General features: G+C 70.3%; 56 protein-coding genes and 1 tRNA gene. 37 read left to right on the top strand and 20 right to left on the bottom strand.

Annotation, left to right across the window (positions count from 1 at the left end; all coding sequences use genetic code 11):
• The first annotated feature begins 71 nt into the window (after nucleotides 1-71).
• The 15 genes from lepA (at nucleotide 72) to BV453_RS06285 (ending at nucleotide 14115) form a co-directional block, all read left to right on the top strand.
• Nucleotides 72-1940: a translation elongation factor 4 gene (lepA, locus tag BV453_RS06355; RefSeq protein WP_025103696.1), complete on the top strand. Its 1869-nt coding sequence runs from the start codon at nucleotides 72-74 to the stop codon at nucleotides 1938-1940.
• 179 nt (nucleotides 1941-2119) lie between these two features.
• Entirely contained in the window at nucleotides 2120-2773 is a 654-nt protein-coding gene (locus BV453_RS06350; RefSeq protein ID WP_025103695.1) for a DUF1990 family protein, read from the top strand.
• Complete coding sequence (gene hemW, locus BV453_RS06345; RefSeq protein WP_249521148.1) at nucleotides 2773-3990, top strand: radical SAM family heme chaperone HemW; 1218 nt, start codon at nucleotides 2773-2775, stop codon at nucleotides 3988-3990. Before BV453_RS06350 ends, hemW begins: the two co-directional genes overlap by 1 nt.
• 109 nt (nucleotides 3991-4099) lie before the next feature.
• The gene (hrcA, locus tag BV453_RS06340) at nucleotides 4100-5131 is read left to right on the top strand and encodes a heat-inducible transcriptional repressor HrcA (protein WP_025103693.1); all 1032 of its coding nucleotides are present in this window, start codon (nucleotides 4100-4102) and stop codon (nucleotides 5129-5131) included.
• A 36-nt stretch (nucleotides 5132-5167) separates the two neighbouring features.
• Entirely contained in the window at nucleotides 5168-6280 is a 1113-nt protein-coding gene (dnaJ, locus tag BV453_RS06335) for a molecular chaperone DnaJ (protein WP_249521147.1), read from the top strand.
• Between the two features lie 2 nt (nucleotides 6281-6282).
• On the top strand, nucleotides 6283-7011 hold the full coding sequence (locus BV453_RS06330) for a 16S rRNA (uracil(1498)-N(3))-methyltransferase (RefSeq protein ID WP_025103691.1): 729 nt from the start codon (nucleotides 6283-6285) through the stop codon (nucleotides 7009-7011).
• Nucleotides 7012-7048: 37 nt separating this feature from the next.
• On the top strand, nucleotides 7049-7396 hold the full coding sequence (locus BV453_RS06325; RefSeq protein WP_060922187.1) for an HIT domain-containing protein: 348 nt from the start codon (nucleotides 7049-7051) through the stop codon (nucleotides 7394-7396).
• A 46-nt stretch (nucleotides 7397-7442) separates the two neighbouring features.
• Complete coding sequence (locus BV453_RS06320) at nucleotides 7443-8468, top strand: PhoH family protein (protein WP_231919667.1); 1026 nt, start codon at nucleotides 7443-7445, stop codon at nucleotides 8466-8468.
• Complete coding sequence (ybeY, locus tag BV453_RS06315; protein ID WP_025103688.1) at nucleotides 8465-8926, top strand: rRNA maturation RNase YbeY; 462 nt, start codon at nucleotides 8465-8467, stop codon at nucleotides 8924-8926. Before BV453_RS06320 ends, ybeY begins: the two co-directional genes overlap by 4 nt.
• A complete protein-coding gene (locus BV453_RS06310) occupies nucleotides 8923-10215 on the top strand; it encodes a hemolysin family protein (RefSeq protein WP_025103687.1) in 1293 nt (430 codons plus the stop codon). The genes ybeY and BV453_RS06310 overlap by 4 nt, the downstream gene beginning before the upstream one ends.
• Nucleotides 10208-11104, top strand: coding sequence for a GTPase Era (era, locus tag BV453_RS06305; protein ID WP_249521146.1), 897 nt, complete (start codon nucleotides 10208-10210; stop codon nucleotides 11102-11104). Before BV453_RS06310 ends, era begins: the two co-directional genes overlap by 8 nt.
• Nucleotides 11105-11158: 54 nt before the next feature.
• Entirely contained in the window at nucleotides 11159-11680 is a 522-nt protein-coding gene (locus tag BV453_RS06300) for an RNA polymerase sigma factor (protein ID WP_249521145.1), read from the top strand.
• Nucleotides 11680-12663: a hypothetical protein gene (locus BV453_RS06295; RefSeq protein ID WP_085607739.1), complete on the top strand. Its 984-nt coding sequence runs from the start codon at nucleotides 11680-11682 to the stop codon at nucleotides 12661-12663. The genes BV453_RS06300 and BV453_RS06295 overlap by 1 nt, the downstream gene beginning before the upstream one ends.
• Nucleotides 12660-13130 carry a hypothetical protein gene (locus BV453_RS06290; protein WP_085607737.1) on the top strand — a complete coding sequence of 157 codons (471 nt, stop codon included), beginning with the start codon at nucleotides 12660-12662 and terminating at the stop codon, nucleotides 13128-13130. The genes BV453_RS06295 and BV453_RS06290 overlap by 4 nt, the downstream gene beginning before the upstream one ends.
• A 43-nt stretch (nucleotides 13131-13173) precedes the next feature.
• The gene (locus tag BV453_RS06285; RefSeq protein ID WP_249521144.1) at nucleotides 13174-14115 is read left to right on the top strand and encodes an NADP-dependent oxidoreductase; all 942 of its coding nucleotides are present in this window, start codon (nucleotides 13174-13176) and stop codon (nucleotides 14113-14115) included.
• On the opposite strand, the gene BV453_RS06280 is transcribed toward BV453_RS06285, so the two are convergent.
• The gene (locus BV453_RS06280) at nucleotides 14112-14759 is read right to left on the bottom strand and encodes a hypothetical protein (protein WP_249521143.1); all 648 of its coding nucleotides are present in this window, start codon (nucleotides 14757-14759) and stop codon (nucleotides 14112-14114) included. The two genes, BV453_RS06285 and BV453_RS06280, sit on opposite strands and share 4 nt — an antisense overlap.
• Nucleotides 14760-14927: 168 nt before the next feature.
• On the opposite strand from BV453_RS06280, the gene leuA reads away from it, so the two are divergent.
• Nucleotides 14928-16682 (top strand): 2-isopropylmalate synthase, encoded by a 1755-nt coding sequence (gene leuA, locus BV453_RS06275; RefSeq protein WP_025103680.1) that lies wholly within the window; start codon nucleotides 14928-14930, stop codon nucleotides 16680-16682.
• Nucleotides 16683-16755: 73 nt separating this feature from the next.
• Here the strand turns inward: leuA and BV453_RS06270 are convergent, their stop codons facing one another.
• Nucleotides 16756-17136, bottom strand: a complete 381-nt coding sequence (locus tag BV453_RS06270) for a VOC family protein (RefSeq protein ID WP_085607731.1) — start codon at nucleotides 17134-17136, stop codon at nucleotides 16756-16758.
• Nucleotides 17137-17202: 66 nt separating this feature from the next.
• Here BV453_RS06270 and BV453_RS06265 point away from each other — a divergent pair, with 66 nt between their 5' ends.
• Nucleotides 17203-17916, top strand: coding sequence for a TetR/AcrR family transcriptional regulator C-terminal domain-containing protein (locus BV453_RS06265; RefSeq protein WP_085607729.1), 714 nt, complete (start codon nucleotides 17203-17205; stop codon nucleotides 17914-17916).
• A gap of 66 nt (nucleotides 17917-17982) precedes the next feature.
• Here the strand turns inward: BV453_RS06265 and BV453_RS06260 are convergent, their stop codons facing one another.
• Nucleotides 17983-18675, bottom strand: coding sequence for a trimeric intracellular cation channel family protein (locus BV453_RS06260; RefSeq protein WP_025103677.1), 693 nt, complete (start codon nucleotides 18673-18675; stop codon nucleotides 17983-17985).
• A gap of 34 nt (nucleotides 18676-18709) precedes the next feature.
• Between BV453_RS06260 and recO the strand changes: the two genes are divergently transcribed.
• Both recO and BV453_RS06250 read left to right on the top strand, forming a co-directional pair.
• Entirely contained in the window at nucleotides 18710-19453 is a 744-nt protein-coding gene (gene recO / locus BV453_RS06255; protein ID WP_025103676.1) for a DNA repair protein RecO, read from the top strand.
• Complete coding sequence (locus BV453_RS06250) at nucleotides 19450-20250, top strand: isoprenyl transferase (RefSeq protein WP_249521142.1); 801 nt, start codon at nucleotides 19450-19452, stop codon at nucleotides 20248-20250. Before recO ends, BV453_RS06250 begins: the two co-directional genes overlap by 4 nt.
• Here BV453_RS06250 and BV453_RS06245 read toward each other — a convergent pair.
• Nucleotides 20193-20801, bottom strand: a complete 609-nt coding sequence (locus BV453_RS06245) for an AAA family ATPase (protein ID WP_126893067.1) — start codon at nucleotides 20799-20801, stop codon at nucleotides 20193-20195. The two genes, BV453_RS06250 and BV453_RS06245, sit on opposite strands and share 58 nt — an antisense overlap.
• A 52-nt stretch (nucleotides 20802-20853) precedes the next feature.
• Here BV453_RS06245 and BV453_RS06240 point away from each other — a divergent pair, with 52 nt between their 5' ends.
• Entirely contained in the window at nucleotides 20854-21528 is a 675-nt protein-coding gene (locus BV453_RS06240) for a DsbA family protein (protein WP_060922175.1), read from the top strand.
• A gap of 64 nt (nucleotides 21529-21592) precedes the next feature.
• Here the strand turns inward: BV453_RS06240 and BV453_RS06235 are convergent, their stop codons facing one another.
• Entirely contained in the window at nucleotides 21593-22789 is a 1197-nt protein-coding gene (locus BV453_RS06235) for a metallophosphoesterase family protein (protein WP_164498156.1), read from the bottom strand.
• Between the two features lie 143 nt (nucleotides 22790-22932).
• Nucleotides 22933-23427 (bottom strand): glutathione peroxidase, encoded by a 495-nt coding sequence (locus BV453_RS06230; RefSeq protein WP_025103671.1) that lies wholly within the window; start codon nucleotides 23425-23427, stop codon nucleotides 22933-22935.
• Between the two features lie 59 nt (nucleotides 23428-23486).
• On the opposite strand from BV453_RS06230, the gene dusB reads away from it, so the two are divergent.
• From dusB to BV453_RS06205, 5 genes are all read left to right on the top strand, one after another.
• Entirely contained in the window at nucleotides 23487-24641 is a 1155-nt protein-coding gene (gene dusB / locus BV453_RS06225; RefSeq protein WP_249521141.1) for a tRNA dihydrouridine synthase DusB, read from the top strand.
• The gene (locus BV453_RS06220) at nucleotides 24631-26016 is read left to right on the top strand and encodes a deoxyguanosinetriphosphate triphosphohydrolase (RefSeq protein ID WP_126893070.1); all 1386 of its coding nucleotides are present in this window, start codon (nucleotides 24631-24633) and stop codon (nucleotides 26014-26016) included. Before dusB ends, BV453_RS06220 begins: the two co-directional genes overlap by 11 nt.
• Complete coding sequence (gene dnaG, locus BV453_RS06215; RefSeq protein WP_249521140.1) at nucleotides 26016-27884, top strand: DNA primase; 1869 nt, start codon at nucleotides 26016-26018, stop codon at nucleotides 27882-27884. The genes BV453_RS06220 and dnaG overlap by 1 nt, the downstream gene beginning before the upstream one ends.
• A gap of 36 nt (nucleotides 27885-27920) precedes the next feature.
• Complete coding sequence (locus BV453_RS06210; protein ID WP_025103667.1) at nucleotides 27921-28694, top strand: ATP-binding cassette domain-containing protein; 774 nt, start codon at nucleotides 27921-27923, stop codon at nucleotides 28692-28694.
• Nucleotides 28695-28791: 97 nt separating this feature from the next.
• A tRNA-Asn gene (locus tag BV453_RS06205) sits at nucleotides 28792-28867 on the top strand.
• Between the two features lie 118 nt (nucleotides 28868-28985).
• Here BV453_RS06205 and BV453_RS06200 read toward each other — a convergent pair.
• Together BV453_RS06200 and BV453_RS06195 are read right to left on the bottom strand one after the other, a co-directional pair.
• Nucleotides 28986-30422, bottom strand: coding sequence for an APC family permease (locus BV453_RS06200; protein WP_085607717.1), 1437 nt, complete (start codon nucleotides 30420-30422; stop codon nucleotides 28986-28988).
• Nucleotides 30423-30468: 46 nt separating this feature from the next.
• Nucleotides 30469-31566 carry an alcohol dehydrogenase catalytic domain-containing protein gene (locus tag BV453_RS06195; RefSeq protein WP_025103665.1) on the bottom strand — a complete coding sequence of 366 codons (1098 nt, stop codon included), beginning with the start codon at nucleotides 31564-31566 and terminating at the stop codon, nucleotides 30469-30471.
• Between the two features lie 114 nt (nucleotides 31567-31680).
• Here BV453_RS06195 and BV453_RS06190 point away from each other — a divergent pair, with 114 nt between their 5' ends.
• Nucleotides 31681-33093, top strand: a complete 1413-nt coding sequence (locus tag BV453_RS06190) for a helix-turn-helix domain-containing protein (protein ID WP_249521139.1) — start codon at nucleotides 31681-31683, stop codon at nucleotides 33091-33093.
• Nucleotides 33094-33157: 64 nt separating this feature from the next.
• Here BV453_RS06190 and BV453_RS06185 read toward each other — a convergent pair whose 3' ends face one another.
• Both BV453_RS06185 and def read right to left on the bottom strand, forming a co-directional pair.
• Nucleotides 33158-33673 carry a septum formation family protein gene (locus BV453_RS06185; protein WP_025103663.1) on the bottom strand — a complete coding sequence of 172 codons (516 nt, stop codon included), beginning with the start codon at nucleotides 33671-33673 and terminating at the stop codon, nucleotides 33158-33160.
• 116 nt (nucleotides 33674-33789) lie between these two features.
• Nucleotides 33790-34356: a peptide deformylase gene (def, locus tag BV453_RS06180; RefSeq protein WP_025103662.1), complete on the bottom strand. Its 567-nt coding sequence runs from the start codon at nucleotides 34354-34356 to the stop codon at nucleotides 33790-33792.
• 61 nt (nucleotides 34357-34417) lie between these two features.
• Here def and BV453_RS06175 point away from each other — a divergent pair, with 61 nt between their 5' ends.
• Nucleotides 34418-35458, top strand: a complete 1041-nt coding sequence (locus BV453_RS06175) for a DMT family transporter (protein ID WP_249521167.1) — start codon at nucleotides 34418-34420, stop codon at nucleotides 35456-35458.
• Here BV453_RS06175 and pgl read toward each other — a convergent pair.
• The 6 genes from pgl to tkt are packed head-to-tail and all read right to left on the bottom strand — an operon-like array spanning nucleotide 35452 to nucleotide 43549.
• Complete coding sequence (pgl, locus tag BV453_RS06170) at nucleotides 35452-36231, bottom strand: 6-phosphogluconolactonase (RefSeq protein WP_174235366.1); 780 nt, start codon at nucleotides 36229-36231, stop codon at nucleotides 35452-35454. The genes BV453_RS06175 and pgl overlap by 7 nt on opposite strands.
• A gap of 5 nt (nucleotides 36232-36236) precedes the next feature.
• Entirely contained in the window at nucleotides 36237-37172 is a 936-nt protein-coding gene (locus BV453_RS06165) for a glucose-6-phosphate dehydrogenase assembly protein OpcA (protein WP_025103659.1), read from the bottom strand.
• Nucleotides 37169-38719, bottom strand: coding sequence for a glucose-6-phosphate dehydrogenase (gene zwf, locus BV453_RS06160; RefSeq protein ID WP_025103658.1), 1551 nt, complete (start codon nucleotides 38717-38719; stop codon nucleotides 37169-37171). Before zwf ends, BV453_RS06165 begins: the two co-directional genes overlap by 4 nt.
• A gap of 20 nt (nucleotides 38720-38739) precedes the next feature.
• Nucleotides 38740-40347, bottom strand: a complete 1608-nt coding sequence (locus tag BV453_RS06155) for a glucose-6-phosphate isomerase (RefSeq protein WP_085607711.1) — start codon at nucleotides 40345-40347, stop codon at nucleotides 38740-38742.
• The gene (gene tal / locus BV453_RS06150) at nucleotides 40344-41456 is read right to left on the bottom strand and encodes a transaldolase (RefSeq protein WP_062634304.1); all 1113 of its coding nucleotides are present in this window, start codon (nucleotides 41454-41456) and stop codon (nucleotides 40344-40346) included. Before tal ends, BV453_RS06155 begins: the two co-directional genes overlap by 4 nt.
• Nucleotides 41453-43549: a transketolase gene (tkt, locus tag BV453_RS06145; protein ID WP_025103655.1), complete on the bottom strand. Its 2097-nt coding sequence runs from the start codon at nucleotides 43547-43549 to the stop codon at nucleotides 41453-41455. The genes tal and tkt overlap by 4 nt, the downstream gene beginning before the upstream one ends.
• A gap of 249 nt (nucleotides 43550-43798) precedes the next feature.
• Between tkt and BV453_RS06140 the strand changes: the two genes are divergently transcribed.
• Nucleotides 43799-44704: a heme o synthase gene (locus BV453_RS06140; RefSeq protein ID WP_029989291.1), complete on the top strand. Its 906-nt coding sequence runs from the start codon at nucleotides 43799-43801 to the stop codon at nucleotides 44702-44704.
• Here the strand turns inward: BV453_RS06140 and BV453_RS06135 are convergent.
• Both BV453_RS06135 and BV453_RS06130 read right to left on the bottom strand, forming a co-directional pair.
• Complete coding sequence (locus tag BV453_RS06135; protein ID WP_025103653.1) at nucleotides 44650-45135, bottom strand: hypothetical protein; 486 nt, start codon at nucleotides 45133-45135, stop codon at nucleotides 44650-44652. The two genes, BV453_RS06140 and BV453_RS06135, sit on opposite strands and share 55 nt — an antisense overlap.
• A 68-nt stretch (nucleotides 45136-45203) precedes the next feature.
• Complete coding sequence (locus BV453_RS06130; RefSeq protein WP_025103652.1) at nucleotides 45204-46325, bottom strand: heme A synthase; 1122 nt, start codon at nucleotides 46323-46325, stop codon at nucleotides 45204-45206.
• A gap of 232 nt (nucleotides 46326-46557) precedes the next feature.
• Between BV453_RS06130 and sufB the strand changes: the two genes are divergently transcribed.
• The 7 genes from sufB (at nucleotide 46558) to BV453_RS06095 (ending at nucleotide 53233) form a co-directional block, all read left to right on the top strand.
• On the top strand, nucleotides 46558-47976 hold the full coding sequence (gene sufB / locus BV453_RS06125; RefSeq protein ID WP_025103651.1) for a Fe-S cluster assembly protein SufB: 1419 nt from the start codon (nucleotides 46558-46560) through the stop codon (nucleotides 47974-47976).
• Nucleotides 47977-49182, top strand: coding sequence for a Fe-S cluster assembly protein SufD (gene sufD / locus BV453_RS06120; RefSeq protein WP_062634313.1), 1206 nt, complete (start codon nucleotides 47977-47979; stop codon nucleotides 49180-49182).
• Nucleotides 49179-49505 (top strand): non-heme iron oxygenase ferredoxin subunit, encoded by a 327-nt coding sequence (locus BV453_RS06115; RefSeq protein WP_025103649.1) that lies wholly within the window; start codon nucleotides 49179-49181, stop codon nucleotides 49503-49505. Before sufD ends, BV453_RS06115 begins: the two co-directional genes overlap by 4 nt.
• Before the next feature lie 3 nt (nucleotides 49506-49508).
• Nucleotides 49509-50279, top strand: a complete 771-nt coding sequence (sufC, locus tag BV453_RS06110) for a Fe-S cluster assembly ATPase SufC (RefSeq protein ID WP_025103648.1) — start codon at nucleotides 49509-49511, stop codon at nucleotides 50277-50279.
• 9 nt (nucleotides 50280-50288) lie between these two features.
• Nucleotides 50289-50618, top strand: coding sequence for a metal-sulfur cluster assembly factor (locus BV453_RS06105; protein WP_017202280.1), 330 nt, complete (start codon nucleotides 50289-50291; stop codon nucleotides 50616-50618).
• Nucleotides 50619-50711: 93 nt separating this feature from the next.
• Nucleotides 50712-51866, top strand: a complete 1155-nt coding sequence (locus tag BV453_RS06100; protein ID WP_249521138.1) for a MalY/PatB family protein — start codon at nucleotides 50712-50714, stop codon at nucleotides 51864-51866.
• Complete coding sequence (locus tag BV453_RS06095) at nucleotides 51863-53233, top strand: MFS transporter (protein WP_249521137.1); 1371 nt, start codon at nucleotides 51863-51865, stop codon at nucleotides 53231-53233. The genes BV453_RS06100 and BV453_RS06095 overlap by 4 nt, the downstream gene beginning before the upstream one ends.
• On the opposite strand, the gene BV453_RS06090 is transcribed toward BV453_RS06095, so the two are convergent.
• On the bottom strand, nucleotides 53196-53780 hold the full coding sequence (locus BV453_RS06090; protein ID WP_126893079.1) for a TetR family transcriptional regulator: 585 nt from the start codon (nucleotides 53778-53780) through the stop codon (nucleotides 53196-53198). The two genes, BV453_RS06095 and BV453_RS06090, sit on opposite strands and share 38 nt — an antisense overlap.
• A gap of 50 nt (nucleotides 53781-53830) precedes the next feature.
• Between BV453_RS06090 and BV453_RS06085 the strand changes: the two genes are divergently transcribed.
• Together BV453_RS06085 and BV453_RS06080 are read left to right on the top strand one after the other, a co-directional pair.
• Entirely contained in the window at nucleotides 53831-54544 is a 714-nt protein-coding gene (locus BV453_RS06085) for an energy-coupling factor ABC transporter ATP-binding protein (protein ID WP_025103644.1), read from the top strand.
• Entirely contained in the window at nucleotides 54541-55134 is a 594-nt protein-coding gene (locus BV453_RS06080; protein ID WP_249521136.1) for a CbiQ family ECF transporter T component, read from the top strand. Before BV453_RS06085 ends, BV453_RS06080 begins: the two co-directional genes overlap by 4 nt.
• Nucleotides 55135-55137: 3 nt before the next feature.
• On the opposite strand, the gene BV453_RS06075 is transcribed toward BV453_RS06080, so the two are convergent.
• Nucleotides 55138-56408 (bottom strand): acyltransferase (locus BV453_RS06075; RefSeq protein WP_249521135.1); only part of this gene is annotated, 1271 nt, incomplete at its 5' end.

Below are 56408 nucleotides of genomic sequence, written 5' to 3'. Positions count from 1 at the left end.
AACTTCGGGAGACTATCACCGATACGCACGAATGGGGATTATGAGGACCCTCACCGTAGAATCGACGGGACATGTCCCCACGCGCTCTCACCCCGCTTCAGCCTGCCGCGACGCCGGCTGCGCAGATCCGTAATTTCTGCATCATCGCCCACATCGACCACGGCAAGTCGACCCTGGCCGACCGCATGCTCCAGATCACCGGCGTGGTCGCGGAGCGGGACATGCGCGCCCAGTACCTCGACCGGATGGACATCGAGCGGGAGCGCGGCATCACGATCAAGAGCCAGGCGGTGCGGATGCCGTGGGCTCTGGGGCAGGCACAGGGCCCGGACGAGGTCTTCGCGCTCAACATGATCGACACCCCCGGTCACGTCGACTTCACGTATGAGGTGTCCCGGTCGCTGGCCGCGTGCGAGGGTGCCATCCTCCTCGTCGACGCCGCGCAGGGCATCGAGGCCCAGACGCTGGCCAACCTCTACCTCGCGCTGGAGAACGACCTCCACATCATCCCCGTCCTCAACAAGATCGACCTCCCCGCCGCAGACCCCGAGAAGTACGCGAAGGAGCTCGCCTCGCTCATCGGCGGCAAGCCGGAGGACGTGCTGCGCGTGTCCGGGAAGACGGGAATGGGGGTCGAGGATCTGCTCGACCGGATCGTCGAGGAGATCCCGGCTCCGGTGGGGGATGCGGACGCACCCGCGCGGGCGATGATCTTCGACTCCGTGTACGACGCCTACCGCGGCGTCGTCACCTACGTGCGGATGGTCGACGGCAGCCTCTCGCCCCGCGAGCGCATCCAGATGATGTCCACCGGCGCGAACCACGAGGCCCTCGAGGTCGGGGTGTCGAGCCCGGAGCCCACCCCGACCAAGGGTCTCGGCGTCGGCGAGGTGGGCTACCTCATCACCGGCGTGAAAGACGTGCGGCAGTCGAAGGTCGGCGACACGATCACGAACGCGCGCAAGCCCGCGGCGGAGGCGCTTCCCGGCTACACGGACCCGAAGCCGATGGTCTTCTCGGGCATCTACCCGATCGACGGCAGCGACTACGCGGAACTGCGCGAGGCGCTGGACAAGCTCAAGCTCTCCGACGCCTCGCTGCAGTACGAGCCGGAGACCTCCGTGGCGCTCGGCTTCGGGTTCCGCTGCGGCTTCCTCGGCCTGCTGCACCTGGAGATCGTGACCGAGCGCCTCTCGCGCGAGTTCGGCCTCGACCTCATCACCACCGCCCCGAGCGTGATCTACGAGGTCGTGACGAGCGACACCGGCGAGACGGTGACCGTGACGAACCCGAGCGAGTACCCCGACGGCCGTATCGGCTCGGTGTCCGAGCCGATGGTGAAGGCGGCGATCCTGCTTCCCAAGGACTACGTCGGCACCGTCATGGAGCTGTGCCAATCGCGGCGCGGCACGCTGCTGGGCATGGAGTACTTCTCCGAGGAGCGCGTCGAGCTGCGCTACAACATGCCCCTCGGTGAGATCGTGTTCGACTTCTTCGACCAGCTCAAGTCCAAGACGCAGGGCTACGCCTCCCTGGACTACGAGCCGTCGGGGCAGCAGGAGGCCGACCTGGTCAAGGTCGACATCCTCCTGCAGGGCGAGAAGGTCGACGCGTTCAGCTCGATCGTGCACCGGGACAAGGCCTACGCCTACGGCACGATGATGGCGGAGCGGCTGCGCAAGCTCATCCCTCGCCAGCAGTTCGAGGTGCCGATCCAGGCCGCGATCGGTGCGCGCATCATCGCCCGGGAGACGATCCGCGCGATCCGCAAGGACGTGCTCGCCAAGTGCTACGGCGGTGACATCACCCGCAAGCGCAAGCTCCTCGAGAAGCAGAAGGAGGGCAAGAAGCGCATGAAGATGGTGGGCCGCGTCGAGGTTCCGCAGGAGGCGTTCATCGCCGCGCTCTCCGGCGACGTCGAGACCAAGGACAAGAAGTAGCCCACCCCGCTGAACTTGTCGAAGCGCGCGGTTCTCAGGGACCCACCCTTCGACACGCTCAGGGACTCACCCTTCGACAGGCTCAGGGACCCAGCATCAGGGGCCCAGCCCTCCCGGGGATGTGACGGCGTGCGGCGCGGGGGGTGTTCGCTCAGGGAACCCGAAGTAGGCTGGATCTCATGCGGCGCGGGACTTTCCGAGACGACACGGTGGACTATGCGGCCGTGGGTGCGACCCACGCCCCCGATCTGATGCAGTACCCGCCGGAGCGCAGCATCCCGGCGGAGGAATCCTGGCGGATCGGCAGCGGCGAGGAGCGTTTCCAGACGGCCGGCGAAGCCCTGCTGTCGTGGACGGCGCAGCGTGCGGCCGGGCTGTCCGTGGAAGACGTCCGCCCTGCTCCCGGCCCCGCCTATGCGGGCGTGAGCTTCGACGCCGAGGGCAATCCCATCGCGCCGAGCAAGCGGGATGTGGAGCCGCGCTACGACGCCGAGGGGATGCCCTTCGTGGGCGCGGGCATGACGCTCCACCTCCGCGGTCGCGTCGGCGGCATGCGCGCCGACTCCGAGCTCCGTGTGATCTCGGTCACCGAGGAGACCCGGCGGATCGGTTTCGTGCTGGGCACGGTCGGGGGCTCCGTCGTGAGCGGCGAGGAGTCGTTCGACGTGGACTGGCGCGAGGACAACGACGAGGTCTGGTTCACGGTCCGGGCTTTCGACGCCCCGAACACGCTGCTCTATCGGCTCGTCCCCGCCCTGATGAAGCGCCGCCGTCGCGAGCTGTTCGCGCGCTACCTCCGCGCGATCTCCCCGCTCTACGCGACTCCGGTGTGATGGCGGGACCACTTCCGCTCGGGGATCCGGCGCCCGCGGACGGGCGACTCCCCGCCGACCTCCCGATCTCCGCCGAGACGCCGTTCTCCGCCTACCTGCACATCCCGTTCTGCCGCGTGCGCTGCGGCTACTGCGACTTCAACACGTACACGTCCGGTGAGCTCCGCGGGGCGAAGCAGGAGGACTACGCGTCCACCCTCATCGGCGAGATCGCCCTCGCGCGTACGGTGCTGGACGAGGCCGGAGCGCTGCGCCCGATGAACACGGTGTTCTTCGGCGGCGGCACGCCCACGCTGCTTCCCGCGGGGGACCTCGCCCGCATGCTGGGAGCGGCCACCGCGGCGTTCGGTCTCGCACCGGGCGCGGAGGTCACGGTCGAGGCCAACCCCGACACCGTGACCCCGGAGGTCGCGCGCATCCTCGCCGAGGCGGGGGTCACGAGGCTGTCCATCGGCATGCAGTCCGCCGTCCCGCACGTCCTCGCCGCGCTCGACCGGACGCACCGGCCCGAGAACGTCCGCACCGCCGTCGCCGCGGCGAAGGAGGCAGGACTCGCAGTCAGCGTCGACCTCATCTACGGCGCACCGGGGGAGAGCCTCGCCGACTGGGAGGCCTCGCTCGACGCCGCCCTCGCCCTGGAGTCCGACCACGTCTCCGCGTATGCCCTCATCATCGAGGACGGCACGAAGCTCGCGCGACAGATCCGTCGCGGTGAGGTGCCGACCCCGGACGACGACCTGCAGGCGGACATGTACGAGCTGGCGGACGAGCGCCTCGCCGCCGCCGGGTTCGAGTGGTACGAGGTCAGCAACTGGGCCCGCAGCGAGGGGCAGCGGTCGCGGCACAACCTCGCGTACTGGCGGGGGAGCGACTGGTGGGGCTTCGGCCCCGGCGCCCACAGCCACGTCGCCGGACTCCGGTGGTGGAACGTCAAGCACCCGGCGGCCTACGCGCAGCGGCTGGCCGCCTCGTCCTCGCCGGCGGCCGGACGCGAACGTCCGGACCCGGAGGCGCGGACCCTGGAGCGCATCCTCCTCCTCAGCCGCATCCGTGAGGGGATCGCAGTGACCGACGTCCCGGAGCAGAACAGGGACCGCATCGCCGGCCTCATCGCCGACGGTCTCATCGATGCGCCGGCGGCGATCCGCGGGCGCGTGCAGCTCACGCTCCGCGGCCGCCTCCTCGCCGACGCCGTCGTGCGCGAACTGACGGATTGAGCGGCTCCACCGGCGCTGCCCCGCCTTCGGAGATCTCCCGGTCGCAGGAGGTAGGATTGGCACTCAGGGCAGCAGAGTGCCAGCATCCGGTCGGCGGGAAGGGGAAGCCATGGTCACAGAGCGAGGGCTGCAGGTCCTCCGCGCGATCGTGCAGGACTACGTCGAGACGCACGAGCCCGTGGGCAGCCGTTCCATCGTCGACCGGCACTCGTTCGGTGTCTCGGCCGCGACCATCCGCAACGACATGGCGCAGCTGGAGGACGAGGAGCTGATCACGGCTCCGCACACGTCGTCCGGGCGCGTCCCCACGGACAAGGGCTACCGGGTGTTCGTCAATCACCTCGCCCAGCTCCGTCCTCTCTCCACCGCTCAGCGTTCCGCCATCGAGTCGTTCCTCGCCGACCCGGCCGACCTCGACGACCTGATGGTCCGGACCGTCCGCGTCCTCACACAGCTCACCGGCCAGGTCGCGTTGGCGCAGTATCCGTCGTTCGCGCGGGCGCACGTGACCCACGTGGAGCTCGTGACGCTGGCCCCGAACCGGCTCCTCACGGTCCTGGTGACGGACGCCGGTGGGGTGTCGCAGCGGATCACCGCTCTGCCGGACGCGATCGACGAGGCCGACCTCGCCGTGCTGCGCGCGCGGCTGTCCGCCCTCATCACGGGGCAGGCGATCGCGGCGGCCTCCGACCGGCTTCAGGCGCTGCTCGCCACGGAGGAGACGCCGCAGGATCGCGTGCTCCGCACCCTCGCCGGCGTCGTGATCGACGAACTCGGCGGCTTCCGGCAGGAGCGGCTCGTGATGGCCGGAGCGGCGACCCTGGCGCGGCGCGAACAGGACTTCCGCGGCAGCATCCACCCCCTCCTCGAGGCCATCGAGGAGCAGGTCACGCTGCTGCGGCTGATGAGCGAGATGGTGCCGGACGAGCACGGCCTCGCGGCGAGCATCGGCACCGAGAACGCCTCCTTCGGGCTCGGCGAGGCGTCGATCGTCGCCAGCAACTACGCGGCGCCCTCGGGGACCGCGCGGGTCGGCGTCATGGGACCGACGCGGATGGACTATCCGAGCAACCTCGCGGCAGCGCGGGCGGTCGCCCGCTACCTGTCGCGCATGCTCGACGACGACGAGGCCGGCCGCTGACGCGGCCCCACGGAAATCACACGCAGAAAGGCGATTGTGGCGGACCACTACGAGGTTCTCGGGGTGTCCCGGGACGCTTCCACCGACGAGATCAAGAAGGCGTATCGGCGCCTGGCACGGCAGCTCCACCCGGACGTGAATCCGGGGGAGGAGGCTGCGGAGAAGTTCAAGCTCGTCACGCACGCCTACGACGTGCTCAGCGACGAGGAGTCGCGCCGACGGTACGACATGGGCGGCGGTGACGGCGCGAACAACTTCGGCGGCTTCGGAGGCTTCGGCGACATCTTCGAGACGTTCTTCGGCGCGTCACAGGGTGGCGGACGCGGCGCCCGTCCGCGATCGCGGCGAGAGCGCGGTCAGGACGCGCTCGTCCGGGTCACCCTCGATCTCGGCGATGTGGTCTTCGGTGCGCACCGCGACATCGAGGTCGACACGGCCGTGCTCTGCGAGACCTGTCAGGGCTCGTGCTGCCAGGAGGGCACGTCGCCCGTCGCCTGCGACATCTGCGGCGGCACGGGGCACGTGCAGCGTCAGGTGCGGAGCCTTCTCGGCAACGTCGTCACCTCCCAGCCATGTGGCACCTGCGAGGGCTACGGCACTACCATCCCCTACCCCTGCGGCACCTGTGGCGGGCAGGGACGCGTCCGCTCGCGCCGCACGGTGTCCCTCGACATCCCGGCGGGCGTCGAGACCGGACTGCGGCTGCAGCTCCCCGGCTCCGGCGAGGTCGGCCGCGCGGGCGGCCCGAACGGCGACCTCTACGTGGAGGTCACGGTCAACCCGCACCCCGCCTTCAGCCGTGACGGCGACGACCTGCTCGCCACGCTCGAGGTGTCCATGACCGACGCCATCCTCGGCACCGAGACCTCGATCGAGGGACTCGACGGGGAGGTCGACCTGGAGATCCGCGCCGGCGTGCAGTCCGGTGACGTGCTGACCATCAAGGGCCGAGGCATCACGCCGCTGCGCGGCACCCAGCGCGGCGACCTCCGCGTCGGCGTGCAGGTGGTCACCCCCACCAAGCTCGACTCCGCGCAGCGCAAGCTCATCGAGGACTTCGCCAAGAAGAACAAGGCGCCGGGCCCGCAGCTCGCGCAGTTCCAGCAGGGCCTGTTCTCCAAGCTACGCGACCGGTTCCGCGCCCACTGATCGTGGCGCTGCACTTCCTCGTCGAATCCGCGGGTGATGCCGCGGTAGGCGGCCTCGTCTCCCTGACCGGGGCCGAGGCGAAGCATGCGGCCGTCGTCCGGCGGCTGCGCGTCGGCGAGGCCGTCACGGTCGGTGACGGTCGGGGCATCTGGCTGACCGGCGTGGCCGAAGAGGTGTCGCCGTCGCGCGTCGATGTCCGGATCACCGCGCGCGTCGAGCACGAGCCGGCGAGCCCGCGCCTCGTGCTCGTGCAGGCGCTCGCGAAGGGCGACCGCGACGAGCTCGCCGTGCAGGCCGCGTGCGAACTGGGCGTCGACGAGATCGTGCCGTGGCAGGCGGGTCGCAGCGTGTCGCGCTGGGAGGGGCCGAAGGCGGTGAAGGGACGCGAGCGCTGGGCGACGATCGTCCGCGAGGCCGCGAAGCAGGCGCACCGTGCCTGGGTACCCGAGGTGGCCGCCCCGGAGACGACCGCACAGCTCGCGACCCGCGCGGCGACGCAGCGCGTGCTCCTGCTCGACCCGACCGCGCCCGCGCGGCTCTCCGCCCTGGTGCCGGATGACCGTGACCTGGTGCTCGTGGTGGGTCCGGAGGGCGGGATCGCTCCGGAGGAGCTCGAGAAGCTCACCGCCGCGGGCGCCGAACGCGTGCTGCTCGGCGACACCGTGCTGCGCACGTCCACGGCGGGCCCCGCGGCCATCGCCGTGCTGTCCGCGGCCCTCGGGCGCTGGTGACCGGCCGCGCCTCGCGTCCCCCCAGTAAGCTGAGAGCATGAGCGAACCCTCGATCTTCACGCGCATCCTCACCGGGGACATCCCCGGGGAGATCCTGCTCGACACGGGCCGCGTCTTCGCGATCCGCGACATCGATCCGCAGGCGCCGCTCCATGTGCTCGTCATCCCCAAGACCGAGGAGTACCGCGACGTGACCGAGCTCGCGGCCGGGGATCCCGCGCTGCTGGCCGAGATGGTCGCCGCCGCCAAGCGCATCGCGGAGGAACACGCCAACGGCGAGTACCGCCTCATCTTCAACAACGGCGCGAGCGTCGCGCAGTCCGTCTTCCACGTGCACGCCCATGTGCTCGGCAACCTCGAGGAGAACAAGCTCGTTGGCTTCTGACGATCAGGAAAACGTCACCGAACGGCTCTACGCCGACGGCGTCGCGATGGTGCAGCTGCTCGGTCCGCAGGACCGGCTGCTGCGGATGCTCGAGCGCGAGCACCGCGACGTGCAGGTGCTCGTCCGCGGCAACGAGATCACGCTCACGGGCGCGCGCGAGGCCGTCGCCAAGGCCAAGACCCTCGTCGACGAGCTCCTCACGATGACCAAGGCCGGGCACGATCTCGCCCCGAGCGACGTCTCCAGCTCGGCGCGCATGCTGCGTCAGGACGGCGGCCCGCGGCCCAGCGAGGTGCTGGGCGAGGCGATCCTCTCCACGCGCGGCAAGGTGATCCGGCCGAAGACCCTCGGTCAGAAGGAGTACGTCGACGCGATCGAGGAGAACACGATCGTGTTCGGCATCGGTCCGGCCGGAACGGGCAAGACCTACCTGGCGATGGCGAAGGCCGTCCAGGCGCTGCAGCGCAAGGAGGTCACCCGCATCATCCTCACCCGTCCGGCGGTCGAGGCGGGGGAGCGCCTCGGGTTCCTCCCCGGCACGCTCACCGACAAGATCGATCCGTACCTGCGGCCGCTCTACGACGCGCTCAACGAGATGATGGATCCGGAGATCGTGCCGCGCCTGATGGCGACGGGCACCATCGAGGTCGCGCCCCTCGCGTACATGCGCGGACGCACCCTCAACGACTCCTTCGTCGTGCTCGACGAGGCGCAGAACACCACGCCCGAGCAGATGAAGATGTTCCTCACGCGTCTCGGGTTCGGCACGAAGATGGTCGTCACCGGCGACATCACCCAGGTCGACCTTCCGCAGGGCGCCTCCGGCCTCCGCCTGGTCACCCGGGTGCTCGACGGCATCGACGACATCCACTTCTCCCGTCTCACCAGCGACGACGTGGTCCGGCACTCCCTGGTGGGGCGCATCGTCGACGCCTACAGCGAGTACGACGAGCGGCGCGTGGCGCAGCGGGCCGAGCGCGAGCAGGCGCACGAGTTCGCCAACCGCGCCGAGCGCCGCGGCGCCCAGCGACCCGGACCACGCGACCGCATGCCGAAACGAGGGCTCTCATGATCGAGATCAACAACGAGTCGGCCATCGATGTCGACGAGACCGTGCTGCAGCGGCTGACGGACTTCAACCTCGCGCAGCTCCACGTCAGCGCGGACGCCGAGGTGGCCATCGTGCTCGTCGACGAGGGCGCCATGGAGGCGCTACACGTGCAGTGGATGGACGAGCCGGGGCCGACCGACGTCCTGAGCTTCCCGATGGACGAGCTCCGGCCCGGCACCGAGGACCGTCCGACGCCTCCCGGGCTGCTCGGCGACATCGTCCTCTGCCCGCAGGTCGCGGAGACGCAGGCGCAGGCCGCCGGGCACACCCTCATGGACGAGCTCATCCTGCTCACCACGCACGGACTGCTGCATCTCCTCGGGTTCGACCACGCCGAGCCGGATGAGGAGCGGGAGATGTTCGGGCTGCAGAAGCAGCTCATCCAGGGCTTCGCCGCGTCCGAGCGCCGCCGGCGATGACGGAGCTGCTGCTGCTCGTCGCCGCGGTGCTGCTGGTGGCGTTCGGCGGCCTCATGGCCGCGATCGACGCGGCATACGGCGTGACCTCGCGCGCCGGGCTGGAGGACATGGCGACCGAGGGACGCCGTGCGAAGGCCCTCGGGCGCATCGCCGCCGACCTCGACGCGCACGTCAACGCCGTCGCCTTCATCCGTGTCCTCGCGGAGGTGACGGCCGCCGTGCTCGTCACCGTGGCGTTCACGATCGTCTTCGAGAACATCTGGTGGGCGATGCTCGCCGCCGCCATCCTGATGACCGGCATCACCTTCGTCCTCGTCGGGGCGAGTCCGCGGACGTTCGGTCACCAGCACGCCGAGAGCATGATCCGCGGGAGCGCGGCCATCGTGCGCGGACTCCGGATCATCCTGGGCCCCATCGCCCAGGGGCTCGTCGTCCTCGGCAACCGTGTCACGCCGGGGACCGGACGCAGTTCGTTCTCCAGCGAGGACCAGCTGCTGAGCATGGTCGACGAGGCCGCTTCCAACGACCTCATCGAGGAGGACGACCGCGACCTCATCCACTCGGTGTTCGACTTCACCGACCAGTTCGTCCGGGCGGTGATGGTGCCGCGCACCGAGATGGTCACCGTGGGTGCGGAGGCGACGACCGACGAGGCCATGTCGCTCTTCCTTCATCGCGGGGTGTCCCGCATGCCCGTCGTCGACGATGAGGCCGACGACGTCGTCGGGGTGCTGTACCTCAAGGACCTCGTGCAGTTCGCGTACCGGGACGACAGCGCCTGGCGCGCGGCCTCCATCCGTCCGATCGCCCGGCCGGCCACGTTCGTCCCCGAGTCGATGCGCGCGGAGACGCTGCTGCAGCAGATGAAGCGCGACGCCGTGCACGTCTGCCTCGTGATCGACGAGCATGGCGGGATCTCCGGCCTGGTGACGCTGGAGGACCTCATCGAGGAGCTCGTGGGGGAGATCTCGGACGAGTACGATCAGGTGTCCGCCGAGTTCGTCGACCTGGGCGACGGCCGCTATCGCGTGAGCTCCCGGCTCTCGCTGGAGGACGTGGGCGATCTGTTCGGTCTGGAGCTCGAGGACGAGGACGTCGACTCCATCGGCGGCCTGCTCGGCAAGACGCTCGGCCAGGTCCCGCAGCCCGGTGCGACGGCGACCGTCCACGGGCTCGTGCTCACCGGGGGCGCGTCGCGCGGCCGGGGGCGCGGGATCGCGACGGTGTTCGTGGAAAGGGCGGCAGAGCCCGAAGAAGTGCAGGATGAAGGAGAGCGGCGCGATGACTGAAGACACCCGGAGCGGGTTCGTGACCTTCGTCGGGCGGCCGAACGTGGGCAAGTCCACGCTCACCAACGCCCTGGTCGGCGAGAAGATCGCCATCACCAGCGAGAAGCCGCAGACCACGCGCCGCGCGATCCGCGGCATCCTCAACCGTCCGGACGGGCAGCTCGTCATCGTCGACACCCCCGGCATCCACAAGCCGCGCACACTCCTCGGGGAGCGGCTGAACGATCTTGTCGAGCAGGTCCTGGGCGACGTCGACGTGATCGGCTTCTGCGTGCCCGCCACCGAGAAGGTCGGTCCCGGCGACCGCCGGATCGCCGCCTCGCTGGACAGCTACCCGCGGGCGCAGAAGATCGCCATCGTCACGAAGACCGATGCTGCCGGGCGCGATGAGATCACCGAACGACTGATGGAGGTGGACTCCCTCCGCGAGGACTGGGCGGCGGTGATCCCGCTGTCGGCGCTGACGCGGGATCAGCTCGAGGTGCTGGCGGACGAGATCCTGCAGCTCATGCCGGAGGGGCCCGCGCTCTACCCCGAGGGCGTCACCACCGACGAGTCCGCCGAGGACCGGATCGCGGAGATCATCCGCGAGGCCGCCCTCGACGGCGTGCGCGACGAGCTCCCGCACTCGATCGCCGTCGTCGTCGATGACATCGCCCCGCGCGAGGACAGCGACCTCACCGACGTGCATGCCTCCATCGTCGTGGAGCGGGACAGCCAGAAGGCGATCATCATCGGCCACAAGGGCAAGCGCCTCCGCGACGTGGGAGCGCGCGCCCGCGCCGGCATCGAGGAGCTCCTCGGGACCCGCGTCTTCCTCGGGCTCCATGTCAAGGTCGCGAAGGAGTGGCAGCGCGATCCGAAGCAGCTCGGGCGGCTCGGGTTCTGACATGCCGGGCAGCAGGACGTCGGAGGCGGCGGGCCGACCGCCGACCCCACCGACATGATCGGCCGCGGCGAAGACCCGAGCTCGCTGCGGAACGAGGTCTTCACACGAGTGTTCGACGAGCACTGGGCGACGGTGCGCCACCACATCGAGGGCGTCGTCCCCGATGACGACGAGGTCAGCGAGATCGTGTCGGAGGTGTTCCTCGTCGCGTGGTCACGGCTGCGCCCGACCCGTCCCCCCGGGAAGGTCTGGCTGCTCCGACAGACGGACCGCCACCTTCGCGCCCGCGCTCGGCGTTCTCCCACCGCGCACGGTGCGATCGATGCCGTGCACGCGGGGATCTCGGGCGACCCGGAGACCCTCGGCGGGTTCGGCCGCAGCGAAGTCCTCCGAGCTTTGGGTGTCCTCACTCCCGGGCAACGGCGTATCATCATGCTCACGTACTGGGATGGACTCGCGGTGGGGGAGATTGCGGAGCTGCTGCGCGCTTCGGAGTCCCGGGTGCGGAAGACGCTGGCGCGGGCCGAGGAACGGCTGCGCGCCACGCTAGGACTGGAGGAGACGGGGAGTGCGTGATGCCTGAGAATGCCCTGCTCGAGCGCGTGCTCGTCGAGGCCGATCCCGCGCGCACGCCGCGCGACGCCGAGCCGGACGCGCGCGCGATCGCCGCGCGCGACCGCATCATCCGGTCCGCTCCCGCGCCGCAGCGCCGCCGGCGGACCCGGACGATCGGCTGGGCCGCAGGGCTGACCGCCGCCGCCGCGGCGGTCGCCATCGCCTTCGCGGCCCTCACTCCGCCGCAGTCCGCCGTCGCGGGTACTCCGTCGCCGCTGGTCTTCGAGAGCACCGGCTCGCTGAGCGACATCGTGGCCGACGCGGAGACCGAGCTGACGGTGTTCGCGCCGCCCGCCGACCCGGAGCGCTCGGTGCGGACCGCGTCCTGGTCGTTCAACGCGGAGATGGACACGGGGCGCACCGAGGTCATGCCGCAGTTCTCGACGTTCACCTGGCGGGAAGACCTCTCCGGGGAAGCCCTCGCCATCAACGGCGTCCCCTACGATCCCGAGGACGCGGTCGCGAACGGCGACTCCGAGATCGTGAGCAGCGGCGAGGTGGCCTCGCGCGTGACCTTCGCCCCCGGCGAGTTCGAGACCCCGGTCGTCGCCGCGCCGGGGGAGTCCGCCGCCGACGTGCGGGCGCTCCTGGAGGCATTCGACATGCCGAACGACCCGACGGCCTTCGAGGTGGTGACCGCCCTCACCTCGGTCTTCGGTCAGTGGACGCTCACCAACGCGCAGCACGCCGAGGTGTTGACGCTCATCGAGGCCTCCGGAGGAGCGCAGGCGCTCGGTGAGTCCACCGACCGCCTCGGGCGTCCTGTCGCCGGTATCCGCGTGCTGTCCGCGGACGGCATCGTGAGCGACGACCTTCTGGTGTCCCTCGACACCGGCCGCATCGTCGGCATCGAGCGAACCGTCCTGAAGGACGACGGCGTCTTCCCGGCCGGTGCGGTCGTGGACTACCGGATGTGGGACATCCCTGAGGAGGTCGTGCAATGAAGCACTCGCGCCCGCTGACCGCGGTTCTCGTGGCCCTGGCTCTCGTCGTGACCGGCGGCCCCACCGTCGCGGCAGCCGAGGAGCCCGTCGATCCCCAGCTCTCCCAGTTGCTCGAAGAGGTTCCCGGCGGTGTGGTGACCGACGGCGGCAGCGCCGTCTGGCCGAAACTCGACATGGAGTACCGACCGGCCCCGGCGTCGTCGCGGGTCGCGGCGCGCTCCGTCGGCTCCTGCGCGACCGGGCGGATCTGCGCGTACAACGCCTCCAACCTCGGCGGTGGCATGCTGAGCTGGGGGAGCTGCACCACCATCACCATCCCGTCGTCGTTCGCCACACGTTCCGCGGCGAACGCGCGGACCTCGGGGTACATGCAGGTGCGTAACGGGGCCTCGGTGCTCGCGACCGTCAACGCCAATGCCTGGGGCAACGTCTCGGGTTCCGCGACCAACATCCGCTGCTTCCTCTGAGAGCCGGGGCGGGCCGGTACAGGAGACGATGAGGGGCGAGGGCATGGCGAAGCACTGGGTGGCGACGACGGCCGGGCCTCCCGAGTCGTGGGCTTTCGAGGAGTACGTGCCCGCGCCGCCGCGCCGGGGCGAGGTCACGATCCGGGTGCGCGCCGCCGGGGTGAATCCGGCCGACGCGAAGCACGTGGCGGCCGCTCGGCCGGGGGTCGAGTTCCCGGTCGCCATCGGGTACGAGGTCTCGGGTGAGCTCGTGGCGATCGGCCCCGGGACCCGCATCGGCTCGGGCGACGCCGGGGTCGGCGACGAGGTCGTGGCCTTCCGCGTCCGGGGCGGGTACGCGACGGAGCTCACGGTGCCGGCTGCCACGGTCTTCGCGAAGCCGACGACGCTCGCGCACCCCGAGGCGGCGAACCTCCTGCTCGTCGGCACGACCGCTGCCGAGATGCTCGCCGTCACCGGTGCGGCCCCGGGGGAGACGATCCTGTTGCACGGAGCGTCCGGTGCGGTGGGGGTCAGCGTGCTGCAGCAGGCCCGGCTGCGGGACGTCCGGGTGATCGGTACGGCGAGCCCTGAGCGCTTCGACGAGGTGCGGCGGTTCGGCGGCATCCCCGTGGCCTACGGTGCCGGGCTCGCGGAGCGGGTGCGCGCGCTGGCGGACGGTCCGGTCGCCGCGGCTCTCGATGCGGTGGGGACCGACGAAGCCGTCGACGTCTCCCTGAGCCTGGTGGCGGACCGCCGGAGGATCGTCACGATCGCGAACCCGTCACGGGCGTCCGCCGAGGGTTTCCTCGCGATCGCCGGGTCGATGCCGGACAGCGCCCGGTTCCGCGACGAGGTGCGCAGCGAACTCCTCGCTCTGGCGCAGAACGGCGACCTCGTGGTCCCTGTGGCACAGACCTACCCGATGGCCGAGGCGCCGGAGGCCCATCGCCTCCTCGCCACCGGGCACCCGGGCGGCAAGCTCGCGCTGATCCCCGAGGGCTAGCCGATCTCCTGCAGTGCCGAGGTCACGATGACGACGCCCTCGCCGTATTCCTCATCCGCGGCGTTCTGCAGGGAACCGTCATCCCAGACGACCTGGAGCCAGACGTAGCCGCGATCGGTGGACAGCGCGAGAGCCTCCGCGCCGAGGCGGCCGGCGATGTCGTTCTGCACGCGGTCGAGCTCCTCCGCCGTGCTGGTGCCGTCCACGCCGCCGGTGGGGTCCTCCGGCGCCATCGGATCGTAGAGCGCGAGGAGAGCAGGCGGCTCGGTCACCGTGAACCGCTCGCCGTCCCAGGCGCCGGTGACCGCGTAGGCCCCCCACTGCGTCTCTCCGGACGTCTCGCGGCCGTCCACGCCGTCCCAGCTCCACCCGTCGAGCGGCACACCGTCGCACTGCGGGGGATACGACTCGCGGATCGCGCCGAGGCACAGCCGGACATCCCCGGACTCGTCGAGCACGGTTCCGGTGCCGACCACGGGTCCTGTCGGTGGCGCGGGCTCCGCCTCCTCCCAGCGCGTGTCTGACGGCACCGTCGTGCTCGTCGGCGGTGCGGACGCTCCCGGCGCGGTGGTGCAGCCGGCCAGGAGCAGCAGAGCCGTCGCGACGCCGACGACGAGGGGAGAGCGATCGCGGAAGGACCTCATACCGACCAGTGTCGCGCGTGCACGGATCGTCTCAGGTGCTAGCATGACCACATGCCTTTCGGCGGTCTGCTTCTTCTTAGCTGCCGCGACGAGTCCTAGAGCTAGGGCCTTCCTCGTCGCGGCGCTTGTGTTGGCCCGTTCATTGTGACGAAGAGAAGAAGCCCCATCATGCAGAACACCCAGCGCCCGTCCGCGATGCCGATCCACAAGTACCGGCCGTTCCACGAGCAGATCGCCGTCCACCTGCCTGACCGCACCTGGCCCGACGCCCGCATCACCGAGGCGCCCCGCTGGTGCGCGGTCGATCTCCGCGACGGCAACCAGGCTCTCATCGACCCCATGTCGCCCGAGCGCAAGCGCGTCATGTTCGAGCTGCTCGTCGGCATGGGCTACAAGGAGATCGAGGTCGGCTTCCCCTCGGCGAGCCAGACCGACTTCGACTTCGTGCGTCAGTTGATCGAGGAGAACCTCATCCCGGATGACGTCACGATCCAGGTCCTGACGCAGGCGCGCGAGCACCTGATCGCCCGCACCTACGAGGCCATCGCCGGTGCGAAGCAGGCCATCGTGCACCTGTACAACTCCACGAGCGTTCTGCAGCGCGAGGTCGTCTTCCGCACCGACAAGCAGGGCATCATCGACATCGCGCTCGAGGGCGCCCGGCTGTGCCGCCGGTTCGAGAAGACGATCCCGGACACGCAGGTGTACTACGAGTACTCCCCGGAGAGCTACACCGGCACCGAGCTGGAGTTCGCGGTCGACGTCTGCAACCAGGTCATCGAGATCTTCGAACCCACGCCGGACCGCAAGGTCATCATCAACCTCCCCGCGACGGTGGAGATGGCGACGCCGAACGTCTACGCCGACTCGATCGAGTGGATGAGCCGTCACCTGAACCACCGGGAGAACGTGATCCTGTCGCTCCACCCGCACAACGACCGCGGTACCGCGATCGCCGCGGCCGAGCTGGGGTACATGGCCGGAGCCGACCGCATCGAGGGGTGCCTGTTCGGCAACGGGGAGCGCACGGGCAACGTCGACCTCGTCGCGCTCGGCATCAACATGTTCACGCAGGGCATCGATCCGCAGATCGACTTCAGCGACATCGACCAGGTCAAGCGCACGGTCGAGTACTGCAACCAGCTGCCGGTGCCCGAGCGCAGCCCGTGGGCCGGTGACCTCGTCTTCACGGCGTTCAGCGGCTCGCACCAGGACGCCATCAAGAAGGGCTTCGAGGCCATGGCCGCCAGGGCCGAGGCGCAGGGCGTGACGGTCGACGAGATCGAATGGGCCGTGCCGTATCTGCCCGTCGACCCGAAGGACCTCGGTCGCTCCTACGAGGCCGTCATCCGCGTGAACTCCCAGTCGGGCAAGGGCGGCGTCGCGTACCTGCTCAAGTCCGACCACGCGATCGACCTGCCGCGCAAGCTCCAGATCGAGTTCTCCGGGGTCGTGCAGGCCAAGACGGATGCCGAGGGCGGCGAGGTCACCAGCGAGCAGATCTGGTCGATCTTCACCGACGAGTACCTGCCCGCCGTGGACACCGAGGCGAAGTGGGGCCGGTTCGAACTGCTCGCCACGCAGACCCGGAGCGACATGTCCGGCGACGTCGTGCTCGACGTCGTGCTGCGGGACGACGACCAGGAGGTCTCCGTGTCGGGCAACGGCAACGGTCCGGTCGCCGCGTTCGTCGAGGTGCTGCGTGGTCAGGGCTTCGACATCACGGTCTACGACTACGTGGAGCACGCTCTCAGTGCCGGTGGGGACGCGCAGGCCGCGGCCTACGTCGAGCTGCAGGTGGGCGATCAGCGCCTGTGGGGCGTCGGCATCGACGGCGACATCTCCACCGCATCGCTCAAGGCGATCGTCTCGGGTGTGAACCGTTCGATCCGCAGCCGTCAGCAGGAGCTGGCCGCCGTCTGATCCTGGTTCGAATCGCGCGATCGGTCGTCTCCGGCCGCCGGATGGGGCCAATCGCGCGATTCGAAGTGGGGGATCAGTTCACCCACTGCACCAGCTGCCAGATGAGGCCGTTGGGGTCGGCGAACTGGCAGTACCGCTCGCCCCAGGGTTCGGTCTCGGGAGGGGTGACCACGCGAGCGCCCGCGGCGGCGATCCGGGCGAACTCCTGGTCGATCTCGTCGACGACGAAGACGATCAGAGTTCCCCGACCGGCGGACCCGGCGATCTCCTGCGGGCGGAACGTCGACAGCCCCGTCTCGAGGAAGATGACGTTCGGCACCGGCCCCGGGTGCTGCAACGAGACGAAGCCCTCCGCGGCCATCGCCTCCTCGAACCCGAAGTGCGTCATGGCGAAGGCGGCGGAGGCGGCGACGTCGGGGACGTTGAGCGAGAGGGCGGTCTGCGTGATGTTCACGGTTCTCCTTATCGAAAGTCTGTACAGCGTACAGTGTTAAGGCGTGAGCGGTCTAGGCTATTCCCGATGGCCAAGAACCTCGTCGATCTGCTCTGGCGGCACAGCCCCGTGGCTCCCGCGACCCCACAGCGCGGACCGAAGGCGCGTCATTCGACGGATGACGTGGTCGACCGCGCTGTCGTGTTGGCTGACGCCGACGGGCTCGGCGCGGTGACCATCCGGTCTCTCGCGCAGAGCCTCGACCTGACGCCGATGTCGATCTACACGCACGTCAACAGCCGCGCCGACCTGCTCGTCCTGATGGCGGACGCGATGCACGCCAGGATGCTGGTCGCGCCTGCGCAGGCCTCCGGATGGCGTGCGGCGGTTCGGGCGATCGCCGAGGACAACCTGCGCCTCTTCCGGACCCACCCGTGGCTCATCGATGTCCGGGATCCGCGGGTCGCACTCGGCCCCGGCACCATCGCCAAGTACGACCGGGAGCTCCACGCCTTCGACGGTCTCGGCCTCGGCGCCGTGGAGCGCGACGCGGCGTTGAGTTTCGTGCTGGACTTCACCCTCTCCGCGGCGGCCCGCATGCGCGAGCAGCAGAGTGCCGAGTCGTTCGCGGCTTCCTGGGCGGAGGCGGCACCGCGTCTGGCGGCCTACCTGGGCGACGACCTGCCGCTCGCCCGGTCGGTGGGCCAGGCTGCCGGCGAAGCCCTGGGCGCGCCCTACGACGCTCGAACGGCGTGGGAGTTCGGCCTCGCGCGCGTGATCGACGGGCTCGCCGCCACCTGATCGTCGTTCGAATCGCGCGATCGGTCGTATTCAGCGGCGGGATGGAGCCAATCGGGCGATTCGAAGTCAGTCCTGGGGCTTCACGATCGGGATGGCACCGGTCTCGGCGGCGACCTTGCGGCGGTAGAGACGGCGCTGCTCGGGAAGCGAAACATCGAACGTCACGGCGAGGATCCGGATCACGGCGGTCACGACGATGCCGATGACGGCCGCGAGGGGGATGGGCATCCCGACGGCGTTCGCCACGACGATGAACGTGCATCCGGCGGCCGCGGCCACGGCATACAGCGAGCCGACGTGCATGATCGCCGTCGGCAGGCCCATCAGCATGTCGCGGAGCACACTCCCGCCGACCGCGGCGCAGACCCCGATGAACACCGCGGGCACTTCCGGGATGCCGAAGGCGAGCGCCTTGCTCGTCCCGAAGGCGCCGAACATGCCGATCACGACGGCGTCCAGCACCACGATCGCGGTGTTGAGCCGCGTGAAGAGTCCGGCCAGCAGCATGCCGAGCAGGGCGGCACCCGCGGCCGTGACCAGGTACCACTGGTTCTGCAGGGTGGCGGGCGTCTGTCCGAGCAGGATGTCGCGGATGAGACCGCCGCCCATGCCGATCATGATCCCGATGATCGCGACGCCCAGCCAGTCGAGCCGGCGCTGGCCCTGGAATCCGGCGGCGAACATCGCGCCCTGCACTCCGCCGAGGCCGACGCCGAGGAGGTCCGCCCACAGCGGAATGGTGAAGAGCGGTTCGGTCACGCGTCCATTGTCGCGCACGGAGGATAATCGAAGGGTGCCCACCTACCGAGACGAAGCGGTGATCCTGCGCACCCACAAGCTGGGCGAGGCGGATCGCATCGTCACGATGCTGTCCCGGCGGCACGGCAAGGTGCGCGCGGTGGCCAAGGGCGTGCGGCGCACCTCGTCGAAGTTCGGCTCCCGCCTCGAGCCGTTCATGGTCGCCGACGTGCAGCTCTACGAAGGCCGCTCGCTCGACATCGTGCAGCAGGCCGAGTCGCTCGGAGCCTACGGCACGGACATCGCCGCGCACTACGACCGGTTCACCGCCGCGAACGCCATGGTCGAGACGGCGGATCGGCTCAGCGACGCCGAGGCCACCCCGGAGCAGTACCTCCTGCTCGTCGGCGGGCTGCGGGCGCTGTCCCGCGGCGAGCACGCTCCGCGCAGCATTCTCGATTCGTACCTGCTGCGGGTCATGTCCCTCTCGGGGTGGGCACCGTCCCTCGAGGACTGCGCGCGCTGCGGGGCTCCGGGGCCGCACTCCGTCTTCGTCGCGCAGCTCGGCGGCCTGGTCTGCCACGCCGATGCACCCGCCGGGAGCCCGCGGATCGCCGAGAAGACCCTGACACTGCTGCGCGCGCTGATCCGCGGCGACTGGGACCTCATCGACGCGGCGCCGCACGCTGACACCGCCGCCGCCTCGGGTCTCGTCGCGGCGTACGCCCAGTGGCACCTGGAGCGGGGCATCCGCTCGCTCGCGCACGTGTCGTCCACCCCCGGAGAAGGAGCACGGTGAGCCCGAAGCCCTACACGCACAAGGACGCCGTGCCGTATCGGCCGATCGACTGGACCGGCGTGTACCCGCCCGCGTTCCCGGCCGTCCCGGAGCACGTCGCCATCGTCATGGACGGCAACGGGCGCTGGGCGAACCGCCGGGGCCTCAACCGCATCGAGGGCCACAAGGCCGGGGAGGATGTGCTGCTCGACGTCGTCGCCGGCGCGATCCAGGCCGGCGTTAAGCACCTCTCCGTCTATGCGTTCTCCACCGAGAACTGGGCCCGTTCCCCCGAGGAGGTCCGCTTCCTCATGGGGTACAACCGCGATGTGCTGCACCGCCGCCGTGATCAGCTCAACGAGTGGGGTGTGCGTGTGCGGTGGGCGGGGCGCAAGCCGCGCCTGTGGGGGAGCGTCATCAAGGAGCTGCAGTACGCCGAGCAGCTCACCCGCGACAACGACGTGCTCACCCTCACCATGTGCGTCAACTACGGCGGTCGGGTCGAACTCGTCGACGCGATGCGGGCCATCGCGGCCGATGTCGCGGCCGGGCGGGTGAAGCCCAACGCGATCAGCGAGAAGACGATCCGTCGTCACCTCTACATCCCCGACATGCCGGACGTGGACCTGTTCCTGCGCAGCTCGGGGGAGCAGCGCACCTCCAACTTCCTGCTGTGGCAGTCGGCCTACGCCGAGATGGTGTTCCTCGACACGCTGTGGCCGGACTTCTCGCGCGAGGAGCTCTGGCGCGCGATCGGGGTCTACCTCTCCCGTGACCGACGCTTCGGCGGCGCCGTGGACACCCCGACCTCGGCCTGAGCCCGCAGCCAGCGCTCCGTCTCGCGCGGATGCGTCAGCCGCACGATCGTGAGGTGGGGGAAGCGCTCCTGCACCGCGGGAAAGCGCTCGGACCAGGTTCGCAGCGTCTTCGTCTGCCAGGCCAGGATGCTCTCCTCCGGCGGGGCCCCCAGCATCCGCCAGATCGGCTTCTCGACGTTGCCGTTCCACATCCGGGTGCGGAGGATGCTGCGGCTGAGGGTGCGCCGGAGCAGACGCGACCGCACCACGCGGTACGGGTAGTCGAGCCAGAGCGCGAGCTGCGCTCTCGGGGTCAGGATCTCGTCGGTGCCCTTGCTCGTGTACTGCCACTCGGTCACCCAGCGCTCCTCCGCGGCGAAGGCGCGCACGTCGTCGAGGAACTCCGCCCGCGGGGTCCAGTCCGGCCCGTGGAACAGGCCGTCGATCTCCACGTGACGGAGGTCCCAGAGGGCGGCGAGCCGTCGGGACAGAGTCGTCTTCCCCGACCCGGTGACGCCGGCGACGAGCACCCGTGCGGGACGGAAGGGCAGGGGATCGTCGGCGGCGAGCATCCGAGGATTCTACTGACGGAATACGTCGGACGCGCGGACGGTTGAGCACGGTGTGACTGAACCCATCGCCATCGACATCTGGTCCGACATCGCCTGCCCCTGGTGCTACATCGGCAAGCGCAACCTCGAGAAGGGGCTGGAGGCGGTCGCAGCCGACGAGGACGCTCCGCAGGTCACGGTCACCTTCCACTCCTTCGAGCTCTCCCCGGACACCCCGGTCGACTTCGACGGTGACGAGATCGACTTCCTCTCCGGGCACAAGGGGATGCCGCGGACGCAGGTCGAGCAGATGCTGGCCAACGTCACGAACGTCGCCGCGAACGCAGGCCTGCAGTACCGGTTCGACCTGCTGCAGCACACGAACACCGTGAAGGCGCACGAGCTGCTGCACTTCGCGAAGGCCGAGGGCCGCCAGCACGAGATGGAGGAGCGGCTCATGTCCGCCTACTTCACCGAGGGCAAGCACGTCGGACGCATCGACGACCTCGTCGCCCTCGCCGCCGAGGTGGGCCTCGATGCCGATCGCGCCCGCGCCGCACTCGAGAGCGAGCAGTACCTCGCCGACGTCCGCCAGGACCAGGCGCAGGCTCGCGCCTACGGGATCCAGGGGGTGCCGTTCTTCGTGGTCGACGGTCAGTACGGCATCAGTGGCGCGCAGCCGCCGGCGGCGTTCGAGAACGTGATCCGCGACCTCTGGGCGCAGCGCAGCGCGGCCGTCGAGGCCTGACCCGGATCGACAGACGACGGCGGGGACCCCGGGTCGGGGGTCCCCGCCGTTCTGCTGCCCGGGCTCAGAGGCGCTGCTGGCGCGGCCCGAGGGGGAGCGGCTCCATCGGCTGATCGTTCGCCGTCAGGTCGATGCCGAGGTCCCGCGCATAGACGACGCGCGTGGCGATCGTGACCTCCTCGCCGGCCTCCGCCAGCTCGAACACCCGGCCGCCCCGGAGGCGATTGCGCTCCGCGCCGGCCAGACCGTAGGCGCCGAAGCCGGTGCCGGGAGCGTATCCGAGCATCACGCCGTAGTAGTCGCCCATGTAGTCGTTGACATGGTCGTGGCCGACGAACACGCCCTTCACGTCGCCGCGCTCGAGGATCGCGTTGAACATCCCCGAGTTGAACGGCCCGGGGCACTCGTCCTCGTTGCGCTCCCCGACGATGCCGTGGCGGGCCCTGCCGCGGGCGGCGTCGGCCGCCGTGCGGGTGTCCACACCGCCCCACCACATGAAGCGGTGCTCCCACAGGGCGATGTGGAGGAACATCAGGCCCGGGACCTTGCGCCCTCGGCGCTGCTCCAGCCGCTGCGACTGGTCGCGGTACCAGGCGACCTGGTCCATGCGCAGCCAATCCCATGCCGGGTAGCCGGCGAAGTCCTGGCCGTCGATGGCGTCCGGCGCGTAGCGGCCCGAGTCCATCAGCCAGAGCGCGAAGGCCTCCCGGTTCTTCTTCGCGGCGGAGCCGATCGTCACGATCGTGTTGCTCGTGCCCGTCACGCCGCGCGTGTTCTCGGCGTTCACGTTGTACTCGTACGACCGGTAGATCTGCAGCATCCCCGCCTCATCGACGCCGGACTGCGGCAGCGAGTCCTCGTCGTGGTTGCCGTAGGTGACCGCCCACGGGATGCGACGGGACTCCATCGGCATGACGACGTTGTTGATCGCCTGCTTCACCGCCAGCCGCGTCTCGCACCCGCCCGTGATCACATCGCCGTTGATGACCACGAAGTCCGGCTTCTCCTGGTCGAGCACCTTCTCCATCAGCTCGACGGTGCGGCGGTCGGTGAGCTCGTCGTCCTGCGTGTCGTTGAACTGCACGACCTTGAAGGTGCCGTCCGCGCGGAAGCGCAGGGTGCGCGCCTGGGCCGCGCCGGGCGATGCCGGGACGGTCACCGCGGCGGCGGGAGCGGCTCCGAGGGGGAGGGCGGTGCCGAGCGCGCCGAGCGCTCCGGCCGTGAGGACAGTTCGCCGGCTGAGGGGCAGTCGGTCGGGCATTCGTGGTCTCCTTCGTCTTCGGCGCGTGTCGCCGCGGTGAGACTAGGGACGCCAGATGTCCGCGGAGAGACCGGACGGTGAACGAGGGCGGCCTCGTCGAGCGCCGGAACGCGGTGCGCGCGTGACGCGGAGGTGAATGACGCTCAGCGGGGGAGCGCGGCCTCGATCGCCTGGACGATCTCCGGCGCATCGGGCTTCTGCTTCGGGCGGAAGCGCAGCACATCCCCGTCCGGGAGCACCAGGAACTTCTCGAAGTTCCACTCGACGCGGCCGGCCTTGCCGCCGGCATCCGGCGTCTCCTTGAGAGCCTTGTACAGCTCGGCGGCGTTCTTGCCGTTGACCTTGACCTTGTCGTTCACCGGGAAGGAGACGCCGTACGTCGTGGAGCAGAACTCGAGGATCTCGTCGACCGAACCGGGCTCCTGACCGAAGAACTGGTTGCAGGGGAAGCCGACAACGGTGAAGCCGCGGTCGCCGAAGCGCCGCTGCAGCTCCTCCAGCTGCTCGTACTGCGGGGTGAGCCCGCACTTCGAGGCGACGTTCACCACCAGCACCACGTCGGCGCCGAGATCGTCCAGAGTCTTCTGCTGGCCCTGGGCGTCGGTGAAGGGGATGGAACGGAGGGCGGGATCGGTCATATGCACAGCTTAGGTCGCCGCATCCCCACCGGCTCCGGGTCTGGGAGAATGGACACGCCATGACTGTCGCCACCGCCACCGCCCGCCCCCTCCGCATCGGCCCGATCGACCTCGACGTGCCGGTCGTCCTCGCGCCGATGGCCGGGATCACGAACACGGCTTTCCGACGCCTGTGCCGGGAGTACGGGGCCGGCCTCTACGTGAGCGAGATGATCACCTCGCGCGCGCTGGTCGAACGCAACGAGACCACGATGCGTCTCATCCGGCACCATGAGTCCGAGACGCCGCGCTCCATCCAGCTCTACGGCGTCGATCCGAAGACCATCGCCGAGGCCGTCCGCATCATCGTCGCGGAAGACCACGCCGATCACATCGACCTCAACTTCGGCTGCCCGGTCCCCAAGGTCACGCGCAAGGGCGGCGGCGCGGCGCTGCCGTGGAAGTCGAAGCTCTTCGCCGACATCGTCGATCAGGCCGTCAAGGCCGCCGGTGACATCCCGCTCACCGTCAAGATGCGCAAGGGCATCGACCGGGACCACCTCACCTTCCTTGACGCCGGACGTGCCGCGGAGGATGCCGGGGCCGCCGCCGTGGCGCTGCACGCCCGGACCGCGAGCGAGTTCTACTCCGGTCACGCCGACTGGAGTGCGATCGGCGAGCTCAAGCAGGCCGTGACCAGCATTCCCGTGCTGGGCAACGGCGACATCTGGTCGGCGGATGACGCCGTGCGCATGATGGCGGAGACCGACTGCGACGGCGTCGTCGTCGGCCGCGGGTGCCTGGGCCGTCCGTGGCTGTTCGGACAGCTGGCTCTCGCCTTCGGGGGAGAGGGCAAGACGGTCGACGCGACCCTCGGTTTCGTCGCCGACGCCTTCCGCCGACACGCGGAGCTGCTCGTCGATTTCTTCGAGGACGAGGATCGCGGCTGCCGCGACATCCGCAAGCACGTGTCCTGGTACTTCAAGGGCTACCCGGTGGGCGGCGACATCCGCACGGGCCTCGCCACCGCGTCGAGCCTGCAGGAGATCGACGACCTCCTGGGCCGACTCGACCGTGCGGCTCCGTACCCCGGCGCGGACGCCGAAGGGCAGCGCGGTCGCGCGGGACACCCGAAGAAGACGGCCCTTCCGGAGAAGTGGCTGGAGTCGCGCGAGCTCGCCTCGTCGGCGTCGGAGATGATGCGTGGAGCGGAGATCGAGAACAGTGGCGGATGACCCCCGGGTCGGCGCGCGCGCCGACGGCTATGACCCGCGCGACGCGGAGCGCTTCATCGCGGAGACCCATCGTTCCGAGCGGGACGACTTCGCCCGCGACCGCGCGCGCGTGCTGCACTCGGCGGCTCTGCGGCGGCTCGCCGCGAAGACGCAGGTGCTCAGCCCCGCCAGCACGGCCGACTTCGCCCGCAACCGTCTGACCCACTCGCTCGAGGTCGCGCAGGTCGGCCGGGAGCTCGCCGCGGCGCTCGGGGTCTCCGCGGACGTGGTGGACACCGCGTGTCTGAGCCATGACCTCGGCCACCCGCCGTTCGGCCACAACGGCGAGCGGGCGCTGAACGAGTGGGCGGCGGCCATCGGCGGCTTCGAGGGCAACGCCCAGTCGCTGCGCATCCTCACCCGGCTGGAGGCGAAGGTGCTCGACGCCGACGGCTCCTCCGTCGGCCTGAACCTCACGCGGGCCAGTCTCGACGCGACCTGCAAGTATCCGTGGACCGTCGACAGCCCCGTCCCCGACCCGGGGGGTCGGCTCAAGTTCGGCGTGTACCCGGAGGACGAGGCCGTGTTCCGCTGGATGCGCGACGGGGCACCGGGGCGGCTGCGCTGCATCGAGGCCGAGATCATGGACCTCTCCGACGACATCGCCTACTCGGTGCACGACTTCGAGGACGCGATCGTCAACGGCTACGTCGACGTCGCGCAGCTCGCCGACCCGGCGGCGCACGAGGCCCTGCTCAGCCGGATCCAGCAGTGGGTCGGCTACGACTTCACGCGCGACGAACTCGCCGACGCCCTCTACCGGCTCGCCTCGCAGCCGATGTGGCTGGCGTCCTTCGACCGTTCCCGACAGGATCTCGCCCGGCTCAAGAACCTCACCAGCGACCTCATCGGCCGGTTCGCGCGCGCGGCGGTCTCGGCCACCCGGGAGGCCTTCGGGGGCACGCGCCTGGTCCGCTACAACGCGCACGTGATCGTGCCCCGCGTCGTCGAGGTCGAGATCGCGGTTCTCAAGGGGATCATGGGTCAGGCGATCGTCACGATCGATGCCCGGAAGGGCGTCTACAAGGAGCAGCGGAGGGTCCTCAAGCGGCTGGCCGACGCCCTGTGGTCGACCGACACCCTGTGGTCGGCCGGCGCCGACGTGCTGGAGCCCGCGTTCGCCGCCGACTTCGTCGCCGCCGAGAGCGACGCGGAGCGGGCGCGGGTCGTCGTGGATCAGATCGCGAGCTTGACCGATCAGAGTGCGATCGACTGGCACAACCGCCTGGTCGGGGAGATCGACCCGGCGGAGGTCGGCATCTGGACGCCGCGTCATGCGCGCCCCGGCGCGCGCACGCCTGTCGAGAGGCGGCCCGTCGCAGAAGGCGCCCGCTGATGCCCCGCATCCGGCAGGCCGACGTCGACGAGGTCAAGGCCCGCACCAACATCGCGGACATCGTGGGGGAGCGCGTCGCCCTCAAGTCGGCGGGGGTGGGGTCCCTCAAGGGACTGTGCCCGTTCCACGACGAGAAGAGCCCCAGCTTCCACGTGCGTCAGCAGGTCGGCTACTACCACTGCTTCGGCTGCGGGGAGTCGGGCGACGTGTACTCCTTCCTCCGCGCGATGGACCACGTGAGCTTCACGGAGGCGGTCGAGCGGCTCGCGGGCCGCATCGGCTACACCCTGCATTACGAGGACGGAGGGGCGGCGCCGGAGACCAGTGGCCGCAGCCGGCTGTACGCGGCGAACACGGCCGCGGTGGAGTTCTTCCGGTCCCAGCTCCTGTCGCCGGATGCGGAGGCGGCCCGCCGGTTCCTCGGGGAGCGCGGCTTCGACGCCGGGGCGGCGGCGCACTTCGGCGTCGGCTTCGCCCCTCGGGGATGGGACGGCATGCTCAAGGCGCTGACCACCCAGGGCTTCACGCGCGAGGAGCTGAGCACCGCAGGACTCGTCTCCACGGGACAGCGCGGTGTGTACGACCGGTTCCGCGGCCGCCTCGTCTGGCCGATCCGCGACGTGTCGGGGCAGACCATCGGCTTCGGCGCCCGCAAGCTGTTCGATGACGACCAGGGGCCCAAGTACCTCAACACCCCCGAGACCCCGATCTACAAGAAGGCCCAGGTGCTCTACGGGCTCGACCTCGCCAAGCGCGACATCGCCCGCGGCGACCCGCGCCGGGTCGTGGTCGTCGAGGGCTACACCGATGTGATGGCCTGCCACCTCGCCGGGCTCACGACCGCGGTCGCGACCTGCGGCACCGCGTTCGGCGCCGAGCACATCAAGGTGCTCCGCCGGGTCATGGGCGACGACAACGCGTCCGGTGAGGTGGTGTTCACCTTCGACGGCGACGAGGCGGGACAGAAGGCCGCGCTGCGGGCGTTCACGGAGGACGACCGGTTCAACGCGCAGACCTTCGTCGCGGTCGCCCCGGACGGCCTCGACCCGTGCGACCTCCGGCTGCAGCGCGGGGACGCGGCGGTGCGCGGCCTCATGGACGCGAAGCAGCCGATGTTCGAGTTCGCCATCGACCGCAAGCTCGCGGGTTTCGACCTTTCCACGGTCGAGGGCCGGGTCGGCGCCCTCCGTGCCGCGGCCCCGATCGTGGCGGAGATCCGCGACCGCCTGCTGCGCCCCGGCTACGAGCGGGTACTCGCACGCCGACTCGGCATGGACCCGACCGAGGTGCATGGGGAGGTCGAGCGCGCCGCGCGCGGTGCGCAGGCGGCCGCTCCTCAGGCGCGTCGGGAAGCCGCGCCGCGGGTCGATCCCGCCACGGGCGGGCCGGTCGTCGCGGCCGTGACGCTCGCCAGCCTGCCCCGTTCACCCGACGTCGCCGTGGAGCGCGATGCGCTCATGGGCGCCCTGCAGTACGGTCACCAGATCGATGCGGCGCTGCTGACGCGAGCGCTCGCGGAGCCGTTCCGCACCCCCGGCCTCGATGCCGTGCGCGAGGCGGTCGCCGCCGCCCCCGATCGCAGCCGTCCCGGCTGGGTGACGGACGCGGTGAACAGCGTGCGCGAGCCGTACCGCTCGCTCGCGGGCGAGCTGCTGATGACGCCGTTCCCGGCACGAGACGAGGCCGGCGCGGTGGCGTCGGCGACGGATCTCGCCCGACGACTGGTGGTGCGGCAGCTCGAGCACGAGAAGCAGGAGCTGCTGGGCGCGGTCCAGCGCGTCCCTGCCGACTCCGATGGCGGGCGCGCGCTGCGGGTACGGCTGCGGGACATCGACGTGGAGCGGCAGCGGTTCTTCGCCGAGTCGTAACCGGAACGGTCCCGGACGAGACGGCAGGATGGACATATGCCCCGCACGCCCGAATCCTCGAATGCGATCGAGTGCTCCGATCTGGTCATCGACCGGATCGGCCACGGCACGCCCAATCGCGCGGTCGACGGCGTGACGTTCTCGCTCGCCCCCGGCGGGCTCATCTGCGTCGCGGGGCCGACCGGCTCGGGCAAGTCGACCCTCGTCGCCGCGCTCGCGGGTTCCACGGATCCCTCGGTGCGCGTCGTCGGCGGCCGGGCGCAGGTCTGCGGCATCGACATCCGTCGTCCGGGTCGCAAGCACCGCATCCTCACCTACCGCACGGGCTTCGTGCCGCAGGGTGCCGGGGCGGACCTGCCGCCGCAGCTGACGGTCAACGAGGTGATCGCGGAGCCGATCCTCATCCGGGAGAAGCGCGTCAACACCCGGGCGCTCTCCATCCGGGTGGCGACGCTCCTCGACGAGCTCCACCTGCCGCTCGGGACCGCCGCGAAGTTCCCCTACGAGCTCAGCGCGGGCATGCGACAGCGCGTCGCGATCGCCCGTTCCTTCGTGCTGGAGCCGCGGGTGCTCATCGCCGACGAGATTCTCGCGAACCTCGATCTGGAGGTGCGACCTGTCGTCTTCGACGCCATCACCCGGCGCCGCAAGGAGGAGGGGATGGCGGCTCTCCTCGTCACCAACGACGCGGACTTCATCCGGGAGCTGAACGCCGAGACGCTCATGCTGCGCGGGGGCCACGTCGTCGCGCGGGGCGTCGGCAAGGACCTGCTCTGGGTGCCGAATGCGGAGTCGGATTCCCGCCGCTGAGCGCGACACGCCCGAGGGTCGCGGAAGGCGCCCCGGTGTCACGAACAGCGTCTCGAGTTTGCTAAGCTTGACGAGTTGCCCGCACCGCGGCGCACATTCCTCGGTAGCTCAATTGGCAGAGCAGCCGGCTGTTAACCGGCAGGTTCTTGGTTCGAGTCCAAGCCGGGGAGCCAACGAGAGAAGCCCCCTCCACGGAGGGGGCTTCTCTCGTTCCCGGACCGCTCGTCTGCGCCGCGGGACACAGGAAGAGCCCCTCCTCGCGGAGGGGCTCTTCCTGGCGGGGAGGACGGTTCAGCCGACGCCCTCCATGGCGCTCGTCTCGGTGTTGCCGATCCGGGCGATGACGTGAGGGCGACGACGGGCGAGGTAGGCGTACCGGGTGAGCGCGAGAGCGACGGTCACCAGGAACACGTACGGGATCACGTTGTAGGGGAAGGCAGGAACGGGCCACACGTTCGCGAAGAAGACGTACGCCATCGTCACGACCGCGACCGTGGCGCACACCTTCACGAGGCCGTTCCGCATCTTCGCCCGCTGCGTGTAGACCACGCAGGCGATGGCGACGAGGGCGTAGGCGACCATGTAGCCGTAGGTGCCCCAGGTGTTGACCCAGACGAGGATGTCGCCCGTCGCCGCTCCCGCCACCAGCAGCACGATGTCGACGGTGATCGCCGCGGCGCCGGCGAGGATGAGCACGCGGTGTGGCGTGAGGTGCTGCTCGTGCGTGCGGCCGAAGCGCTCCGCGACGACGCCTTCCTTGCCCATCACGTAGACGATGCGGCCGATCACGTTGAGCGGGGCGACGACGACCGCGAAGAACGACGCCGAGACGCCGAACGTGAGCACGGCCGCGAACCAGCCCGGCATGCCGATGAGGGCGGACATGCTCTCCAGCGGGCTCGCGGCGGTGGCGAGGTCGTCGCCGAGGACCGCGATCTGCGTGTAGGCGGCGAAGACGTAGAGCACGCCGACGCCGAGGGCGCTCCACATGATGGCGCGGGGGATCGCCTTGTACGGCTCCTTGGCCTCGCGTCCGAGGGCGTCTGCAGAGGAGAAGCCGACGAAGCCCAGGATGCCCAGGACCATGCCGGACGCGATGCCCTGGAACGACGAGCCGGTCGCGAGCACCTGCGCGGGGTCCCACGCAGAGGGGCCCGCCCACGCGAGCGCCGCGATGAGGAGCACGAGGATGATGCCGACGGAGAGCAGCTCGAGGACGAGCGAGACCCGGGCGGAGAGCCGGATGCCGCGGATGGTGAACAGCGTCGCCAGCCCGCCGAGCACGATCGCCAGGCCGATGTCCCAGCCGAGCCCCTGGGCGGGGAGGCCCAGCATGCTCAGGAACTGCCCCATGTAGCTGACCGAGCCGCTGAGGGAGGCCGCTGCGATGCCGAAGCAGCCGATCAGCAGGGTGACCCCGGCGAGGAAGGCGCCGAACGGGCCGAGGCCCTTCGACACGTAGGTGTACAGCGAGCCTGCCGAGGCGTGCTTGCGAGCGAACACCACCACGCAATAGCCGACGCACAGGATCACGATGGTGGCCAGTGCGAAGGCGTAGATGGTGCCGTTCCCGGCGCCGAGGAAGATGGCGGCGGCCGTGAAGGCGATGACGGCGCTGGGGGCGATGTTGGCGATGGCCTGGGCGGCGAGCTCGGGTCCGCTCATGACGCCGGTGCGGAGACCGGCATCCTGCGGGGCGCCGGGCGGGGCGACGACGGTGTCTGACATGGTTCTCCTGGATTCGGGTTTCAGGGATGGGGGCCGCGCGCGGCGGTCAGGGGATGAGGAGGGTGCGCAGTGCCGAGCCGCCGTCGAGGTCGTCCAGGGCGGCGGCGGCCTCGGAGAGCGGACGGCGACCGGAGATCAGCGGATCGATCTTCAGCTGCCCGTCCATGTAGCGGTCCACGAGCGCGGGGACGTCGATCGACGGCCGCACCGAGCCGTAGTTCGAGCCGAGGATGCGCTGGTCGGCCTCGGCGAGGACGAGCGGCTCGAACGAGGCGCGTGCTCCCGTGGGCGGCAGCCCGACGATGACGGCGGCGCCGCCGAGTCCGAGCATCTGGATGGACTGCTCGGTCGTGGAGGTGCGTCCGATCGCGTCGAAGGCGTAGTCGACGCCGTCGGGGATGAGTTCGCGCAGCTGGGCCACGGCATCGCCCTGGGAGGCGTCGATGCGGTCCGTGGCCCCGAACTGCAGGGCCATCTGCGTCTTCTCCGGCCGCACGTCGATCGCGACGATGCGCTCGGCACCGGCGAGTCGTGCGCCCTGGACGACGTTGAGCCCGACGCCGCCGCAGCCGATGACGGCGACGGTCGACCCCGGTTCCACGGCGGCGGTGTTCAGGACGGCGCCGACACCGGTCGCGACCGCGCAGCCGACCACGGCGATGACGTCGAGGGGCGCGTCGTCGCGGACCTTCACGGCTCCGGATGCGGGGACGACGACCTCCTCCGCGAAGGACGAGACGCCCAGGTAGTGGTGCAGCTGCTCGCCGTCGCGGCTCAGCCGTGACGTGCCGTCGAAGAGCACGCCGAGGGGAGCGACCACGGTGGCGACCTTCTGACAGCGCGCCTCGTGACCGGCGCGGCAGTAGCGACACTCGCCGCACGGCGGCACCCAGCTCAGCACGACGTGGTCGCCGACGGCGAGCGTGGTGACGCCCTCGCCCAGCTCGGTGACGACGCCGGAGCCCTCGTGGCCCATGACCAGGGGAGCGGCGGCGTCCCACTCGCCGCGCTTGACGTGCAGGTCGGAGTGGCAGACACCGGCGGCGGCGATGCGCACGCGAACCTCACCGGCGCGGGGCGGGGCGAGGTCGACGTCGACGAACTCGATGGGCGACTGGGGGTCGCGGAAGACAACAGCTTTCATGACATCCTTCGGGAAGTGGGGATGCGCACGATGCTAGGAGAGAGCGGAAGGCCTCGGCATCCGACAGAAGCGTGAACGGAATGGCTGCTCTTCGACAACTTGTATGATCGGAAGGTGGCTCGTGACATCGCCTCCGTGGCCAGGTATCTCCGTGCGGAGCTGCTGCCGGGCGCTGTCCCCGGAGCGCGGCCGGTCAACGCGGTCCTTCCCCTCGACGACTTCGGTCCGCCGGTGGATCCGCTCCATGCGACGCTCGTCGTGGCCGAGGAGGCCGCGTTCCTCGGCGTCGCCGGCGACCGCCGTGCCGCGCTGGGCGAGACCGTGGTGGTCGCGAGCGCCGACAGCCCCCGCCTTCGCGAAGCCGTGCGGGACGCGGGGATCACGGCGATCGTCGGGGCGCCGATGCCGCCGTCGCTGCTCGTCCCGACGCTGACCTCGCTCCTCGCGGTCGATCAGGCGGCGGAGGCCCGCGCGATCACCTCGGCGATGAGGGTGCTCACCCTGGCGGCGCGGCGCAGCGGCATCACCGGCGTCATCGCGGAGCTGGCGCACCGCATCGACGGGTGGGCGGTGCTGCTGGATCGGCACGGCGAGGTCATCACCACCGCAGGAGCAGGGAGCCTGCACATCGACGACGCGATCGCCGTCGCCGTCGGCCGCCCGGTGCGGGTGCGGCATCGCGCTCTGCAGGTGCACCCGGTCGGTCCGGGCCAGGACATCACCGCGCAGCTCGTGACCGCTCCGCGCAACGACAGCTCCGGCCGTGGTCGGGAACTGAGCTCGCAGGCCGCGGCGCTGCTCGATCTCCTGATGCGCACCCGGGACAGCAGTCAGCTGGAGCGCCTCGGCCGCTCCATGATGTTCGAGACCGTGCGCGAGGGAGGGGAGGAGGCCGCTCGTCTGCTCCGCCGCTGGGGCGTGCACGAGCGCGTGCTGGTGGGCTTCGCCCTCGCCTCCCGCACCAGCGGTGTCGACGTCGAGCATCTGCTCGGCCTCTGGCTCGACGAGCTCGGTGCGGAGCACGTCTTCACGTCGCAACGGGGAATCGTCCAGGGTGTCGTTCGCGAAGACCACGCCGAGCAGATCGCGCATCGCGCCCGGGCGTTCGCATCGACGCTCTATCTCGGTCTCGGCCGACCGGCGGGCACGGATGCCCTCGCCCGCAGCATCGACGAGGCGCGGCACGCCTGCGAGGCCGCGCGCACCGGCGGCGAACGCGTGGTCCGCTACGAGGCCATTCCGACGGTGTCGTTCGTGCTCGGGGCGCTGGACCCGGATCAGATCACTCGCCTCGCGCGTCTGCTCGACCCCCTGCGCGCGGCCGAGCGGCCCGCCGAGCTCCTCGACACCCTCCGGGTGTTCCTCGCGTGCAACGGGGCGTGGAGCGAGAGCGCGGCGCGGCTGCGCATCCACCGACAGACGCTGACGACCCGCGTCCGACGGATCGAGGATCTCACCGGGCTCTCCCTCTCCGATCCGGACGACCGCGTCGCCGCGTGGCTCGCCCTCCGCGCCTCCGACGGCTGACGAGCCACCGGGACGACGAAGGGCCCCGCCTTGCGGCGGAGCCCTTCGTGCAGACGCGGTCGGATCAGCGCGCGGCGCCCTTGAGCGATCCCTCGACCTGGCCGGCCGGGTCGACGATGATGCACTGGATCACGCGGTCGTTGGCCTGCTCCCACGAGTCCTGGCTGGGGGTGAGCGTGGTCACGTCCAGAGCGGAGTCCTGGTACGAGACGCCGACGAAGGACGTGTACGCGTCGCCGATGCACTCCTCGGACGCGGCGCTGATGGCGTCCTCCGAGTACTCGCCGTCGTCCATCTTGATCTCGTAGAAGACCTCTTCGTCGTGCGGCTCGGAGCACGGCACGACGTTCGCGTCGGTGAGCATCCCGGAGCCGGTCTCGAGCATGCAGTCGCCGAGCTTCACGGAGAAGACGTCGATGTTCGCGCTCTCGGTGACCTGGCCGGTCTCCTCGTCGCGGTCGGCGTCGGCGCGACCGCCGCCGAGGATGCTGTTGATCGCGCTGCAACCGGTGAGGGCGAGCGAGACGGCGACGGCCGAACCGGTGAGCACGAGTGCGCGACGGGTGCGCGACTTCATCATGGATTTCCCCTTCAGAGCGTGACGCGGGGCATGCTGAATATCCCCGCCGCGAACACGCTATAGTGCCCGGAGTCTATGACGCAACTTGAAGGATGCTGTGCGCCGGCTGAAAGCGATCAGCCTTCGAGGTCGTCGACGCCGGGCAGCCAGCTGGCCCCCGGGCGCCCCCAGCCCCGCTTGCGGGCGATCTTCTGCGTGGTCTTCCAGTCGGAGTCCGAGAGGCGATCGATGTAGAGCACGCCGTCGAGGTGGTCGAACTCGTGCTGCATGATGCGAGCGCGCCAGCCGTCCACCTCCAGCGTGACCGGGCCGCCGTCCAGATCGGTCGCCGTCACGCGGACGCGATCTGAGCGACGCAGCGGGAACCGTTCGCCCGGGAAGGACAGGCAGCCCTCCGACTCCAGCTCGGGGTCGGGCGCGCCCGGCTCCGGGGGCGTCATCCACAGCTCCGGATTGATGAGCACACCGCGCCAGGGCTGGTCGTCGTCGTCGACGTAGGAGTACGTGTAGATCCGCAGCGGCACGCCGACCTGAGGGGCGGCGAGGCCGACGCCGGGCGCGGCGTCCATGGTCTCGAACATGTCGGCGACGAGGGTGCGGATCTCGTCGGTGATCGCCTCGACGGGGGAGGCGGGGGAGTGCAGGACGGGATCGCCCATGATGCGAATCGGAAGGACAGCCACGTCACAACCCTAGTCGGCGGCACTCTCCGGGTAGGGTCGTACTGTGAGCGCAGGGGTGTGGATGGGGACGGTCGAGGACGTCGGCGACCAGCTGGTCGGAGCGTTCCAGAACCCCGGCCTCCTCCTGGGGATCCCGCTGGCCCTCGCCGGTGCGGTGTTCATGTCGCTCGGCGCGCAGTACCAGCACCGGGGCGTGGAGAAGGTCGAGCGGCTCAGCGGCTCCGACGGCGCCGCCGGTCTCAGCCTCGATCAGCTCAAGCGCCTGTTCACGCGACCGTCCTGGGTGATCGGGACGCTCATGCTGGGCCTCGCGATCGTCTGCCAGCTCGCGGCGCTCGTCAAGGCGCCGCTGATCGTGGTGCAGCCGCTCGGTGCCATCGCCCTGGTCATCACGACGCTCCTCAACGCCCGCATCTCCGGTCACGCCCCCACGAGACAGTCCCTCACCGCGATCATCGCCTGCGTCGGCGGCATCTTCCTCTTCGTGTTCTTCGCCGCGATCTACGCCACGGAGAAGGAGGTCACGGACCGCGAGCTGTTCGTCATCCTCGCGATCCTGCTCGTCGTGATCATCGTGCTCGGGGCGTTCTGGCTCATCCTCCGGCATCGGATGCGCGCGCTGTTCTACATCATCGGCGCCGGCATCCTCTACGGCTTCGTCGCCACCCTCGCGAAGGTCATCATCAAGCGCATCGAGGCGGGCCAGTTCGAGTGGATCACCGCGGTCTGCCTGCTCGCGCTGCTCTCGGCGGGTGCCGTCGGCGCGTACTTCGTGCAGACCGCATACAGCTCCGGTCCGCCCGACCTCGTCATCGCGGGCCTGACGGTGGTCGACCCCATGGTGGCCGTCCTCATCGGCATGCTCGTGCTCGGTGAGGCCGCCGCGGCGCCCTGGTGGGTCTTCATCATCTTCGGCGTCGCCGGCGGCATCGCGGTCTGGGGTGTGGTCGGACTCGCCCGCTTCCATCCGCAGGTCCTCAGCGAGAGCCAGGACCTCGGGATCACCCGGGGCAGCGACCCGGTGGCCCCTCCGACCTCGCCGGCGCCGAGCGCGCCGGAGCACCCGGACACGCCCGAGAGGCGCGACCCCGACGCTCAGTAGGCCTGGTCGATGAGGTCGGGGGAGACCTCGGATGCCGCGGCCTCGTCGACGAAGAAGACCGTCCGCTTGCGCCCCTTGGCGCCGGCCGCGGGAACGCTCGTGTAGCTGGCACCGGCGAGGGCGAGGCCCAGCGCCGACGCCTTGTCGGCGCCCGTGAGCACGAGCCAGACCCGCTTGGAGGCGTTCAGCACCGGGCGGGTGAGGGTCACCCGCTCGGGCGGGGGCTTGGGGGAGTCCCGCACCGGGAGCGCCGCGGCATCGGTCACGGTGACCTCCTCGCGGTCCGGGAAGAGCGAGGCGATGTGGCCGTCCGGTCCGACGCCGAGGAAGCACACGGCGAAGGACGGCCAGGGGTGGTCGTCAGTGCCGAAACGGGCGAGCTCGGCGGCGTACGCGGCGGCGGCCTCATCGAGCTCGAGACCGCTGTCGGAGCCGGCGATCTCGTGCACGTTCTCCGCGGGGACGTCGATGTGGTCAAGCAGTGCCTCCCGGGACTGGAGGGCGTTGCGGTCCGCGTCGTTCCGCGGCACGTACCGCTCGTCCCCCCACCAGAAGTGCACGAGGGACCAGTCGATCTCGGCGGACCGCGGGTTGTCCCGGACGGCGCGCAGGACGGCACCGCCCATCGACCCGCCCGTCAGCGCGACGTGGGCCAACCGCCCGTTGCGCGTGCGCGCGCGGACGCGGGTGAGGAAGCGATCGGCGACCCGGAGGGCGAGGGCGGTCGGGGTGGCCTCGACCACGACCCGCTTCTCTGCGGACGATCCCGGCATCGAGGTCACTCTCCTGTCTCGGGCGGACCGAGCTTCTCCCAGCCCTCCGTGATCACTCGACCGTACAGGACGTCGGGGTCGAGCCGGCGCAGCTCCTCCGCGAGGCACTCGCGCAGCGTCCGCCGCGGCAGGTGCAGGTCATGGTCGGGCTGGTTCGGCTGGGTGAGCACGGCGACGCCGGGCGACGGGCGCTCGAGGAGGATGTCGCCGGACTCCCGGGTGAGGCGCACCGACTTGATGCCCTCCTGCCAGTGCTCCGGGTCCTCGTACGACCACCGCACCGGGACGTCCAGTGCCATCTGCAGCCACGCGGCGAGCAGCGCGGTGGAGGGCGAGGCGCTCCCGCCCCGGACCTCGACGGCGGTGATGGTCTCGTACGGCGGCTGGTCCAGCACCGCGGCGAGCTGCTCGCGCCAGTGCGTCAGGCGCGTCCAGGCGAGATCGGTGTCACCAGGGGCGTGCGTGCGCCCGAGGAGGGCGAGCCGGTCGCGGACGTCGGGCGAGGTGGCGGCATCGGTGATCCGGCGCTGGGCGATGCGGCCGAGCGGGGAGGTCGCGGGAGAGGTGGGGGCCTCGTCCGGCCACCAGGCCACGACCGGGGCGTCGGGGAGGAGCAGGCCGGTCAGCAGGCTCTCCTCGTTGCTCGCGGCGTCGCCGTGCGCGTGCAGCACGACGACCTCGCTGGCTCCGGCGTCTCCGCCCACGCGGATCTGCGCGTCGAGACGGGACTCGCCGTCGCCGGTGGTCAGCACGATCACGCGCATCGGGTGCTCGCGCGACGCATCGTTCGCGGCGTCGATCGCGGCCTCCGCGACGCCCTTGCGGGCGGCGATGACCAGGGTGAGGACGCGGCCGAGGGCGACGGCGCCGCCCTCCTCGCGCACCTTGACGAGCTGCTTGGCGACCTGGCTGACGGTCGTGTCGGGAAGGTCGATGATCACGGGCGTCTCCAGACTCGTCCGTCGCGGGCCAGCAGGTCGTCGGCCGAGGCCGGTCCCCACGAGCCGGGCGCGTACTGCTCCACCGGACCGCCCTGGGCGGCCCAGTACTTCTCCACCGGGTCGAGGATCTTCCAGGAGAGCTCGACCTCCTCATGCCGCGGGAACAGCGGCGGGTCGCCCAGGAGGACGTCGAGGATCAGACGCTCGTACGCCTCCGGGCTCGCCTCCGTGAACGCGTGGCCGTAGCCGAAGTCCATCGTCACGTCGCGGACGTTCGTGCCGTTGCCCGGCACCTTCGAGCCGAAGCGGATCGTGACGCCCTCGTCGGGCTGGACGCGGATCACGAGGGCGTTCTGCCCGAGCTCCGAGGCGTTGCCGCGGCCGAACAGGTGCTGCGGCGCACGGTTGAACACCACCGCGATCTCCGTCACGCGACGGCCGAGGCGCTTGCCCGTCCGCAGGTAGAACGGCACGCCCGCCCAGCGACGGGTGTCGATCTCCAGCTTGATGGCCGCGTAGGTCTCCGTCGTCGACTCGGGGTTCATCCCCTCCTCGTCGAGGAAGCCGGTGACCTTCTCACCGCCCTGCCAGCCGCCGGCGTACTGTCCGCGCGCCGTGGCGAGGGAGAGATCCTCCGGCACGTGCACCGCGGCGAGGACCTTCTCCTTCTCGGCCCGCAGATGCTCGGCGGAGAGGCTGATGGGCTCCTCCATCGCCGTGAGCGCGAGGAGCTGGAGCAGGTGGTTCTGGATGACGTCGCGTGCGGCGCCGATCCCGTCGTAGTACCCGGCACGACCGCCGACGCCGATGTCCTCGGCCATCGTGATCTGCACGTGGTCGACGTAGTTGCGGTTCCAGATCGGCTCGTACAGCTCGTTCGCGAAGCGCAGCGCGAGGATGTTCTGCACCGTCTCCTTGCCGAGGTAGTGGTCGATGCGGAAGATCGAGTCGGCGGGGAACGCCACTTCGAGGGCCGCGTTGAGAGCGCGCGCCGACTCGAGGTCGTGCCCGAACGGCTTCTCGATCACGACGCGCCGCCAGCGCTCGTCGTCGTCCGCGTCCTCGCCCACGAGCCCCGAGTCCTTGAGCTGCTTCGCGACGAGCGGGAAGTCCTTCGGCGGGATCGAGAGGTAGTAGGCGTGGTTGCCCATGGTCCCGCGTTCCACGTCGAGCTTCTCGACGGTCTCCCGCAGCTTGCGGAAGGAGTCGGGGTTGTCGAACTCGCCGGAGACGAACCGGATGCCCTGGAGCAGCTGTGTCCAGGTCTCCTCGCGGAACGGCGTGCGGGCATGCTGCTTCACCGCGTCGTAGACGACCTGGGCGAAGTCCTGGTCCTCCCAGTCGCGGCGGGCGAAGCCCACGAGCGCGAACCCCGGAGGCAGGAGCCCCCGGTTCGCGAGGTCGTAGACCGCCGGCATGAGCTTCTTGCGGGACAGATCACCCGTCACGCCGAAGATCACGAGGGCGCTGGGCCCCGCGATCCTGTTGAGACGACGATCGTCGGGGTCGCGCAGCGGGTTGTGCCCGCGCGAGATGGGTACAGACATCGGTGGGGGCTCTCCTGCGGTTACTTCTGTGCGGCTTCGAAGAGGGTGAGCACGTCGTCCGAGGACTCGGTGATCGTCAGCGAGACGACGGGCCGTCCGTGCTCCGCGAGCACACCCGCGTCACCGGCCGCCTGCGCCTGGATGAGCTGCCCGAACGTGAACGGGCGGTCGGGGATCTCGAGATCCACGTCCGTGCGCTCCAGGATCTGCAGGAACACGCCCTGGGCGGGGCCGCCCTTGTGGTACTGGCCCGTGGAGTGCAGGAAGCGCGGTCCCCATCCGAACGTGGTCGGACGCCCCGAGTCGGCGGCGACCAGCTCGCGCAGGCCCTGGAGCTGCGGCACCTCGAGGCGGTTGACGTAGGCCTGGATGGACACGTAGCCGTCGGTGGGGAGCTGGGCCCACAGGGCGTCCAGCACGCCTTCGACGGTGCCCGACACGGCGAGGGCGGGATCGGAGACCCGCACCTCGACGCCGTTCTCGACGAACGCGGGCGCCGTCGGCTCCGGGCGGGCGTCGAGCAGGCCCCGGGCGGCGACCTTGGCCGACTCGACGTCGGGCTGGTCGAACGGGTTGATGCCGAGGAGGTGCCCGGCGATGGCCGTCGCGTACTCCCAGACGATGAACTGCGCGCCGAGCGTGCCGCTGACGAGGATCTCGCCCTCGTGCCGCTCGTGCAGGTGGAACTCGTTGGCGTCGTCGACGAGGCGCACGATCTGGAGGTCGGCGGGGACCGGGTCGAGCTCCGGCGAGACCGGGAGCAGGACGACCGGGAGGATGCCGGTGCCCTCCTTGCCCGTGGACTCGGCGATCAGCTGCTCGATCCAGTCCGGCAGCCCCTTGATGTGCGTGCCGTCGGTGATCAGGCCCAGCTTGTCGCGGCGGGGGCTCGTGGCGGCGATCGCGGCCCCGAGACGGAGCGCGGGGTTGTCGGCGGAGTCCACGGCCACCTCGAGCAGGGAGGCCTCGGCCTCGTCGAGGAGCTCGTCGATGTCGACGCCGGCGAGTCCCGACGGCACGAGGCCGAAGGCGGTCAGCGCCGAGTAGCGGCCGCCCACGTTCGGGTCGGCGTTGAAGACCCGGTAGCCGGCCTCGCGCGCGGAGGCGTCGAGCGGCGAACCGGGATCGGTGACCACGACGATCCGCTCGGTGGGGTCGATGCCGAGGTCGCGGAAGGCGGCCTCGAAGGTGCGGCGCTGCGAGTCGGTCTCGACCGTGGAGCCCGACTTCGAGGACACGACGAGGACCGTCTCGGCGAGACCCTCGTCGAGCGCGGCGAGCACCTGTCCCGGGGCGGTGGAGTCGAGGATCGTGAGCGGGACGCCGGACGTCTGCGCGATCACCTCGGGAGCGAGCGAGGAGCCGCCCATCCCGGCGAGGACCACGCGGGTGACGCCCTTCGCCGCGAGCTCCTCGCGCAGTGCGACGATCTCCGCGACCAGCGGGCGGGAGACCGAGACGGCCTGGACCCAGCCGAGCCGGACCGACGCCTCGGCCTCGGCGGCCGGACCCCAGAGCGTGGCGTCGCCACCGGTAATGCGGGAGGCGACGAGGTCGTGGACCAGGGCCGGCACGGTCTCCTCGATGGCGACGCGCGCCGCGCCCGATGCGTGGATGGCGAAGGTCATCGCTGTGCCTCCAGAGCCTCGGTGACCTGCGCGAGCAGGTCGTGCCAGGAGTCGATGAACTTCGCGACCCCCTCCTCCTCGAGCACCTCGGTCACCGCGTCGAAGTCGACGCCCACCTCGGCGAGCCCGGCGAAGACCTCGCGGGCCTCCTCGTAGCCGCCGGTGATGGTGTCTCCGGTGACGACGGCGTGGTCGAACGTCGCCTCGAGGGTCTTCTCCGGCATCGTGTTCACGACGCCGTCCGCGACCAGTTCGGTCACGTACAGCGTGTCGGGGAGGTTCGGGTCCTTGACGCCGGTGGACGCCCACAGCGGGCGCTGGACGTTGGCGCCGGCGGCGAGGAGATCCTGCGCGCGCTTCTCGGCGAACGTCTTCTCGAAGAGCTCGTAAGCCAGTCGGGCGTTCGCGAGGCCCGCCTTGCTCTTCAGTGCGGCGGCCGCGTCCGTTCCGATCGCGCTCAGGCGCTTGTCCGTCTCCGTGTCGACCCGGGAGACGAAGAACGAGGCCACGGAGTGGATGGTGGACAGATCGATGCCCGCCTCCTTGGCGCGCTCGAGTCCCGTGAGGTACGCCTCGATGACCTCGGCGTAGCGCTCCAGGCTGAAGATGAGGGTCACGTTGACGCTGATGCCGTTCGCGATCGCCTCGGTGATGGCCGGGAGCCCCGCCTTGGTCGCCGGGATCTTCACGAGGAGGTTGGGGCGGTCGATCCGGTCCCAGAGCTCCTTGGCCTGCGCCACGGTGCCGTCGGTGTCGTGGGCGAGGTCGGGGGAGACCTCGATCGACACGCGTCCGTCGACGTGGCCGGACTCCTCCCACACCGGGCGGAAGACGTCGAGCGCGGCACGGACGTCCTGGGTCGTCGCGGCGAACACCGCGTCCTCGGCCGAGGCTCCGGACGCGGCGAGCTCGGTGACCTGCGCGTCGTAGGACGTGTCGTTCTTGTCCGTGATCGCGTTCGCGAAGATGGTCGGGTTCGTGGTGACGCCCACGACGTTGCGCGACGCGATCAGCTCGGCGAGGTTGCCGGAGGAGATCCGGGTGCGCGAGAGGTCGTCGAGCCAGATGCTGACGCCGGCGGCGGCGAGCTGGGCGGTGGGGGTGCTCATGCGTTCTCCTTGATGGTCTCGCGGGCGGCCGCGACGACGGCCTCGGTGGTGATGCCGAACTTCTCGAAGAGGGTCTTGTAGTCGGCGGAGGCGCCGAAGTGGTCGATGCCGACCGACCGGCCGCGGTCGCCGACGATGCCGCGCCACGTGAGCACGGAACCGGCCTCGACCGAGACGCGGGCGGTGACGGACGACGGCAGCACGCTCTCGCGGTAGGCCTCGTCCTGCTCCGCGAACCACTCCAGCGAGGGGGCGGAGACCACGCGGACGTTCACGCCCTCGCCGGCGAGCACCTCGCGGGCGTTCACCGCGAGCTGCACCTCGGAGCCGGTGGCCACGATGATGACGTCCGGAGTGCCGTTCGGCGCCTCGGCCAGGACGTAGGCGCCCTTGGCGGCCTGGGCGGCGGAGGCGAAGGTGTCGCCCGAGGCCTCGCCCTCGCCGCGCGGGAACACCGGGATGTTCTGGCGGGTCAGCGCGATGCCGGCCGGGCCCTCGTGGCGCCGGAGGATCTCGAGCCACACGGCGGCGGTCTCGTTGGCGTCCGCCGGGCGGACGACGGCCAGGTTCGGGATCGCGCGCAGCGTCGCGAGCTGCTCGATCGGCTGGTGCGTCGGGCCGTCCTCGCCGAGGGCGACGGAGTCGTGCGTCCAGACGAAGACGCTCGGCACGTTCATCAGCGCGGCCAGGCGCACGGCCGGACGCATGTAGTCGCTGAAGATGAGGAACGTGCCCCCGAAGGCGCGCGTGGGCCCGTGCAGCACGATGCCGTTGACGATCGCGCCCATGGCGTGCTCACGGATGCCGAAGTGCAGCACCCGGCCGTACGGGGTGCCCGACCACTCGTGGGTCGACCACTCGGCGGGGATGAACGACGGCGCGTCCTTGATCGTCGTGAGGTTCGACTCGGCGAGGTCGGCGGAGCCGCCCCAGAGCTCGGGGAGCTGCGCGGCCAGCGCGTTGATGACCTGGCCGGACGCGGCGCGGGTCGAGACGTCCTTGCCGGCCTCGAAGACGGGGAGCGCGTCGGCGATGTCGGCGGGGAGCTCGTGGGCCTCGACACGGTCGAGCAGGGCCTTGCGCTCGGGGTTGGCGGCCGCCCAGGCATCGAACGACTCCTGCCAGGCGGCGCGGGCCTCGGCGGCGCGCTCCGCGAGGCCGCGCGTGCGCTCCAGCACCTCGTCGGCGACGACGAAGGTCTGCTCCGGGTCGAACCCGAGGACCTTCTTGGTGGCGGCGAGCTCGTCGGCTCCGAGCGCCGATCCGTGGATCTTCCCGGTGTTCTGCTTGCCGGGAGCCGGCCAGCCGATGATGGTCTTGAGGATGATGAGCGACGGCTTGTCGGTCTCGCCCTTGGCCGCCTCGATCGCGGCGTGGAGCTCGGCGACGTCCTCCACGTACTCGCCGGTCTTCTTCCAGTCCACGGTCTGCACATGCCAGCCGTAGGCCTCGTAGCGAGCGGCGACGTCCTCGGTGAAGGCGACGTTCGTGTCGTCCTCGATGGAGATCTGGTTCGAGTCGTAGATCGCGATGAGGTTGCCGAGCTGCTGGTGGCCGGCGAGCGAGGAGGCCTCGCTGGTGACGCCCTCCTGCAGGTCGCCGTCGCCCGCGATCACGTAGACGAAGTGGTCGAACGGGCTCGTGCCCGCTGCGGCCTCGGGGTCGAAGAGGCCGCGCTCGTACCGGGCGGCGTACGCGAAGCCGACCGCCGAGGCGAGGCCCTGGCCCAGCGGGCCCGTGGTGATCTCGACGCCCTTGGTGTGGCCGTACTCGGGGTGGCCGGGGGTCTTCGAGCCCCAGGTGCGGAGTGCCTTGAGGTCGTCGAGCTCGAGCCCGAAACCGCCCAGGTAGAGCTGCACGTACTGCGTCAGCGACGAGTGGCCGACCGACAGGATGAAGCGGTCGCGGCCGAGCCAGTCGGTGTCGGTCGGGTCATGCCGCAGCACCCGCTGGTAGAGCAGATAGGCGGCGGGAGCCAGACTCATCGCCGTGCCGGGATGACCGTTGCCGACCTTCTCGACCGCATCGGCCGCCAGGATCCGGGCGGTGTCCACCGCGCGTCGATCGATCTCGTCCCACTGCAATTCCGACACGTTCATGCCCTTTCCGACAGTTTCGAGGGCGCCGGTATTCCCTGGCGCATCCGCAACTTCCCTGGCGCATCCCGCATCGTCCGGGAGACGGGCGGGGTTGTGCGCAGCACCGGGCGCGCGAGTGCTCTCAGCATAGCGGGGACGGTCCCGGCGACTGAGGGGTGGAAGGCGCGGAACGCGTCACGGCGTGTCATACACTGGAGAGGTTGTCCGGTAACGCGCGCGGAGGAGGCGATCGAGATCTCGACGATGTCTGATCAGACCGTACGGAAGTCGTCCATCGGTCGCACGGTGAGCGCCTACGTCACTCTGACGAAGCCCCGGGTCCTCGAACTCCTCCTCGTCTCGACCGTTCCGGTCATGTTCCTCGCGCAGGGCGGACTGCCCGATCTCTGGCTGGTCCTCGCGACGGTCATCGGCGGATCGATGAGCGCCGGTTCGGCGGGCGCGTTCAACATGTACCTCGACCGCGACATCGACGCGCACATGCACCGCACGGAGAACCGGCCGCTCGTGACCGGCGAGGTCAGCCCGCGTGGCGCCCTGATCTTCTCGTGGACGCTCGCGATCGTGTCGACCGTGTGGCTCTGGTTCACCACGAACCCGCTCACGGCGATCCTGTCGGCCTCCGCGATCTTCTTCTACGTCGTGATCTACACGATGATCCTCAAGCGCCGCACCGAGCAGAACATCATCTGGGGCGGAATCGCGGGGTGCTTCCCGGTCCTCATCGGCTGGTCCGCCGTCACCGGTTCGCTCGACTGGCCGGCCTTCATCCTCTTCCTGCTCGTCTTCCTCTGGACGCCGCCGCACTACTGGCCGCTGTCCATGAAGTACAAGGACGACTACGACGATGTCGACGTGCCCATGCTCGGCGTCACCCGCAACGCGTCGCAGGTCGGCCTGCAGGTCATCCTGTACGCGTGGGCCACGGTCGCCTGCTCGCTGCTGCTCGTGCCGATCGCCGGCATGGGCCTCGTCTACACCGTCTCCGCCCTGGTGTTCGGCGGCTGGTTCATCTATGAGTCGCACCGCCTGTATAACCAGGCAGTGCGGGGGACCGAGGCGCGGCCGATGCGAGTCTTCCACGCCTCGATCACTTACCTGACGCTGCTGTTCGTCGCCGTGGCGATCGACCCGCTGCTGCCCTTCTGATCCTCGTCGGCCTGGGGCTCGTCAGCCTGAGGCTCCGCATCGACCTGCGGCTCTGCGAACTCGGCATCGGCGGTCCGGAGAGCGGGCTCGTCGCGCGGGACTGAGACCGTCTCGATCGTCTCGTCCTGGATGCTCGGCGCCTCGTGCTCGACGACCGGCGCGGCGGTGACGGGGGTGGCGACGAGCGTGCGCGCGGCGACGAGGCCGAGCGACAGGAGCAGGCCCACCAGGCCCGCGCCGAGGACGACCGCGCCGACGACGACGAGCGACTGACCGACGTACACCTCGACACCGGTGGCGGTGCCGTCCATCAGGGTCGTGGTCATCGTGCCGACCTGTCCGGCGATCATCCAGCCGCCGACCCCGACCGCGGCGAGGGAGACGACGATGAGGAGCCAGAACCCGGCGCTGCGGGTGAGTGTCTTGTTCATGTCGACCACGATGGTCGATGCGGTGATGAGCGCCCGGTGCGCGCGCTATGGATCGTCTGTTCGGCAGGTCAATCGACGGGGGCGGGTACGACGGACGCGGTGCGCTTGAGGTGCAGCACGACGACCGTGTAGGTCGCGGCCGACAGCGATGCAAGGACCATGTGGATGCCCACGAGCACGGGCGGCAGCCCCTCCCGCGCCTGCCAGACGCCGACGGCCACCTGCACGAGGATCGCGATGACGAGCACGAGCAGCCACCGCCGGGGCTCGAGGCGCAGGACCCAGGCGGACACCGTCAGGAAGAGCACGAGGGCGGCCAGGATATAGCCCGGCCAGGAGTGGACGTGGGCGAGGACCGTGGCGTCGAAGCCGCGGCGAAGCACGTCGGCGTCGCCCGAGTGCGGGCCCGATCCGGTCGTCAGCACGCCGAACAGGATGGTCACGGCGAGGGCGAGGCCGGTGACGTGCGTCACGATCGCGAACCAGGTGGGGACGGCCCGCTCGCGCGGTCCTTCCGGAGTCGCCAGCCGCACGAGGAACGCGGCGGTGATGCAGACGAGCAGGAGCGACGACGTGTAGTGGAACCCGACGATGAAGGGGTTCAGGCCGGTGAGCACGGTGATGCCGCCGACCAGGGCCTGTGCGACGACGCCGATCAGCACGAGCCAGGCGAGGAGGACGAGATCCCGCCGGGCGGGCGTCGTGCGCACCGAGTGGACCGCCGCCGCGATCACCGCGACCAGGAGGACGGCGGACGCGACGGGGAACGCCGGGAAGTCGGTGAGCGAGACCAGGGCGAAGGCGACGGCCGCGCCGGCGAGACCGCCGACGGCGAACCACAGGGCGTCGATGAGCGCCCGGCGGCCGCTGATGGTGTGCAGGACGAGCAGGACGACGGCGATCGCGATGATCCCGACGACGCCGGTCATCAGCCGGTTGCCGAACTCGATCATCCCGTGGATGCCCTGCACCTCGACGATCGGGACGAGCGACTCGGGCGTGCACAGCGGCCACTCGGTGCAGCCGAGGCCGGATCCAGTCAGCCGCACGGCGCCGCCGGTGCCGATGATGATCGTCTCGCTGAGGAACGACAGCCACGCGAAGACGGTGAGCGCACGACCCCACACCGCGGAGCGGGGGGAGGCGGTCGCCCCGGTCGTCGAGGGGGCGGGGATGGTCGTCTCGGGCATAAGTCCTCCGGCCCGTCGAAGACGTGGCGCACGGCCCGTCCGTCAGGCGGAACCTGTAGAATCGGATTGTTGCGATGAGCGCTGACAGCGCTGAAGCATCGTCAACAGTTTAGGCGCGATGGAAGCGCCCGTGATGAGGGCCCCACCAACGGCACCCGCTCCCGCAGACTCGACGGGGATCAGGTGTGTCGGGGCGGATGACACCGTTTGGGACCTGTGAGGAGAGTGTTGCATGTCGGATGTGCTGATCGACCGCCCGGAGCTCGATGGTCTGGGGGTGTACGAATTCGGCTGGCACGATGAGGATGCCGCGGGTGCCGTCGCGAAACGCGGGATCTCGGAAGAGGTCGTCCGCGGGATCTCGGCCCTCAAGAACGAGCCGGAATGGATGCTGAAGACCCGTCTCAAGGGCTATCAGCTCTTCGGCCGCAAGCCGATGCCGACCTGGGGTGCCGACCTCAGCGACATCGACTTCGACAACATCAAGTACTTCGTCCGCTCCACCGAGAAGCAGGCGCAGAGCTGGGAAGACCTCCCCGAGGAGATCCGCGAGACGTACGAGCGCCTGGGCATCCCCGAGGCCGAGCGTCAGCGCCTCGTCGCCGGCGTCGCCGCGCAGTACGAGTCCGAGGTCGTGTACCACCAGATCCGCGAGGACCTGGAGGCCCAGGGCGTCATTTTCATGGACACCGACACCGCCCTGCGCGAGCACCCCGAGTTCTTCGAGGAGTACTTCGGCACGGTCATCCCCGCGGGCGACAACAAATTCGCCGCGCTGAACACCGCCGTCTGGTCGGGCGGCTCGTTCGTCTACGTCCCCAAGGGCGTGCACGTCGAGATCCCGCTGCAGGCCTACTTCCGGATCAACACCGAGAACATGGGCCAGTTCGAGCGGACCCTGATCATCGCCGACGAGGACAGCTACGTCCACTACATCGAGGGCTGCACGGCCCCGATCTACAAGTCGGACTCCCTGCACTCGGCCGTCGTCGAGATCATCGTGAAGAAGAACGCCCGCGTGCGCTACACGACGATCCAGAACTGGTCGAACAACGTCTACAACCTGGTCACCAAGCGCGCCGTGGCGCACGAGGGCGCGACCATGGAGTGGGTCGACGGCAACATCGGCTCCAAGGTGACGATGAAGTACCCGTCGATCTACCTGATGGGTGAGCACGCCAAGGGCGAGACCCTCTCCGTCGCCTTCGCCGGCCCCGGCCAGCACCAGGACGCCGGCGCGAAGATGATCCACATGGCGCCGTACACGCAGTCGTCGATCGTCTCGAAGTCGATCGCCCGCGGCGGTGGCCGTGCCGGCTACCGCGGCGAGGTCCGTGTCGACGCCGCCGCCCATCACTCGGCGAACACCGTCCGCTGCGACGCGCTGCTCGTCGACACCAAGTCCCGGTCCGACACCTACCCGGCGATCGACATCCGTGTCGACGACGTGCAGCTCGGCCACGAGGCCACGGTCTCCAAGGTCAGCGAGGAGCAGCTCTTCTACCTGCAGTCCCGCGGCATGCCCGAGGACGAGGCGATGGCGATGATCGTGCGCGGCTTCATCGAGCCGATCGCGCGCGAGCTGCCGATGGAGTACGCGATGGAACTGAACAAGCTCATCGAGATGGGCATGGAAGGATCGGTCGGCTAAATGGCGGCCTCGACGACAGCGCCCAGCGAGGCGCAGCACACGAACGCGCACATCGACCCGGCCGCCCAGGTGGCGGACGCCGGATTCGTCCCGGTGCAGACCCGCTCCGAGCGTCCGCACTCGTTCGACCCGGACGACTTCGGCACGCCGACCGGTCGCGAGGTGAACTGGAAGCACACGCCGGTGGCCGCGCTCACGCCGCTGTTCCGCACTGCGGAGGGCGAGGACGGCGTGCAGTACTCCTTCACGTCCGGCGAGCAGTACGTCGCCGCACCGCTCACGGCGGGCACCGCTCCGCGCGGTGAGGTCTTCCTCGCCGAGGACATCACCGCCGCCGTCGCGTGGCAGGGCGCCTCCGAGGCCCTGCACATCCGCATCCCGCGCGAGGAGGAGGTCGCGGCGCCGATCTTCCTGTCGCTCACGGGCGCCGGTGCCGACCGCCGGGCGGACGCCCACATCGTGATCGAGGCCCTCGAGCACAGCGCCGCCACGGTGGTGCTGCAGCACAAGGGCTCGGCGCAGTACGCCCAGAACGTCGAGATCATCGTCCGCGACGGGGCGAAGCTCACCGTCGTCTCCGTGCAGCAGTGGGACGACGACGCCGTGCACGCGGCCGCCCACCAGGCGCGGGTCGCGGCCGACGCCACCCTCAAGCACTTCGTCGTGAGCTTCGGCGGCGGCGTGGTGCGCGTGAACCCGAGCGTCGAGCTCGCCGGCGCCGGCTCCGAGGGCTACCTCTACGGGCTTTCCTACGCCGACTCCGGTCAGCACCTGGAGAGCCAGGTGTACCTGCACCACAAGGGCCCGCACACGACCGGCGACGTGCTCTACAAGGGCGCGCTGCAGGGCGAGAGCGCCCACAGCGTGTGGATCGGCGACGTGCTGATCGGGGCGGAGGCCACCGGCACCGACTCCTACGAGGCCAACCGCAACCTGGTGCTCACGGAGGGCGCACGCGCCGACTCCATCCCGAACCTCGAGATCGAGACGGGCGACATCGTCGGCGCCGGGCACGCGAGTGCCACCGGCCGCTTCGACGACGAGCAGCTCTTCTATCTCCAGGCCCGCGGCATCCCGGAGGACGAGGCCCGCCGACTGGTGGTGCTCGGCTTCCTCACCGACATCGTGCTGCGCCTCGGCATCCCCGACCTGGAGTCGGAGCTGCTGGCCGCCATCGAGGCCGAGCTCGCCGAGGTGGACGCGTGACCGCGCAGCGCGTCTGCGGCGTCTCCGAGCTGGAGCAGGACACGCCGCTGCGCGTCGAGCCGGACGGTGTGCCGATCACGGTCATCAAGGACGGCGAGGGCGTCATCCACGCCATCGGCGACACCTGCACCCACGGCGACATCTCGCTGTCCGAGGGCTTCGTGGAAGGTGACACGGTGGAGTGCTGGGCCCATGGCTCGGCCTTCTCCCTGATCACCGGCAAGCCCCAGAATCTCCCCGCATATGAGCCCGTCCCGGTCTACGTCGTCGAGATCGACGGCGACGACGTGCTCATCGATCCCGCTGTGACGAAGGAAGTCTGAAGAATGTCTGTTCTCGAGATCCGCGACCTGCATGTGACGGTCGAGACCGAGGCGGGGACCACCCCGATCCTCAACGGAATCACCCTCACCATGAACACCGGTGAGACCCACGCCATCATGGGCCCCAACGGCTCCGGCAAGTCCACCCTGGCCTACACGATCGCCGGCCACCCGAAGTACACGGTCACCTCCGGCTCCATCACCTTCGACGGTGAGGACGTCCTGGCGATGAGCGTCGACGAGCGCGCCCGCGCCGGTCTGTTCCTCGCCATGCAGTACCCGGTCGAGATCCCCGGCGTGACCGTGACGAACTTCCTGCGCACCGCGAAGACCGCGCTCGACGGCGAGGCGCCCTCGATCCGGCAGTGGACCAAGGACGTCAAGGAGTCCATGGCCAACCTCCGCATGGACCCGAAGTTCGCGCAGCGCAACGTCAACGAGGGCTTCTCGGGCGGCGAGAAGAAGCGCCACGAGATCCTCCAGCTCGAGGTGCTCAAGCCGAAGTTCGCCGTGCTCGACGAGACCGACTCCGGCCTCGACGTGGACGCGCTGAAGATCGTCTCCGAGGGTGTCAACCGCGCGAAGGAGTCCACCGGCCTCGGTGTGCTGCTCATCACGCACTACACCCGGATCCTCCGCTACATCCGCCCCGACTACGTGCACGTGGTCGTCGCGGGCAAGATCGTCGAGGAGGGCGGCCCCGAGCTCGCCGACCGTCTGGAGAACGAGGGCTACGACCGATTCCTCGACCCCTCCGCTCCCATCGAGGCGTAGGCTGATCGCATGACAGCGACCCTGACGGACGAGAAGTACGACGCGGTCACCGAGGCTCTCAAGGACGTGATGGATCCTGAGCTCGGGATCAACGTCGTCGACCTCGGACTCATCTACGACCTCGCCTGGGATGACGAGAACGACGCTCTCGTCATCCACATGACGCTGACCAGCGCGGGTTGCCCGCTCACGGATGTCCTCGAAGACCAGACGGCGCAGGCCCTCGACAACGTCGTGGACCGCTTCCGCATCAACTGGGTGTGGATGCCGCCGTGGGGACCCGAGCGGATCACGGACGACGGGCGCGACATGATGCGTGCGCTCGGTTTCGCGATCTGAGCGTTCCGGTCACCTGACCACCAGACGAAGCGGGCGTGCCGGGCACGCCCGCTTCGACGTCTCCGCATCGACGCGGGGAGAATCGGAGGACGAATGCTGTCGGTGAAGGCCCTGCCGCTGTCGGAGCTGCGTGAGCGCACCAGCGAGAAGTGGCGGGAGTATCCCGAGGACGTGCTGCCCCTCTTCGTCGCGGAGATGGACTTCCCGCTCGCCCCGGCGATCACCGCCGCACTGCAGCGGGCGCTGGATCTCGGGGACACCGGGTACATCGCCTCGCGGACACCGCTGGCGGAGGCGTATGCGGGTTTCGCGGAGCGTCGCTTCGGCTGGCGCCCCGACCCGGCGCGGATGCGCAGCACGGCGGACGTGAGCATGGGCATCGTCGAGATCCTCCGTCGCGTCACGCAGCCGGGGGAGCGCGTCGTCGTCACGCCGCCGGTCTACCCGCCCTTCTACGACCTCGTCGCCGAGGCCGGTGCCGAGGTGCAGCGCGTCCCGCTGCGCGACACGGGGACCGGCTGGGAGCTCGACCTCGACGGGATCCGCGCCGCCTTCGAGGACGGCGCGACGGCCATGCTCCTCTGCAACCCGCACAACCCGACCGGCACCGTGCACGATCGGGAGACGCTGTCCGCGCTGGCCGAACTGGCCGAGGAGTGCGGCGCGACGATCGTCTCCGACGAGATCCATGCGCCGCTCGCCCAGCCGGGCGCGGGATTCACGCCGTTCCTCGCCGTGAGCGACGCGGCGGCCCGCATCGGCTATGCGGTCGTCAGCGCGAGCAAGGCGTTCAACCTCGCGGGGCTGAAGTGCGCGCTCATGGTCACCGCCGCGGAGGAGACGTCCGCGGTCGTGCGCGACCTGCCGGTCGAGGTGGAGTGGCGGACGGGGCAGTTCGGTCTGCTCGCCGCCGTCGCCGCGTTCTCGGAGGAGAGCGACGCGTGGCTCGACGGCCTCCTGCGCACGCTCGACGAGAACCGTGTCCTGCTGGAGGACCTGCTCGCCCGTCACCTCCCCGCCGCCCGCTATCGCCTTCCGGACGCGGGATACCTCGCGTGGATCGACCTCTCCGCCCTCGGCTGGGGAGACAACCCCGCCCGGAAGATCCTCCGCGAGGCGAAGGTGGCGTTGCACTTCGGCCCGGCCTTCGGCGAAGAAGGGGCCGGGCACGTGCGACTCAACTTCGGCACGAGCCCGGAGGTCCTCACCGAGGCGATCGAGCGCATCGCCGCGCTCGTCGAGCGATGACGGCGGCGGATCCCACCGCCACGATCTGGGACCGCAGCCGGTTCTGGGTGACCCTGGGTGCCGTCGCCCTGATCTTCCTTGCCGCGATCGAGGCCCTGGCGGTGACCACGGTCATGCCGATCGTCAGCGACGCCTTGGACGGGGAGTCGCTGTATGCGGTCGCCTTCGCCGGCACGCTCGCGACCAGCGTGATCGGGATGGTCGCGGCGGGGTCCTGGTCGGACACGCGTGGTCCGCGCGGCGCGCTGTACGCCGCCGTCGCCCTCTTCATCCTGGGGCTGCTGATCTCCGGGTTCGCGACGACGATGCCCCAGTTCCTGATCGGACGACTGGTGCAGGGGCTGGCCGCGGGTGGGCAGACAGTGGCCCTGTACGTCGTGGTCGCGCGGCTGTATCCGCCGCACCTGCACGGCCGGGTGTTCGCGGCGTTCGCCGCCGCCTGGGTGGTCCCGTCGATGATCGGGCCCTTCCTCGCGGGAGCGGTGGCGGAGTACCTCGATTGGCGCTGGGCTTTCCTCGGCGTGGCGGTCCTGACCGCGATCGCGTTCTCGATGATCGCGATCCGTCTGCGGGGTGTCGATCTCGGCCGCGGGGAGCCGCAGGACCGCCGGGCGCTGCTCACCCGGCTGCTGCTGGCCGTCGTCGTGGCGGTGCTCGCGGTGGTGATCGGACTGTCCGCCGAGCTCGATCCGGCGATCGGGTGGCCGGTGGCACTGGGGGCCGTGCTCGCGATCGGCGTCGTCGTGCTCCCGCTCCTGCCACGACGGACCCTCCGAGCCGGTGCCGGGCTTCCCAGCGTCGTGCTCATGCGTGGGGTGGCGGCCGGGGCGTTCTTCGCCGCCGAGGCCTACATCCCGTACCTGCTGATGCGGAAGTTCGACTTCTCCGCGACCTGGGCCGGAGTCGCCTTGATGCTCGCGGCCTTCGCCTGGGCCGGGGCGTCGGCTGCGCAGGGCCGCTACGGTGAGCGGCTGGGCAATCACCGCATCACGGCGCTCAGCCTCGGCGCACTGCTCGTGGCGATGCTCTGCGTCCTGGCCGCAGCGGCGTTCGATGCCTCCCCGGTCTTCGTGATCGTCGGGTGGGCGTTCGCCGGGGGCGGCATGGGGCTGCTGTATCCGCGGCTCACCGTGCTGACGCTGGCCTACTCGGACGAGACGAACCAGGGATTCAACTCCTCGGCGCTGTCGATCTCGGATGCCACGGGTTCGGCGGTGGCCATCGCGCTGGCGGGGCTCGCCGTCGCCACCCTCGGCGGCGGCGCGGACGCGTTCGCCGTCGTGTTCGTCCTCGGTGTCGGGCTGGTGCTGCTCGCGGTGATCCCCGGGCTCAGGCTCGGGCACGCCGCGGAGTCATCCGTGCGCTGAGCTCGCCGGCCAGGGCGAGGACGCCGAGGTCGAACACCCGGTCCAGGCCCGCGGTGACGTCGACCTCGCCGGAGGCCGGGAGTGCGCCATGGCTGTCGGCGTGCATCCGCTGCTGGACGAGGGTGGCATGGCCGAGCACGAAGTGCAGGATCGCCGCCCCGCGATCCTCGGCGTGAGTGGCGCCCTCGGCGTGGAGGGCGGCGACCAGGGCGTCGCGGGCATGCGCGGAGCCGAGCTGGAGCGCGTACGTGCTGAGGACGAGCTCGGCGCCGTCCCGGTAGGCGAAGAGGGCGTCGCGGAGCGCGCGGGCGGTCGCGAGGACGCCCTCCGCTCCGTCTGGGACGGTCGCCGTGATCCGATCGGCGAGGTCGGCGAGGAGCTCCTGCTTGTTCGCGACGTGCCAGTAGAGGGCGCTCGGCTGCACGTCGAGCCGGGCCGCGATGCGGCGCATGGAGAGATCGGCCAGCCCCACCTCGTCGAGAAGGGCGAGGGCGGTCCGTGCGACGCTCTCCCGATCGTGACGGGCGGGATTCGTCTCGGGACTCATGCCCCCACTATAGTGAACGGCGTTCAGGTGAACGGTGTTCAGGAGGATGCATGCGCTGGCGGGAGCGGGACGCGACGACGATCGCGGAGCCGGGGACGCTGCGTCTCGACGGCGTGGGCGTGACCGTCGACGACCGCGTGCTCCTCGACGACGTGACGCTGGAGCTCACCGCACCGCGCATCGCCGTGATCGGAGCGAACGGCTCGGGGAAGTCGACGTTCGCCCGGCTGCTGAACGGCCTCATGACGCCGACCACGGGAACGGTCACCGTCCACGGCCTCGACGCGCTCCGGGAGCGGACCGCCGTGCGCCGCCGGGTGGGCTTCGTCTTCACCGATCCGGATGCCCAGATCCTGATGCCGACTCCGGCCGAGGATCTCGCGCTGTCGCTCCGAGGGCGGCCCCGTGACGAGATCGCCGCCCGCGTTCAGGAGACCCTGGAGCGCCACGGTCTCGGTGCCCACGCCGACATCCCGGCGTCGTCGCTCTCGGGAGGACAGAAGCAGATGCTGGCCCTCGCCGCGGTGCTCCTCGCCGAGCCGGCGCTGATCGTGGCGGACGAGCCGACGACGCTCCTCGACCTGCGCAACGCGCGGCGCATCGGAGACCTCCTTCTGTCGCAGGAGGCGCAGGTGCTGATCGTGACCCACGATCTCGAGCTCGCGGCCCGCTGCGACACCGCCGTCCTGTTCGACGGCGGGCGCGTCGTCGATCAGGGAGAGCCCGAGGCGGTCATCGCACGCTACCGTCGGTTGTGCGCATGATCGTGCCGTCCCCGGTCGGTGCGGGATTGCTGCATGGGGTGCCGGCCGGTCCGAAGCTGGCGGGTCTCGCCATCGCGGCGCTCCCGTTGACGCTGTTCCCGCAGGGGCCGCTCAGCATCGCGGTCTGCCTCGCGACCGTGCTCGCGCTCTACCCGATCGCGGGGGTGCCGCTCTCCGCCGCGGTGACGGAGCTGTGGCGGCTGCGTGCGGTCCTGCTCGTGCTCGCGATCGCCCTCGCCGTCTTCGTGTCTCCCGTCGCCGCCTGGGTGAGCACCGGGCGGGTCGCCGTGCTGCTGCTGCTCGCCGCCCTCCTCACCCTGACCACGCGCATGGCCGATCTCCTGGCCGTGCTGCAGCGCCTCCTGCGTCCGCTGCGGCGCGTCGGGGTCGATCCGGAGGCGGTGTCGATGGCGGTGTCGCTCACGCTGACCATGGTTCCCGTCGTGGCCGGACTCGCGCAGCGGGTGCGGGACGCGGAGCGCGCACGTGGAGTCCGCCTGGGCGTGCGCAGCGTGGTGCCGCTGCTCGTGCTGACGCTGCGCCACGCGGATCAGGTCGGCGATGCCCTCGCGGCCCGCGGAGTCGGCTGACGGTCACGCCAGGACGGGGCGTCCGGTGTGACCAGCAAGCCGCAGCGCCGCGACCAGGAGCAGCACCGCGAGGGCGGCGGTGGAGACCGTCGTGCCGAGGACGAGCAGCAGCACCACTCCGGCGAGACCGAGGACGGTTCCCACGGCCAGGCGGCGCCGCGAGGACGTGGCCTGCGGCGAGGGGTGATTCTCGAACCGGTCGACACGGACCGCGACCAGCGCGGTGAGGACGACAGCCGTCAGGAGCCACAGCGGGCGGGCGGCCCACCACTCCGCGCTGTCGAGCGTGGGCAGAGTGAATCCGCCGAGGAGGGCGACCAGGGCCGTCGCCCCGGCCATCGCCAGCAGCACCGGCATGTGCCAGAGGTAGATCGTCATCGTCCGCCGGGTGACGAAGGCGGTGAACGCGGCCACCGGACGGCGAAGACTGAGGCGCCCGATGTGCGGCCGGTACAGGGAGAACAGGATCGTGTGGATCAGCCCGACCAGCAGCAGGGCGCACGTGGGCGGGTTGATGTTGGCGATGAGGTCGGGGGAGTACGCGCCGATGAGGAACAGGACGACGAGCACCCCGAGGGCGCCGATGCCTATCGTGACGCGGGTCCGGCGACGAAGGGCGTCCACGCGGCCGTCGGCGAGGAGGAATCCGAGCTGCTGCATCGTCAACCACACGAAAGCGAGGTTGAGGAAGCCCACGGCGTCCGTCCCGGTCACGGCCCGCAGGACATCGACCGCCACGGCCGCGGTGGCGAGGACGGTGATCGTGCGCAGGGGCGCGCGCTCGTGCAGGGCGACGAGCGCGGGGAGCAGCGCCTGACACAGCAGGAAGACCCCGAGGAACCACAGCGGCTGTCCGTATCGGAAGCCGGCGACGGCGATGAGATCCGGCGCGACACCGAGGACGGTGAGCACCGCGAGCGCGACCCCGACCGCGCCGACCGTGAACAGGGCCGGGCGCAGGAGCCGGTGCACCCGACCGGCCACGAAGGCGGTCGCGCTCCCGCCGCGGGCGCGGAGGCGGCGGTACGCGAGGAGCCCGGAGAATCCGCCGATCACGAAGAAGAGCGGCATCACCTGCAGCAGCCAACTCAGCGGGGCGATCCAGCTCGTGCCGTCGCTCGCATTCTCGAACACCGGTCCGGTCTCGGACACCGTGACCCCGACCATGACGGCGTGCAGCAGGACGACACCGAGCACGCAGAGGGCGCGCACGACGTCGATGCCGGTGTCGCGGTGACCCGCGTGGCCGGATGAAGCGGGGGCGGGGGCGGGGG

This window comes from Microbacterium sp. ER1 (assembly GCF_023383675.1).
In the GTDB taxonomy this organism is placed as follows: Bacteria; Actinomycetota; Actinomycetes; order Actinomycetales; family Microbacteriaceae; genus Microbacterium.
This window is presented reverse-complemented; position numbering and strand designations above follow the sequence as displayed.

Coding starts and splice junctions, on each gene's coding strand:
- lepA (WP_025103696.1), top strand. CDS start 72: ATGTCCCCACGCGCTCTCACCCCGCTTCAGCCTGCCGCGACGCCGGCT.
- BV453_RS06350 (WP_025103695.1), top strand. CDS start 2,120: ATGCGGCGCGGGACTTTCCGAGACGACACGGTGGACTATGCGGCCGTG.
- hemW (WP_249521148.1), top strand. CDS start 2,773: ATGGCGGGACCACTTCCGCTCGGGGATCCGGCGCCCGCGGACGGGCGA.
- hrcA (WP_025103693.1), top strand. CDS start 4,100: ATGGTCACAGAGCGAGGGCTGCAGGTCCTCCGCGCGATCGTGCAGGAC.
- BV453_RS06325 (WP_060922187.1), top strand. CDS start 7,049: ATGAGCGAACCCTCGATCTTCACGCGCATCCTCACCGGGGACATCCCC.
- BV453_RS06320 (WP_231919667.1), top strand. CDS start 7,443: ATGGTGCAGCTGCTCGGTCCGCAGGACCGGCTGCTGCGGATGCTCGAG.
- ybeY (WP_025103688.1), top strand. CDS start 8,465: ATGATCGAGATCAACAACGAGTCGGCCATCGATGTCGACGAGACCGTG.
- BV453_RS06310 (WP_025103687.1), top strand. CDS start 8,923: ATGACGGAGCTGCTGCTGCTCGTCGCCGCGGTGCTGCTGGTGGCGTTC.
- era (WP_249521146.1), top strand. CDS start 10,208: ATGACTGAAGACACCCGGAGCGGGTTCGTGACCTTCGTCGGGCGGCCG.
- BV453_RS06300 (WP_249521145.1), top strand. CDS start 11,159: ATGATCGGCCGCGGCGAAGACCCGAGCTCGCTGCGGAACGAGGTCTTC.
- BV453_RS06295 (WP_085607739.1), top strand. CDS start 11,680: ATGCCTGAGAATGCCCTGCTCGAGCGCGTGCTCGTCGAGGCCGATCCC.
- BV453_RS06290 (WP_085607737.1), top strand. CDS start 12,660: ATGAAGCACTCGCGCCCGCTGACCGCGGTTCTCGTGGCCCTGGCTCTC.
- BV453_RS06285 (WP_249521144.1), top strand. CDS start 13,174: ATGGCGAAGCACTGGGTGGCGACGACGGCCGGGCCTCCCGAGTCGTGG.
- BV453_RS06280 (WP_249521143.1), bottom strand. CDS start 14,759: ATGAGGTCCTTCCGCGATCGCTCTCCCCTCGTCGTCGGCGTCGCGACG.
- leuA (WP_025103680.1), top strand. CDS start 14,928: ATGCAGAACACCCAGCGCCCGTCCGCGATGCCGATCCACAAGTACCGG.
- BV453_RS06265 (WP_085607729.1), top strand. CDS start 17,203: ATGGCCAAGAACCTCGTCGATCTGCTCTGGCGGCACAGCCCCGTGGCT.
- BV453_RS06245 (WP_126893067.1), bottom strand. CDS start 20,801: ATGCTCGCCGCCGACGATCCCCTGCCCTTCCGTCCCGCACGGGTGCTC.
- BV453_RS06235 (WP_164498156.1), bottom strand. CDS start 22,789: ATGCCCGACCGACTGCCCCTCAGCCGGCGAACTGTCCTCACGGCCGGA.
- BV453_RS06230 (WP_025103671.1), bottom strand. CDS start 23,427: ATGACCGATCCCGCCCTCCGTTCCATCCCCTTCACCGACGCCCAGGGC.
- dusB (WP_249521141.1), top strand. CDS start 23,487: ATGACTGTCGCCACCGCCACCGCCCGCCCCCTCCGCATCGGCCCGATC.
- dnaG (WP_249521140.1), top strand. CDS start 26,016: ATGCCCCGCATCCGGCAGGCCGACGTCGACGAGGTCAAGGCCCGCACC.
- BV453_RS06210 (WP_025103667.1), top strand. CDS start 27,921: ATGCCCCGCACGCCCGAATCCTCGAATGCGATCGAGTGCTCCGATCTG.
- BV453_RS06200 (WP_085607717.1), bottom strand. CDS start 30,422: ATGTCAGACACCGTCGTCGCCCCGCCCGGCGCCCCGCAGGATGCCGGT.
- BV453_RS06195 (WP_025103665.1), bottom strand. CDS start 31,566: ATGAAAGCTGTTGTCTTCCGCGACCCCCAGTCGCCCATCGAGTTCGTC.
- BV453_RS06185 (WP_025103663.1), bottom strand. CDS start 33,673: ATGATGAAGTCGCGCACCCGTCGCGCACTCGTGCTCACCGGTTCGGCC.
- BV453_RS06175 (WP_249521167.1), top strand. CDS start 34,418: ATGGGGACGGTCGAGGACGTCGGCGACCAGCTGGTCGGAGCGTTCCAG.
- pgl (WP_174235366.1), bottom strand. CDS start 36,231: ATGCCGGGATCGTCCGCAGAGAAGCGGGTCGTGGTCGAGGCCACCCCG.
- zwf (WP_025103658.1), bottom strand. CDS start 38,719: ATGTCTGTACCCATCTCGCGCGGGCACAACCCGCTGCGCGACCCCGAC.
- BV453_RS06155 (WP_085607711.1), bottom strand. CDS start 40,347: ATGACCTTCGCCATCCACGCATCGGGCGCGGCGCGCGTCGCCATCGAG.
- tal (WP_062634304.1), bottom strand. CDS start 41,456: ATGAGCACCCCCACCGCCCAGCTCGCCGCCGCCGGCGTCAGCATCTGG.
- BV453_RS06140 (WP_029989291.1), top strand. CDS start 43,799: ATGTCTGATCAGACCGTACGGAAGTCGTCCATCGGTCGCACGGTGAGC.
- BV453_RS06135 (WP_025103653.1), bottom strand. CDS start 45,135: ATGAACAAGACACTCACCCGCAGCGCCGGGTTCTGGCTCCTCATCGTC.
- BV453_RS06130 (WP_025103652.1), bottom strand. CDS start 46,325: ATGCCCGAGACGACCATCCCCGCCCCCTCGACGACCGGGGCGACCGCC.
- sufB (WP_025103651.1), top strand. CDS start 46,558: ATGTCGGATGTGCTGATCGACCGCCCGGAGCTCGATGGTCTGGGGGTG.
- sufD (WP_062634313.1), top strand. CDS start 47,977: ATGGCGGCCTCGACGACAGCGCCCAGCGAGGCGCAGCACACGAACGCG.
- sufC (WP_025103648.1), top strand. CDS start 49,509: ATGTCTGTTCTCGAGATCCGCGACCTGCATGTGACGGTCGAGACCGAG.
- BV453_RS06105 (WP_017202280.1), top strand. CDS start 50,289: ATGACAGCGACCCTGACGGACGAGAAGTACGACGCGGTCACCGAGGCT.
- BV453_RS06100 (WP_249521138.1), top strand. CDS start 50,712: ATGCTGTCGGTGAAGGCCCTGCCGCTGTCGGAGCTGCGTGAGCGCACC.
- BV453_RS06095 (WP_249521137.1), top strand. CDS start 51,863: ATGACGGCGGCGGATCCCACCGCCACGATCTGGGACCGCAGCCGGTTC.
- BV453_RS06090 (WP_126893079.1), bottom strand. CDS start 53,780: ATGAGTCCCGAGACGAATCCCGCCCGTCACGATCGGGAGAGCGTCGCA.
- BV453_RS06085 (WP_025103644.1), top strand. CDS start 53,831: ATGCGCTGGCGGGAGCGGGACGCGACGACGATCGCGGAGCCGGGGACG.
- BV453_RS06080 (WP_249521136.1), top strand. CDS start 54,541: ATGATCGTGCCGTCCCCGGTCGGTGCGGGATTGCTGCATGGGGTGCCG.